The organism is Mesorhizobium sp. NBSH29 (genome assembly GCF_015500055.1).
In the GTDB taxonomy this organism is placed as follows: domain Bacteria; phylum Pseudomonadota; class Alphaproteobacteria; order Rhizobiales; family Rhizobiaceae; genus Neomesorhizobium.
The window spans coordinates 438053-493991 of sequence record NZ_CP045492.1 but is presented as its reverse complement, the minus strand read 5'-3'; the positions used below and the strand labels follow the sequence as shown (position 1 = coordinate 493991).

Annotated in this window: 58 protein-coding genes, 1 tRNA gene, 1 riboswitch and 1 other annotated feature (2 of these 61 cut by a window edge); of the genes, 31 read left to right on the top strand and 28 right to left on the bottom strand. The window is 59.8% G+C overall.

The window, feature by feature from the left end:
• A protein-coding gene (locus tag GA830_RS02395) for a diacylglycerol/lipid kinase family protein (RefSeq protein WP_195163534.1) crosses the window boundary here: on the bottom strand, window positions 1–270 show its 5' portion. It extends 639 nt beyond the left edge of the window; 270 of the gene's 909 nt are visible here — the first part of the coding sequence; its start codon is at window positions 268–270; its stop codon lies beyond the left edge, outside the window.
• A gap of 233 nt (window positions 271–503) precedes the next feature.
• On the opposite strand from GA830_RS02395, the gene GA830_RS02390 reads away from it, so the two are divergent.
• The 8 genes from GA830_RS02390 (at window position 504) to GA830_RS02355 (ending at window position 7753) form a co-directional block, all read left to right on the top strand.
• Window positions 504–1085, top strand: coding sequence for a PRC-barrel domain-containing protein (locus GA830_RS02390; protein WP_195163533.1), 582 nt, complete (start codon window positions 504–506; stop codon window positions 1083–1085).
• A gap of 159 nt (window positions 1086–1244) precedes the next feature.
• Window positions 1245–1889: an alpha/beta hydrolase gene (locus GA830_RS02385; protein WP_195163532.1), complete on the top strand. Its 645-nt coding sequence runs from the start codon at window positions 1245–1247 to the stop codon at window positions 1887–1889.
• Entirely contained in the window at window positions 1889–2170 is a 282-nt protein-coding gene (locus tag GA830_RS02380) for a GNAT family N-acetyltransferase (protein ID WP_195164723.1), read from the top strand. The genes GA830_RS02385 and GA830_RS02380 overlap by 1 nt, the downstream gene beginning before the upstream one ends.
• A gap of 98 nt (window positions 2171–2268) precedes the next feature.
• On the top strand, window positions 2269–3699 hold the full coding sequence (locus tag GA830_RS02375) for an aldehyde dehydrogenase family protein (RefSeq protein WP_195163531.1): 1431 nt from the start codon (window positions 2269–2271) through the stop codon (window positions 3697–3699).
• Between the two features lie 5 nt (window positions 3700–3704).
• Entirely contained in the window at window positions 3705–4979 is a 1275-nt protein-coding gene (locus tag GA830_RS02370; protein WP_195163530.1) for an AGE family epimerase/isomerase, read from the top strand.
• Window positions 4980–5307: 328 nt separating this feature from the next.
• A complete protein-coding gene (locus GA830_RS02365; protein ID WP_195163529.1) occupies window positions 5308–6477 on the top strand; it encodes a tyrosine-type recombinase/integrase in 1170 nt (389 codons plus the stop codon).
• A complete protein-coding gene (locus tag GA830_RS02360; RefSeq protein WP_195163528.1) occupies window positions 6467–6703 on the top strand; it encodes a helix-turn-helix domain-containing protein in 237 nt (78 codons plus the stop codon). The genes GA830_RS02365 and GA830_RS02360 overlap by 11 nt, the downstream gene beginning before the upstream one ends.
• 354 nt (window positions 6704–7057) lie before the next feature.
• Window positions 7058–7753, top strand: coding sequence for a hypothetical protein (locus GA830_RS02355; protein WP_195163527.1), 696 nt, complete (start codon window positions 7058–7060; stop codon window positions 7751–7753).
• Between the two features lie 176 nt (window positions 7754–7929).
• Here GA830_RS02355 and GA830_RS02350 read toward each other — a convergent pair.
• A tRNA-Arg gene (locus GA830_RS02350) sits at window positions 7930–8006 on the bottom strand.
• 206 nt (window positions 8007–8212) lie between these two features.
• The gene (locus tag GA830_RS02345) at window positions 8213–9376 is read right to left on the bottom strand and encodes a M20 aminoacylase family protein (protein ID WP_195163526.1); all 1164 of its coding nucleotides are present in this window, start codon (window positions 9374–9376) and stop codon (window positions 8213–8215) included.
• A gap of 198 nt (window positions 9377–9574) precedes the next feature.
• Here GA830_RS02345 and GA830_RS02340 point away from each other — a divergent pair, with 198 nt between their 5' ends.
• Together GA830_RS02340 and GA830_RS02335 are read left to right on the top strand one after the other, a co-directional pair.
• Entirely contained in the window at window positions 9575–10744 is a 1170-nt protein-coding gene (locus GA830_RS02340; RefSeq protein WP_195163525.1) for a D-alanyl-D-alanine carboxypeptidase family protein, read from the top strand.
• A gap of 4 nt (window positions 10745–10748) precedes the next feature.
• A complete protein-coding gene (locus GA830_RS02335; protein ID WP_195163524.1) occupies window positions 10749–11864 on the top strand; it encodes a CobW family GTP-binding protein in 1116 nt (371 codons plus the stop codon).
• A gap of 9 nt (window positions 11865–11873) precedes the next feature.
• On the opposite strand, the gene GA830_RS02330 is transcribed toward GA830_RS02335, so the two are convergent.
• From GA830_RS02330 to GA830_RS02310, 5 genes are all read right to left on the bottom strand, one after another.
• Complete coding sequence (locus GA830_RS02330) at window positions 11874–12116, bottom strand: sulfurtransferase TusA family protein (protein ID WP_195163523.1); 243 nt, start codon at window positions 12114–12116, stop codon at window positions 11874–11876.
• Complete coding sequence (locus GA830_RS02325) at window positions 12109–13383, bottom strand: L,D-transpeptidase family protein (protein WP_374939302.1); 1275 nt, start codon at window positions 13381–13383, stop codon at window positions 12109–12111. Before GA830_RS02325 ends, GA830_RS02330 begins: the two co-directional genes overlap by 8 nt.
• A gap of 184 nt (window positions 13384–13567) precedes the next feature.
• Window positions 13568–14518: an acetyl-CoA carboxylase carboxyltransferase subunit alpha gene (locus tag GA830_RS02320; protein WP_195163521.1), complete on the bottom strand. Its 951-nt coding sequence runs from the start codon at window positions 14516–14518 to the stop codon at window positions 13568–13570.
• Window positions 14519–14610: 92 nt separating this feature from the next.
• Entirely contained in the window at window positions 14611–15537 is a 927-nt protein-coding gene (locus GA830_RS02315; protein ID WP_195163520.1) for a site-specific tyrosine recombinase XerD, read from the bottom strand.
• Window positions 15537–15683, bottom strand: a complete 147-nt coding sequence (locus GA830_RS02310) for a histidine kinase (protein WP_195163519.1) — start codon at window positions 15681–15683, stop codon at window positions 15537–15539. The genes GA830_RS02315 and GA830_RS02310 overlap by 1 nt, the downstream gene beginning before the upstream one ends.
• 132 nt (window positions 15684–15815) lie before the next feature.
• Here GA830_RS02310 and GA830_RS02305 point away from each other — a divergent pair, with 132 nt between their 5' ends.
• The 5 genes from GA830_RS02305 (at window position 15816) to GA830_RS02285 (ending at window position 19111) form a co-directional block, all read left to right on the top strand.
• Entirely contained in the window at window positions 15816–16418 is a 603-nt protein-coding gene (locus tag GA830_RS02305) for a shikimate kinase (RefSeq protein WP_195163518.1), read from the top strand.
• Window positions 16415–17536, top strand: a complete 1122-nt coding sequence (aroB, locus tag GA830_RS02300) for a 3-dehydroquinate synthase (protein ID WP_195163517.1) — start codon at window positions 16415–16417, stop codon at window positions 17534–17536. The genes GA830_RS02305 and aroB overlap by 4 nt, the downstream gene beginning before the upstream one ends.
• A complete protein-coding gene (locus tag GA830_RS02295) occupies window positions 17533–18420 on the top strand; it encodes an HlyC/CorC family transporter (RefSeq protein ID WP_195163516.1) in 888 nt (295 codons plus the stop codon). The genes aroB and GA830_RS02295 overlap by 4 nt, the downstream gene beginning before the upstream one ends.
• Window positions 18421–18485: 65 nt before the next feature.
• Window positions 18486–18719, top strand: a complete 234-nt coding sequence (locus GA830_RS02290; RefSeq protein WP_195163515.1) for a type II toxin-antitoxin system Phd/YefM family antitoxin — start codon at window positions 18486–18488, stop codon at window positions 18717–18719.
• Window positions 18716–19111 (top strand): type II toxin-antitoxin system VapC family toxin, encoded by a 396-nt coding sequence (locus GA830_RS02285; RefSeq protein ID WP_195163514.1) that lies wholly within the window; start codon window positions 18716–18718, stop codon window positions 19109–19111. The genes GA830_RS02290 and GA830_RS02285 overlap by 4 nt, the downstream gene beginning before the upstream one ends.
• Before the next feature lie 13 nt (window positions 19112–19124).
• On the opposite strand, the gene GA830_RS02280 is transcribed toward GA830_RS02285, so the two are convergent.
• Window positions 19125–19427: a BolA family protein gene (locus GA830_RS02280; RefSeq protein ID WP_195163513.1), complete on the bottom strand. Its 303-nt coding sequence runs from the start codon at window positions 19425–19427 to the stop codon at window positions 19125–19127.
• A gap of 141 nt (window positions 19428–19568) precedes the next feature.
• On the opposite strand from GA830_RS02280, the gene GA830_RS02275 reads away from it, so the two are divergent.
• From GA830_RS02275 to GA830_RS02260, 4 genes are all read left to right on the top strand, one after another.
• A complete protein-coding gene (locus GA830_RS02275) occupies window positions 19569–20183 on the top strand; it encodes a J domain-containing protein (protein ID WP_195163512.1) in 615 nt (204 codons plus the stop codon).
• 78 nt (window positions 20184–20261) lie between these two features.
• Window positions 20262–21248, top strand: coding sequence for a cobaltochelatase subunit CobS (gene cobS / locus GA830_RS02270; protein WP_195164722.1), 987 nt, complete (start codon window positions 20262–20264; stop codon window positions 21246–21248).
• A 2-nt stretch (window positions 21249–21250) separates the two neighbouring features.
• Window positions 21251–23149, top strand: a complete 1899-nt coding sequence (gene cobT / locus GA830_RS02265; RefSeq protein ID WP_195163511.1) for a cobaltochelatase subunit CobT — start codon at window positions 21251–21253, stop codon at window positions 23147–23149.
• On the top strand, window positions 23146–24162 hold the full coding sequence (locus tag GA830_RS02260; protein ID WP_195163510.1) for an esterase-like activity of phytase family protein: 1017 nt from the start codon (window positions 23146–23148) through the stop codon (window positions 24160–24162). Before cobT ends, GA830_RS02260 begins: the two co-directional genes overlap by 4 nt.
• 8 nt (window positions 24163–24170) lie before the next feature.
• Here the strand turns inward: GA830_RS02260 and GA830_RS02255 are convergent, their stop codons facing one another.
• From GA830_RS02255 to GA830_RS02240, 4 genes are all read right to left on the bottom strand, one after another.
• Complete coding sequence (locus GA830_RS02255) at window positions 24171–24839, bottom strand: spermidine synthase (RefSeq protein WP_195163509.1); 669 nt, start codon at window positions 24837–24839, stop codon at window positions 24171–24173.
• Complete coding sequence (locus GA830_RS02250) at window positions 24836–25516, bottom strand: queuosine precursor transporter (RefSeq protein WP_195163508.1); 681 nt, start codon at window positions 25514–25516, stop codon at window positions 24836–24838. Before GA830_RS02250 ends, GA830_RS02255 begins: the two co-directional genes overlap by 4 nt.
• Before the next feature lie 87 nt (window positions 25517–25603).
• Window positions 25604–25918, bottom strand: a complete 315-nt coding sequence (rpmB, locus tag GA830_RS02245; protein ID WP_195163507.1) for a 50S ribosomal protein L28 — start codon at window positions 25916–25918, stop codon at window positions 25604–25606.
• A gap of 537 nt (window positions 25919–26455) precedes the next feature.
• Window positions 26456–27037: a biotin transporter BioY gene (locus tag GA830_RS02240; RefSeq protein WP_258045532.1), complete on the bottom strand. Its 582-nt coding sequence runs from the start codon at window positions 27035–27037 to the stop codon at window positions 26456–26458.
• Between the two features lie 257 nt (window positions 27038–27294).
• Between GA830_RS02240 and GA830_RS02235 the strand changes: the two genes are divergently transcribed.
• Window positions 27295–28041, top strand: a complete 747-nt coding sequence (locus GA830_RS02235; protein ID WP_258045531.1) for a DUF3108 domain-containing protein — start codon at window positions 27295–27297, stop codon at window positions 28039–28041.
• 26 nt (window positions 28042–28067) lie between these two features.
• Window positions 28068–28949 carry an aromatic amino acid exporter YddG gene (gene yddG, locus GA830_RS02230; RefSeq protein WP_195163505.1) on the top strand — a complete coding sequence of 294 codons (882 nt, stop codon included), beginning with the start codon at window positions 28068–28070 and terminating at the stop codon, window positions 28947–28949.
• 9 nt (window positions 28950–28958) lie between these two features.
• Here yddG and GA830_RS02225 read toward each other — a convergent pair whose 3' ends face one another.
• Both GA830_RS02225 and gloB read right to left on the bottom strand, forming a co-directional pair.
• Window positions 28959–29387, bottom strand: a complete 429-nt coding sequence (locus GA830_RS02225) for a cupin domain-containing protein (RefSeq protein ID WP_195163504.1) — start codon at window positions 29385–29387, stop codon at window positions 28959–28961.
• 3 nt (window positions 29388–29390) lie between these two features.
• A complete protein-coding gene (gene gloB / locus GA830_RS02220; RefSeq protein WP_195163503.1) occupies window positions 29391–30158 on the bottom strand; it encodes a hydroxyacylglutathione hydrolase in 768 nt (255 codons plus the stop codon).
• Window positions 30159–30314: 156 nt separating this feature from the next.
• Between gloB and GA830_RS02215 the strand changes: the two genes are divergently transcribed.
• Window positions 30315–31058, top strand: coding sequence for a class I SAM-dependent methyltransferase (locus tag GA830_RS02215; RefSeq protein WP_195164720.1), 744 nt, complete (start codon window positions 30315–30317; stop codon window positions 31056–31058).
• A 10-nt stretch (window positions 31059–31068) separates the two neighbouring features.
• Here GA830_RS02215 and metW read toward each other — a convergent pair whose 3' ends face one another.
• Window positions 31069–31683, bottom strand: coding sequence for a methionine biosynthesis protein MetW (gene metW, locus GA830_RS02210; RefSeq protein WP_195163502.1), 615 nt, complete (start codon window positions 31681–31683; stop codon window positions 31069–31071).
• Window positions 31680–32861: a homoserine O-acetyltransferase MetX gene (metX, locus tag GA830_RS02205; protein WP_195163501.1), complete on the bottom strand. Its 1182-nt coding sequence runs from the start codon at window positions 32859–32861 to the stop codon at window positions 31680–31682. Before metX ends, metW begins: the two co-directional genes overlap by 4 nt.
• A gap of 67 nt (window positions 32862–32928) precedes the next feature.
• Window positions 32929–33006, bottom strand: a riboswitch (SAM riboswitch).
• 102 nt (window positions 33007–33108) lie between these two features.
• Here metX and GA830_RS02200 point away from each other — a divergent pair.
• Window positions 33109–34050 carry a prephenate/arogenate dehydrogenase family protein gene (locus GA830_RS02200; RefSeq protein WP_195163500.1) on the top strand — a complete coding sequence of 314 codons (942 nt, stop codon included), beginning with the start codon at window positions 33109–33111 and terminating at the stop codon, window positions 34048–34050.
• Here the strand turns inward: GA830_RS02200 and GA830_RS02195 are convergent.
• Entirely contained in the window at window positions 34045–35049 is a 1005-nt protein-coding gene (locus tag GA830_RS02195; RefSeq protein ID WP_195163499.1) for a DUF2125 domain-containing protein, read from the bottom strand. The two genes, GA830_RS02200 and GA830_RS02195, sit on opposite strands and share 6 nt — an antisense overlap.
• A gap of 110 nt (window positions 35050–35159) precedes the next feature.
• On the opposite strand from GA830_RS02195, the gene GA830_RS02190 reads away from it, so the two are divergent.
• Window positions 35160–35687: a gamma-glutamylcyclotransferase gene (locus GA830_RS02190; protein WP_195163498.1), complete on the top strand. Its 528-nt coding sequence runs from the start codon at window positions 35160–35162 to the stop codon at window positions 35685–35687.
• Here the strand turns inward: GA830_RS02190 and GA830_RS02185 are convergent.
• The 4 genes from GA830_RS02185 to ftsE all read right to left on the bottom strand — a co-directional run bounded on the left by GA830_RS02185 (window position 35677) and on the right by ftsE (window position 38975).
• A complete protein-coding gene (locus tag GA830_RS02185; RefSeq protein ID WP_195163497.1) occupies window positions 35677–36471 on the bottom strand; it encodes a lysophospholipid acyltransferase family protein in 795 nt (264 codons plus the stop codon). The genes GA830_RS02190 and GA830_RS02185 overlap by 11 nt on opposite strands.
• 69 nt (window positions 36472–36540) lie before the next feature.
• A complete protein-coding gene (locus GA830_RS02180; RefSeq protein WP_258045629.1) occupies window positions 36541–37152 on the bottom strand; it encodes a YdcF family protein in 612 nt (203 codons plus the stop codon).
• A 199-nt stretch (window positions 37153–37351) separates the two neighbouring features.
• Complete coding sequence (locus tag GA830_RS02175) at window positions 37352–38323, bottom strand: cell division protein FtsX (RefSeq protein ID WP_258045530.1); 972 nt, start codon at window positions 38321–38323, stop codon at window positions 37352–37354.
• Window positions 38316–38975, bottom strand: coding sequence for a cell division ATP-binding protein FtsE (gene ftsE, locus GA830_RS02170; protein WP_195163495.1), 660 nt, complete (start codon window positions 38973–38975; stop codon window positions 38316–38318). Before ftsE ends, GA830_RS02175 begins: the two co-directional genes overlap by 8 nt.
• Window positions 38976–39160: 185 nt before the next feature.
• On the opposite strand from ftsE, the gene GA830_RS02165 reads away from it, so the two are divergent.
• From GA830_RS02165 to GA830_RS02155, 3 genes are all read left to right on the top strand, one after another.
• Window positions 39161–39778 carry a hypothetical protein gene (locus GA830_RS02165; RefSeq protein ID WP_195163494.1) on the top strand — a complete coding sequence of 206 codons (618 nt, stop codon included), beginning with the start codon at window positions 39161–39163 and terminating at the stop codon, window positions 39776–39778.
• A 12-nt stretch (window positions 39779–39790) separates the two neighbouring features.
• Window positions 39791–40333 (top strand): hypoxanthine phosphoribosyltransferase, encoded by a 543-nt coding sequence (hpt, locus tag GA830_RS02160; RefSeq protein ID WP_195163493.1) that lies wholly within the window; start codon window positions 39791–39793, stop codon window positions 40331–40333.
• A gap of 70 nt (window positions 40334–40403) precedes the next feature.
• Window positions 40404–40766 (top strand): response regulator, encoded by a 363-nt coding sequence (locus GA830_RS02155; protein WP_195163492.1) that lies wholly within the window; start codon window positions 40404–40406, stop codon window positions 40764–40766.
• Between the two features lie 36 nt (window positions 40767–40802).
• On the opposite strand, the gene GA830_RS02150 is transcribed toward GA830_RS02155, so the two are convergent.
• A complete protein-coding gene (locus GA830_RS02150; protein WP_195163491.1) occupies window positions 40803–41951 on the bottom strand; it encodes an MFS transporter in 1149 nt (382 codons plus the stop codon).
• A gap of 107 nt (window positions 41952–42058) precedes the next feature.
• On the opposite strand from GA830_RS02150, the gene GA830_RS02145 reads away from it, so the two are divergent.
• On the top strand, window positions 42059–42814 hold the full coding sequence (locus tag GA830_RS02145) for an AraC family transcriptional regulator (protein ID WP_210330842.1): 756 nt from the start codon (window positions 42059–42061) through the stop codon (window positions 42812–42814).
• Window positions 42815–42859: 45 nt separating this feature from the next.
• On the opposite strand, the gene GA830_RS02140 is transcribed toward GA830_RS02145, so the two are convergent.
• The 4 genes from GA830_RS02140 to GA830_RS02125 form a co-directional block, all read right to left on the bottom strand.
• Complete coding sequence (locus tag GA830_RS02140; RefSeq protein ID WP_258045628.1) at window positions 42860–44701, bottom strand: LTA synthase family protein; 1842 nt, start codon at window positions 44699–44701, stop codon at window positions 42860–42862.
• A 357-nt stretch (window positions 44702–45058) separates the two neighbouring features.
• A complete protein-coding gene (locus tag GA830_RS02135; RefSeq protein WP_195163489.1) occupies window positions 45059–46249 on the bottom strand; it encodes a GNAT family N-acetyltransferase in 1191 nt (396 codons plus the stop codon).
• A gap of 4 nt (window positions 46250–46253) precedes the next feature.
• Window positions 46254–46889, bottom strand: coding sequence for a DUF6875 domain-containing protein (locus GA830_RS02130; RefSeq protein ID WP_195163488.1), 636 nt, complete (start codon window positions 46887–46889; stop codon window positions 46254–46256).
• Window positions 46890–47039: 150 nt separating this feature from the next.
• The gene (locus tag GA830_RS02125) at window positions 47040–49568 is read right to left on the bottom strand and encodes a TIGR02302 family protein (RefSeq protein WP_195163487.1); all 2529 of its coding nucleotides are present in this window, start codon (window positions 49566–49568) and stop codon (window positions 47040–47042) included.
• Window positions 49569–49790: 222 nt separating this feature from the next.
• On the opposite strand from GA830_RS02125, the gene GA830_RS02120 reads away from it, so the two are divergent.
• Entirely contained in the window at window positions 49791–50813 is a 1023-nt protein-coding gene (locus GA830_RS02120) for a fatty acid desaturase (RefSeq protein WP_195163486.1), read from the top strand.
• A gap of 5 nt (window positions 50814–50818) precedes the next feature.
• Here the strand turns inward: GA830_RS02120 and GA830_RS02115 are convergent, their stop codons facing one another.
• Window positions 50819–53866, bottom strand: a complete 3048-nt coding sequence (locus tag GA830_RS02115) for a PAS domain-containing hybrid sensor histidine kinase/response regulator (RefSeq protein WP_258045529.1) — start codon at window positions 53864–53866, stop codon at window positions 50819–50821.
• Between the two features lie 138 nt (window positions 53867–54004).
• Window positions 54005–54060: a sequence feature (sul1 is cis-regulatory element that is thought to sense ions involved in sulfur or methionine metabolism; They are found in Alphaproteobacteria), on the top strand.
• Between the two features lie 66 nt (window positions 54061–54126).
• Here GA830_RS02115 and GA830_RS02110 point away from each other — a divergent pair.
• Both GA830_RS02110 and GA830_RS02105 read left to right on the top strand, forming a co-directional pair.
• Window positions 54127–55611: a SulP family inorganic anion transporter gene (locus GA830_RS02110; protein ID WP_195163485.1), complete on the top strand. Its 1485-nt coding sequence runs from the start codon at window positions 54127–54129 to the stop codon at window positions 55609–55611.
• Window positions 55612–55623: 12 nt separating this feature from the next.
• A protein-coding gene (locus tag GA830_RS02105) for a universal stress protein (RefSeq protein WP_195163484.1) crosses the window boundary here: on the top strand, window positions 55624–55939 show its 5' end (the start). 539 nt of this gene lie beyond the right edge of the window; only the first 316 of its 855 coding nucleotides appear in the window; its start codon is at window positions 55624–55626; its stop codon lies off the right edge, out of view.

The window sequence follows — 55939 nt, the reverse complement described above, 5'->3', positions numbered from 1 at the left end:
TGGAAGGGCGGCCAAGGCTTTTTTTCTGCCTTTGAGCAGCCCGGCTGCTGCAGAGATGGTACCATCGCCACCGCCAGCCATCAGCACGTCCGTCTTTTTCTGCGATGCTGCCTTTGTCAGCGCCTCTACGATATTTTTGCCGGTTACGATCTCGATATCGACAGTATGGCCGTGACTGGAAAGCGTCTCACGGAGGGTCTCGGAGAATTTCGAAAGGTCGGTGGTGCGAAGAGTGCCGCCATCACGGTTGAGCACGGCGACAAAATGCATTTTCCGACCTCGCGACCGCACACGCGGCATTGATTCATAGAGCGCGTTTAACGCACCGGCCGGACCATAGTTCCGGCCCTACCAAAGGCATCAGCGGAGCGAAAGAAGCAAAATTCAGGAACCCATCGCCGGCGGCGACGTTGTCAGGGGGTAGAAGCCGCGCCCGGCTTTTCCCTGCGACGGTTCAAACGGGCGCGACAGTGCCAGAATTAATGCACCAAGGAGAAGATATCATGTTTCGTACTCTTTTGACCACTACGGCTCTCGCCACCTTTATCGCTGGTAGCGCGTTAGCCCAGACCAGCACGACAGCCCCTGCGGATACAACCGCGCCAGCTGCAACAGAACAGGCTCCTGTGGTCAAGGCTGACGGGTTCCTTGCTACCCAGATCATCGGTGAAACCGTCTATAACGGAACCGGCGACAATGCCGAGAACATCGGCGACGTTAATGACATCGTTCTCGGCATGGATGGCAAGGCCACTTCAATAATCATCGGCGTCGGCGGGTTTCTCGGCATCGGTGAAAAGAACGTCGAGATCGCTTATGACCAGCTTGAATGGGCTGAAAAAGATGGCGACCGCTGGATCGTAATTGCGTCTTCCAAGGAAGAGCTGGAGGCTCAGCCAGCCTTTGACCGCCGTGGCTACGACATGGTTCCCGCTGCAATGGAGACGGGCACATCCACCGCTCCAGCACCAGCTGACGCGACCGCGCCAGCACCAGCAGACACCACCGCGCCAGCACCAGCAGACACCACCGCGCCAGTGGACCCCAACGCGGCTCCTGCTGAAGAGCCTAAGCCAGCCAATTAATGGCAGCTTGAATGAGCCACAAAAGCCCGCGTCGGCAACGACGCGGGCTTTTTCCTTTACCAACAGCTTGGTCGCAATTGACTGAACAGTTTGTCGCTTCAGGCGACATTGCGCAATTGTGCTGTGATACGCATCTTCGTGGCTCGCGAGGAAATGATCATGACCGAAGACGCCTATATCCATGAAATCGTGCCCGGAGTTGCGGGCGGGCCGCTTCTTTTTCTGTTCCACGGAACGGGTGGCAATGAACACCAGTTGATGGGGTTTGGGCGTGAGCTGCTGCCTTCGGCCACTTTGGTTTCCCCGCGCGGGGACATTTCGGAGCATGGCGCATCTCGCTTCTTCCGGCGCACAGGCGAAGGAGTCTACGACATGGGTGATTTGGCTAGAGCAACGCAACGCATGGGCGGTTTTGTCCGTCAGAAGATCGATGCGGTTAAACCCTCGCATGTCATCGGGCTTGGCTATTCCAACGGCGCCAACATTCTCGCGGCAACGCTCTTTGCCGATCCCGCCCTGTTCGATGCCGCGGTGCTGATGCATCCGCTGATCCCGTTCGAGCCCGACATCAAAGGCAGCCTTGCCGGCAAGGCGATCCTCATCACCGCTGGGCGGCGTGATCCGATTTGCCCGCCCGACATCACAGCACGGCTGGAAGTCCATCTTCGCGCCGCAGATGCTGGCGTCGTGCTTGCGTGGCACGAGGGCGGTCACGAGATGCGCCAGACCGAACTCGACGCCGTAACATCCTTCCTCGCATCCTATCGCGATGCCGTACCCATTTCAGACAGGACCACACAGTGATCGAGATCCAGATCGAGGAAACCGACAGCAAGGGCCGTTATTTTTTCGTCGGACCGAATGGTGCGGTTGCCGAGCTGACGTTCAGCAAAACCGGTGCGGGCATGATCATCATCGACCACACGGGGGTGCCTGAGGCACTTCGCGGACAGGGCGCTGGGCTGAAACTCTTGGAACGCGTGGTCTCCGATGCCCGCAGTGCCGGCAAGACGATCATACCGCTGTGCCCTTTTGCGGCAGCTCAGTTCAAACGCCACCCGGGATGGGCAGACGTGAGACGCTAGGTTTTCGGCGGTTCCGCGCCAATAAAGGGCGAATTTGTCATTCGCTTTCAGCCCGCAAGGCTGTAGCATCGCGCAACATAATCTCCGGGAGATCGACGATGACGAACAACCATCTGAATTTCTACATCGACGGCGCCTGGGTGAAGCCAGCCAGGCCTGCTCCGCTCGATGTCATCGATCCCTCCACCGAGGAAGCTTACACGCAGATCTCGCTCGGCTCGGCTGACGATGTAAACCGCGCAGTGGCTGCGGCGAAGGCTGCCTTTGTCAGTTTTTCGCAGACATCCAAAGCCGAACGGCTCGATCTCCTGCGGCGCATTCTCGATGCGTATAATGCCCGCTTCGAAGATATTGCGCAGGCGGTAAGCCATGAGATGGGTGCGCCTATCAGCTGGGCGCGCGATGCCCAGGCCTGGGCAGGGCGGGCGCATATGGAATCTACCATCGAGGCCTATGAGCGCTATGAACTCACCGAAAAGCGCGGCACAACACTAGTGGTGAAGGAGCCAATCGGCGTTGCAGCTCTTATCACGCCGTGGAACTGGCCGCTCAACCAGATTGTCTGCAAGGTGGCGCCCGCCATTGCTGCCGGCTGTACCGTGGTGCTCAAACCGTCCGAGATCGCGCCGATCAGCGGCATTCTGTTTGCCGAGGTGATGCATGCGGCCGGAACGCCGAAGGGCGTGTTCAATCTCGTCAACGGAAATGGTCCCGATGTAGGCCAGGTGATGGCTGGCCATCCCGATGTCGACATGGTGTCGTTCACCGGTTCGACGCGCGCCGGCATCATCGTTGCCAAGACTGCAGCTGACACGGTCAAGCGCGTGGCTCAGGAGCTGGGCGGCAAGTCGCCCAACATCATCTTGCCGGACGCCGATTTCGAGGTTGCTGTCCGCAAGGGCGTGGAAGGGTGCTTTGGCAATAGCGGCCAGTCCTGCGATGCGCCGACCCGTATGCTGGTGCCTGCCGCCCGTCACGATGAAGCGTTGGGCATCGCTAAAAAAGCAGCTGAAGCGTTTTCCGTCGGAGACCCTCGGCGGGAAGACATTCAGCTTGGCCCGGTGGTCAGCCAGACGCAGTATGACAAGATCCAGCGGCTGATCGAGACGGGTATTTCAGAAGGTGCCACGCTGGTCACAGGGGGGCCAGGTCGTCCTGAAGCGCTCAACCGCGGCTACTATGTGCGCCCAACCGTGTTCGGCCACGTCACTCCCGACATGACCGTTGCACGCGAGGAAATTTTTGGGCCGGTACTGTCGATCCTTTCCTATGAAGATGAGGAGGAAGCGATCAGCATTGCCAACGACACCGTGTATGGGCTTGCCGCCTATGTGCAGTCGGGCAGTATCGAGCACGCGCGGGCGGTCGCCGGCCGGCTTCGTGCCGGGCAGGTGAACCTCAACTATCCCGAATGGGACGTCTTTGCCCCGTTTGGCGGCTACAAACAGTCCGGCAATGGGCGCGAATATGCCGATTGGGCTATCCATGATTTTCTTGAAACCAAGGGCATCGTGGGCTGGGGGGAATAGACTGAATGCACGTTGCCGAAAGCCGTCCAGCCTGGGTGGGCACTACCGGGCCGCGCTTTGTCGAGCGGCCAACACATCGGCGTTGGCTTCTGGATGAAGCAACGCGGCTGATCGCGCAGGTGCAGAGCAACGCGCTGAACCCGGCAGGCGGGTTTTCGCCGCTCGCAACCGATTGGCAAAAGCTGCCGCCCAGACCCGGACAGGCAGGCGTGGAGCGTCTGCTGCACGACACGACGCGAACCGTGCATTGCTTTGCTATTGCCCATCTCCTAGGCACGCCGGGGGCTGACCGGGTGATCGACCATGGCATGGATTTTCTGTGGAAGGGTCACCGCGACCTGCAGCATGGCGGATATTTTTGGTCGGTCGATGACACAAAGCCGATTGATCCGACCAAGCTTGCCTATGGCCATGCCTTTGTGCTGTTGGCCGCATCATCCGCCAAGGTAGTCGGTCACCCCGACGCCGACCGGCTTTTGGCCGATGTTACCGAGGTGCTGGGCACCCGCTTCTGGGAAGCGAAGCAAGGCGCGACCAGCGAGGAATATGCGCCCGACTGGCAAAAGATCAGCACCTATCGTGGCCAGAACTCCAACATGCACCTGACCGAAGCGACGATGGCCGCCTTCGAGGCGACAGGTGACCGCAGCTACCTGGAGATGGGCGAGAACATTGCCGCGCTCATCATCGAGCGGCACGCACGGGAGCAGGGTTGGCGCGTCGCCGAACACTTTACCGAAAACTGGGAGGTCGACCGTGCCTATTCTGGCGACCCGATGTTCCGCCCCGCAGGAACCACGCCCGGCCACGCGCTGGAATGGAGCCGGCTCCTTATCCAGCTGTGGGAACTGGGCGGTCGCCGTCACGATTGGATGAAGGAAGCCGCCAAGCGGCTGTTCCTCAACACGGTCGCCACTGGCTGGGACAACCGTTCCGGCGGCTTCTACTACACGCTCGACTGGAACGACCAGCCCGATCAGACGGACCGCTTCTGGTGGCCCTGCGCCGAGGGCATCGCCGCTGCAGCCACCATCGGCTCGGTCGACCCGGACCCAATCTTCGAAGAATGGTACCGCCGCATCTGGGACTTTACCCGCACCCATCTCATCGATCCCGTACACGGAGGCTGGTTCCCCGAACTCGGGCCCGATCTCAAACCGATCACCCGGGTTTTCGAAGGCAAGCCGGATCTCTACCACGCGCTGCAGGCGTGTTTGATCCCGTTGGTGCCGACGACGGGGAGTGTTACGCGGGGGTTGGGGGCGGGGGTGGGAGTCTGACTGGTACCCCGCCGGCTCAGAGCGGTCGTAGAGGCTACGTGAGTATTCGCGCACCGGAGGTAGATCGCGACCTCGACCCGGGCTTTCGCCCACCCCTGGCGGAGCCAGCGAACGCAGTAAGTTTGGGGTGAGTAAAAAATGGTGATCCCGACTGGATTCGAACCAGTGGCCTACAGATTAGGAATTCGGCTCGAAGTCGTTGATCTATAACGAGTTATTGCGGATTAATGGTTCGCGGACAGCCTCTTAAGCGACATTATCGTCGATGTACGCTGATCCGTAAAGGTCTCCGTACGGTGCTCCACACAGTGCTCCGGAGAAGACGAATATGGCTGTCATTAACCTCACTGAGGCCCGTATCCGGGACCTCGAACCAAGCTCGGGCATTTGGCGAGACGAACAAGTCAAGGGCCTGATGGTCATATGCCATGCCACCACAAAGACCTACGCCGTTCAAGGCGATGTCCGCAGGAACGGTCGGCACGTCCGCACCGTGCGGGTGAAGATCGATCGCGTGGACCGCATCGGTCTGCGCGAGGCCCGTAACCGGGCCAAGGCGATCATGTCGCAAATCCAGTCGGGCGTCGATCCAACAGCGGGACCGGAAGAAAGCGGCGTCACGGTCGCCAAGGCACTTGAAATCCATCTCGGCGAAAAGCCTTTCCGGGAGGCGACTGAAGAGAGTTATCGCTATCATGTCGATCACTACCTCGTCCGCTATCGCAATAGGGCCGTGGCCGATCTCGGCCGCTCGGAAGTGCGCGACATATACGACCGGCTTCGCGAGAAGAGTGGTCAGACGACTGCGAGCGGGGTGATGCGCACCCTGCGCGCTGTGATCAACACCGCCATGCGGATGGACCAGTCCATCACATCCAATCCGGTTTCCGCCATACGCATCCCCATGCCGAAGCGGCGCGAGGTTGAAAGTCTCGATCTCGTGGCATGGTGGCGGGAGAGCGAGATCCTGTCACCCATTCGGCGTGACCTGCACCGCGCCATGCTTCTGACCGGCGCTCGACGGTCGTCGATCCTTCAGGTTCGCCGTTCCGATGTGGACCTTGAAAAGAACATTCTCACCTTCGATCACATGAAGACTGGCGGCCGTATGCTTTTTCCGATGGGAACGTGGCTCGCCGGTATGATCCATGATCGCCTTGCCGAGGACGAACCCCTGAACAACCCCTGGCTTTGGCCATCGCCCTTAAGCAGCAGCGGCCATGTGACGGAACCGAAGGAGGATAGTCCGGACCTGCCGAGCCCGCACGAATATCGGCATCATGCCCGTACCATGTTCATCGCTGCCGGCGTGCCTTATGCCGAAAGCGCCCTGCTTCTCGGCCAGCGGCTGCCTGGCGCTTCCGGCGGATACGTCCATGCCGAACATCTCGTCGAGCACCTGCGGCCGCATGCGCAGGCTCTTGAGGACAAGGTCCTTGCCGGTCGCCGTCCCGCCTTGAAGACGGTTGAACAGACAGGGGCCCGCGATGCCGCATGAACCAACGATCCTAGAACCCACAAGCCCGTGGCTGGATACGGCAGTGGCTGCCCGGTATCTCGGAAAAGCGCCCGGTACATTGAAAGGCTGGCGCTCGAAAGGCGAAGGGCCGATCTTTCATGCCGTGAGCCGACAGTTCATCCGCTACCACATTGATGATCTCGACGCCTTCGTGCGGGGCGGCAGTGCCAAAAAAACTTCCCACCAAAAATCCACCTGTCGATAAATCAACGACTTAGGCATAGCAAACGTTGATGTCTGCCGATCGTGATCGGTGATTATTAGATGACGCGCGCTGCGAGGAGCCGAAAGGCCAAGCGCGTGACCGGGGCGATCCCAGTCCTCCTCAGACAGAAAATCAATGTCTGAAACCAGCCGGCAGCGATGCCGGCTCAACGGAGGTTTATGCCATGTCGGCAACTCTCACTAAGAACGACGTCGAAGACGCGGTGCGCCACGTTCTCGACACCCATTCCCGCAGTCCCTGGTACGACACCGAAGCGGCGGCCTGATCCTCCCCCTTTCTGTGTGCTTCAGCCGCGATTACGCGGACCTTCGGACTACAATCAGAGCAGCAGGAATGAGCATCAGCGCGTCCAGCTACGACAATATCCCCGATTGTCTTTTCAAGACAGGAAAGCCCGACAGCACTAACACGAACCGGGCGAACAGCCAGCGCTGTACCATTCTCAATATCGGCGGCCCCGATCCCATGCTTCGCGAGGCGGCCCCCCTCCTAAGCTGGTCTGCGGCCGAACGCACAACATTGCTATCTACCGTTCCACGGTTTCGCGCATTCAATAGCGATGATCCGAGCGGACAGATACCTAGGCCCGCGTCGGACGCGCTGGCCGATTACATGCACGGGGCAAGCGGTGCGCGCCCGCTCCGCACTTTTCTGTCCAAGATAGGAAAGCCAGTTTTCTCGGTGGGTGGTGTTGCGAGAAACTACATTGGCATTAGGGACTATGAGGCAGCAGTCGCGGGCTGCATCCCAATCAAAACGCACTCCGAAGAGGAGCGTGGACTTGTCCTTCAAATTCTCTCGTCCAAGCTTTTCTATGATTATTGGCGAACCTATGGAGACGGCTTCCACGTTACGGTCGATCTGATCGAACGGTTTCCTGTGGCAGACCCGCTTGCGCGGCGCTTAAACCGCAACGTCAACCTTGCCCGGCATGTTTGGGACAGCCGCAGCTCTTTCGCCAAGGAAAAGCTCAACTCCGGTCGGGTAATTCGATCATATGACTTTCGTGCTGCTTTCGAGAAAGTATAAGCCGATTTCCACCTATCTTCCTTGCGTCAATTGCGGGAGGGATCGGCTGCAGCCAATCCTCGGGTTGCGGCGCGAGGATCGAACTCCCGACCTTCGGTCTACAAATTGACGGCTAAATCGCCTGGGTGAGCACGCCGAAGTTCTACGCCGGTTTCCAGGTAGCGTTGCGCTGGAGATGGTGATCCCGGCGGGATTCGAACCCACGACCCCGAGATTAGGAATCTCGTGCTCTATCCTGCTGAGCTACGGGACCAATTTGGCAGTTTACGGTGTCTATTCGGTACTTGGTCGATACCGAAGAGGCTTATGCTTATGATCCGATTAGCCTTTCCGTTTCAAGAGCATCGAATTAGGAATCTGTCGCTCTATCCTACTGAGCTACGGGACCAACCGGGCAGACACATAGACGGTTCGCGGCTTTTCGCCAACCGGTTTTGAACGGTCTGTTCTGCCCTCCCTTCAGGCAGGGAGGGCGGTTTCGGCAAGGCGTACCCAGTAGCTGACGCCGTGGGCGATGGCTTCGTCGTTGAAGTCGTAGCCTGGGTGGTGGAGGCTTGCGGTGTCGCCATTGCCGATGAAGATGAAGGCGCCGGGGCGGGCTTCCAGCATGTAGGAAAAATCCTCGCCGCCCATCACCGGCGGCATGGCGCGGTTGACCTGGGCGTCACCGGCGATCACCGATGCTACATCGCCGGCGAATACCGTCTCGTCTTCATGGTTAAAGGTGACCGGGTAATTGCTGTCATAGTCGATGTCGACGGTTGCGCCATTGGCGGCGGCGATGCCTTCGCAGATTTCGTGGATGCGTTTTTTGGCAAGGGCCGCCACTTCCTTCTTCAGGGTTCGCACAGTGCCGGCCAGTTCGGCGGTCTCGGGAATAATGTTGTAGGCATCGCCCGCATGCAGCTTGGTAACCGAGACGACCAGCGATTCAATCGGGTCTGTGCTGCGTGAGACGATGGTCTGAAAGGCAGCGACGATCTGGCTGGCGATGACGATCGGGTCGACCGTCTGATTCGGCATGGCCGCATGGCCGCCTCTACCCTTCACGGTGATGGTGAATTCGGCGGTGGCTGCCATGATCGGGCCGGGCTTCATCGCAAACTGACCGACCGGCAAGCCCGGCATATTGTGCATGCCGAACACCTTGTCGATGCCAAAACGCTCCATCATGCCTTCCTGCACCATCACATTGCCGCCGCCGCCGCCTTCTTCGGCGGGCTGAAAGATCAGCGCCACGCGGCCCGCAAAATTGCGGGTCTCAGCGAGATATTTGGCAGCACCGAGCAGCATGGCGGTGTGGCCATCATGGCCGCAGGCATGCATGATACCCGGCGTCTTTGAGCGGTGGGGGTGGGCGGCTGCCTCATGGATGGGCAACGCATCCATGTCAGCGCGCATGCCAATGGTGCTTCCTGCACCCAGCCTGCCCTCGATGATGGCCACGACCCCGGTTTTGGCGATGCCCGTAGCAACTTCGTCACAGCCGAACTCCCTCAGTTTCTGCGCTACAAATGCGGAAGTCTGTGGCAGGTCAAAATTGAGCTCGGGGATGGTGTGCAGATGCTGACGCCAGCCGGACACTTCGGTCTGCAGTTCTGCGGCGCGATTGAGAATGGGCATGAAAACACTTTCGATCCAGAATTTACCAAGACGTTAGGAAATCGTTAATGGTGGGCTTTGCCATCTTGACGACACATAACCGAAATAGCACCTTTGCGTGGAACGAGCGCCGGGTGGGGCTGCGCTGTCCCGAGTGCACGGGTACCGAAGTTTACGGACCCTTGGGCGAACAGAGCAAGAGCTTAAATCGGATTTGTTATGCACCATTGGTTTCCCCTGCGCACAGTGTGCGCCACAGTCGCCGTTGCCACCTGCCTTGCCGGCGGCGTTGCGAACGCCAATCCTAGCATGCTGTTCGAACTGTCCAGCGGTCAGGTATTGAAGCATGAGGATGCGTTCCAGCGCTGGTATCCAGCTTCGCTGACCAAGCTGATGACGGCCTATGTAGCCTTTCGCGCGGTCAAGGAGGGTGAGATTGAGCTGATGTCGCCCGTCACGGTGTCCAAGGCCGCGGCTGCCCAGCAGCCGGCCAAAATGGGCTTCAAGCCTGGCTCCGTGCTGAGTCTCGACAATGCGCTCAAGATGATGCTGGTGCGCTCGGCCAACGATATTGCTGTGGCCATCGGTGAAAATGTCGGTGGCTCCAACGATGCCTTTGTGCTCCGCATGAATGAGGAAGCGGCGCGGCTTGGCATGAGCGACACGCATTTTTCTAATGCCAACGGCCTGCCAGCACCGGATCAGTACTCAACCGCTCGTGATCTTGCACTGCTGGTAATGGCGCTGCGGCTGGAATTTCCGCAACATGCCCATTATTTCTCCATCGAGGGACTTGAGATAGGCAAGAAGCAGATGGGCAGCTTTAACCTTCTGGCCGGGCGCTATGCCGGAGCGGACGGCATGAAGACGGGATTCATCTGCTCCTCGGGCTTCAACATGATAGGTACCGCCACTCGCAATGGGCGCACACTGGTGGCCATCGTCCTGGGCGAAAGTTCAGCCGAAAATCGCGCTGAGGCTGCCGCAGCATTGCTTGATGAAGGTTTCGCCGACCCCAAGGCCAAGCCGGTAGCAGTGGCGGAACTTGCACCGTATGGCACCGGTACAGACGTGGTGCGCGACATGCGCGACGCAATATGCCCCAAGCCAGTGGCTGGCCAGAAGGCAAAGGAGCAGCCGAGCGAGAATGCTGCCGAAAAGCCGAAGTCTCGTTTTCTGGCCCGCGTCGAGAACCGCAAACTTGAAACCGTCGGGCTGGGCGGAGCCACTGGCAAGGTGCCTGAAGCCTTTGCCGCTGCAATGGCTGCCGGGCTTGGCCCGGACATTGGAGGGATTCCGGTGCCGACACCGCGCCCTGACTATACAGCCTCCACGGTTCCAGCCGGGGCGGGCGAGACGGAAACAGCCAGGGTTGAGGCCGGCGGCTAGCCGCATGAATGCCTTCCCCATACCCGTCTCGGTGCTCACCGGCTTTCTGGGCGCCGGCAAGACGACGCTTCTCAACCGGCTCCTAAAAGACCCGGCGCTTTCCGATACGGCAGTCATCATCAATGAATTCGGCGATGTCGCTATCGATCACCTGCTGGTCGAGCAGGCCTCGGATGGTGTGATCCAGCTTTCAGACGGCTGCCTGTGCTGCACTGTGCGTGGCGAACTCGTCGATACGCTGGCCGATCTGATCGACCGGCTGCAGACGGGAAAGATCGCCGCTTTAAAGCGGGTGATTATCGAGACCACCGGGCTTGCCGATCCAGCGCCGGTGCTGCAATCGATCATGGCGCATCCCGTGCTCGTCCAGGCGTTCCGGCTTGACGGCGTGATTACGGCGGTCGACGCGGTTCATGGCGAAGCCACGCTGGACGCCCATATCGAGGCGGTCAAGCAGGCTGCCGTGGCCGACCGGATTGTGCTCACCAAGGCCGACCTTGTCGGTGATCCAAACGCCCTAGTGACGCTCCAGGCGCGATTGCGCTCGCTCAATCCGAGCGCCCAGATTGTCGCTGCGGAAGCAGGCGAGGCGAGCTACGCAGCGCTGTTCAATTGTGGGCTTTATAATCCCGAGACCAAGAGTGCCGATGTGCGCCGCTGGCTCGGCGAGACGCATCATCATGATCACCATGAACATGATGATGATGCTCATCATCACCACCACAACCACAACCACAACCACCATGATTCCCGCGTCACAGCGCTGTCTCTGACCCATAACGGGCCGTTGCCTTTTTCAGCGGTCGAAACTTTTCTTGATCTTTTGCGCTCCACCCATGGCGACAAATTGTTGCGGCTCAAGGGGGTTATCGAACTTGTCGAGGACCCGTCGCGGCCGCTGGTGGTGCATGGAGTGCAAACTGTCCTGCACCCACCAGCGCAGCTGCCGGCATGGCCCGATGCGACACGCGGCACGCGGCTTGTAGTGATCATGATCGACATGCCGAAAGATTACGTTCAGGCGCTATTTGCCGGCATTACCAACCAGCCGACAACCGGCGGTGCCGACAGAGCCGCGCTTTCGAACAATCCGCTCGCCATCGCAGGTTTCAAAGCCTAGGCCTCGACCTCAGCAGCGTTCCACAAGAAAGCGGTGACCGCCATCGATCGCACCGGTTTCCACGAGTCGGTGGCCCTGATCAGCACAAAAGGCGGGAATGTCGATGACAGCCAGCGGGTCGGTGGTTTCCAGCCATAGCCGTTCGCCTGGCATCATGCCGGCAAGGCGCTTGGTGGCTTTAAGCACGGGCAAGGGGCAGATCAGCCCCCGCAGATCATAGGTTTCAGGTCTAGCAGAGGTCTTCTCACCCACCGAAGAGATTACCGATTTTCTTACGCATGCCACCCAGTGTCGCGGGCTGCTGTTCGGCAACTGCGGCAGGCGCGGTATCAGCAGGGGCAGCAATTGCGCCGGTGGACGGCGTCGCTTTTGCATCTGCCGCTGCGGCGGCAAGCGCTGCCTTTTCGTCCTTGGCCCGCTGTTCTGCGGCAAGCTTTTCTTCTGCAGCCTTGCGTTTGGCGTCGGCCGCGGCATCAAGTGCTGCCTGTTTGCGACCTTCGGGCGAATCGATGCGGCCCATGCGCGATGTCACAACGACGGTGCCATCTGGCTTCAGAGTGGGGGGCTCCATCGGTACACGCTCGCCGCGGGCACGCTTCTTTGTCCATTCCGACACAAGAGCAGCTTCCTTGGTGCCCAGGATGGTTGGCTTGGGCGGTGGAACGCTGGATGTGGTGGCGCTGGAAAAGGCCGCCTCATAGCTCGTCTGGTAGCTCTGATAGGCGGTCTTCAGTGAATCCGGCTGTGTCGTCATCGGGCAGGCTCCTGCCGGGTTGAACACCGTGCCGGGCTCGACGATCTGGTTGAAGACGTATTTCTTTTCGCAAAAATCAACCTTCGGCGGCACCTTGGTGATTTCAAAGTGATCGTAGCCTTCCTTTAGCATCTTCCAGAACTCGTAGTTCGGGTCGTTGCGATAGCGCGCCATGTTGGCAGGCGTCATGCGGAAGGGGAATGCCTCGATCTGGAATTCTGTCTGGCCACCGCGAAAGGCGTCGCGGGCAAAGGCGTAGATTTCCTCGATTTGCGGATCTGTCATCGAATAGCAGCCCGCTGAAGAACAGGCACCATGAACCATCAGATGCGCGCCTGTGCGGCCATTGGCACGGTCATAGGCGTTCGGGAAGCCCATATTGAAGGAGAGATGAAAGCTGGACTGCGGGTTCAATTGCGCCGGGCGAACCGTGTAAAAGCCTTCTGGTGCCTGGCGGTCGCCCTCGGTGAATTTCGGGCCAAGTTTGCCCGACCATTTGCAGATGTCATATTCGGCGATCAGGTCGTAGCGACCATTGTTCTTCTGCTTCCAGACCTCGACCTTGCCCTCTTCCTTGAAAATGCGGGCCATAACCGGCGACGTACGGGTCATGCCCTTGGCCTTCATCTTGGCCACCAGCTTGGCAGGCAGAGGCTTTTCGGCCTTCGCGCTGCCGCTTGAAATGCCGCCAAGCGTGTTGTCGGTGCAAGCGGTCAGCGCAAGCGCCGAGACAAGCAGGCTGGCACGTACGACAGTGGCTAGTATGGATTTACGCATTCGGTTTCTTGCAGATATCGGGCCGCGGCCCAGGTTTCTCTCTCAGGAACGCTAGCCCTGTTAACCTTGATATTCCCTTACCGGAAATGTCCCCACACTTCCCGCAGCACCCACAAACGCCGAAGGCGCGGCGTTTTTGTGACGCTCCGTCACTTTTTTGAGTGCGCGAGTGCTAAAGATTGCGGCCGATGGCGAGATATTTTTCCCGGCGCATCTCGCGGGGATCCAGATTCTGATCAGCGAATTCGGCGAATGCCTTGTCGATCTGGTTGCCTGCCGCCTGCATGACGGCCTCAGGGTCGCGGTGGGCGCCGCCCAGCGGCTCCGGAATAATGCCGTCGATGATCTTCAGGCCGAGCAGATCCTGAGCGGTGATCTTCATGTTGGTGGCAGCATCCTTGGCGCGGGTGGAATCATGCCACAGGATCGAGGCCGCCCCTTCGGGCGAGATAACGGAATAGATCGAATGCTCCAGCATGTAGACGCGGTTGCACGTCGCGATCGCGATCGCGCCACCCGAGCCACCTTCACCGATGATCACCGACACAGAGGGAACTTTCAGGCCCAGGCAGGCCGATGTCGAGCGCGCAATGGCCTCGGCCTGGCCGCGCTCTTCGGCGCCGATGCCGGGATAGGCGCCGGCGGTATCCACAAGCGTTAAAAGCGGAATCTTGAACTGATCGGCCAGTTCCATCAGGCGCACGGCCTTGCGGTAGCCCTCAGGCTTGGCCATGCCGAAATTATGCTTCAGCCGGCTCTTGGTGTCAGACCCCTTCTCCTGACCGATGACAGCGATGGGAGCACCGCGGAAGCGGGCAAAGCCACCGACGATGGCAGCGTCGTCGCCAAAATTGCGGTCGCCGGCCAGTGGCGTGAAGTCGGTCAGCAGCGTGTTTATGTAATCCAGGCAATGCGGCCGGTCGGAGTGGCGCGCGACTTGAGCCTTCTGCCACGGGGTCAGGTTCTTATAAACCTCACGCATGGCGTCGGCGGAACGCTTTTCCAGTCGCGCGATTTCGTCGGCAACGTCGACAGCCTCGCCGCTTTCGGAAAGCTTCTTGAGCTCGAGGATCTTGCCTTCGAGGTCGGCGACGGGTTTTTCAAAATCAAGATAATTGTACATTCTTAAGCGAACCAGAACCCGGAAACCGGTGAAAACAAGGCCGGTTGCGCAGTTTTGCACGACCGGCGGCTGAATGACGCCCTCACATAGCCTTAGGAACCCGGATCGGCAAGCGGGTGATGGTCATTCACCAGCCGCACCAGCCTTTCCTCAAGCACATGGGTGTAGATTTGTGTGGTGGAAATGTCGGAATGGCCCAGCAATTGCTGTACCGCCCTCAGGTCCGCGCCATTTTGGAGCAAATGGCTGGCAAAAGCGTGTCGCAGCACGTGCGGCGAGATTTTTGCTGCTGAAATGCCGGCGCGCGCCGCAAGCCCTTTCAGCTCGCGGGCAAACACCTGGCGCGGCAGGTAGCCGCTCTCGGAGGCAGCGGGAAACAAAAACCGACTGACGCTAAAGGCCGGCACGCGGTTGCGTTCGGCCTGCCAGGCGCGCATGGCGTTCCGTGCTTTTTCAGACAGCGGAATCATACGCTCCTTTTCGCCTTTGCCGCGCACCATGAAAAAACGATCGTCGCGCAGCGCCACCGTCACGGGCAGACTTACCAGTTCGGAAACCCGCAGGCCGGTCGCATAAAGCACCTCCACCAGTGCATGGAGCCGCAGCGCCGCACCATGGTCTCCCGGCCCTTCGCCATGATCGACGGCCTCAAGGGCCGCGCGGTCGAGGAGGCGACCGGTGTCGGCCTCGCTCATGATCTTAGGCAATGCGCGCTCCTTGCGCGGACTGTCCAGCGTGCCCGTTGGGTCATCGGTTCGCAAACCTTCGGTGTAGAGAAACCTGAAAAACTGGCGCAGGGCAGAAAGCTTGCGGGCCTGTGAACTGCCTGCAAAGCCCCGCCCGGCGATGTCTGACAAATAGGCGCGGATGGCGTCAGCGCTGACTTCGGCGAGATTGGCGGGTATCCGCTCAGCGGCATCTTCAAGGTCGCGGCGATAGGCGGAAAGGGTGTTCTCGCTGGCGCCGCGTTCGGCGCTCATCATTTCGAGGAACGCTTCTATTCGGGCGGCGCTCTTCATCAGGGTTGGCCAAGCTTGTCCAGTGGTACGCGTACTGAAATCTCCGCCTTCTTGGGCTCAACGAAGGTCGCCAACGCATACATCGAGCCGTAGATCACGGCTGCAAAAAAGGCGATGGTGCTCAGCAATCGGAATAAAGTCGGCATGAAACCCCATCATCTCCCCGTTGCGTGCCGTTATGGGACGCCGCGCGCGCTCTTACAAGGCTTCCATGAGCCCTGCCTGCGCTTGACGCCCCGGCGGTTTTCATGTCGATACCGGTCGGGAGAGGCCTTTTGATGACAGTTTTGAACATCCTGCCCGCCGAACGTTCCGCCGAAGTGTTGCGCCATCTTGGTCAACGCTCGATTGTCTTTGTCGGACTGATGGGAGCGGGCAAGACTGCAATCGGCCGCAAGGTGGCGCAAGCACTTAGCTTGCCCTTTCTCGACAGCGACGACGAGGTGGAGATGGCCGCGCGCCTGTCAGTGCCGGAGCTATTTGAACTTTATGGCGAGGCCGAGTTTCGCGCTCTGGAGCAGCGCGTCATCCACCGCATCCTCGAGACGCCGCGTCAGGTCCTCTCGACCGGAGGCGGCGCATTCATGAATGCGCAAACGCGCGAAATCATAGAAGCGCATGGCGTTTCGGTCTGGTTGATGGCCGAACTCGATGTTCTGATGGAGCGGGTCGCCAAGAAGCAGAATCGCCCGCTTCTCAAAACACCTGATCCGCGCGGGGTGATGGCGAAGCTGATGGAAGATCGGCATCCGGTCTATGCCAAGGCCGATGTGACAGTGCCGACCCGCGAAGAGCGCAAGGAGGTCATCGCCACCGAGGTGATTGAGGCGCTGGCGCAAAAACTACCTGGTATGCAAGCAGTGAAGGAGGTGTCATCGTGACATCTGCCGATCCTATCCGCGTTGAGGTCGGGCTGGGCACGCGCGCCTACGATATCCTGATAGGTCCGGGGCTTATCACGCGCGCCGGCACTGAGATTGCAACGCGGCTGCCCGGCGTGCGGGCTGCTGTCATCAGCGACGACCATGTGGCGCCGCTGCATCTGGAGAGCCTTATTTCTGGGCTTTCCAGCGGCGGTATAGAGGCTGCCAGCATCGTTTTGCCGCCCGGAGAAAAGACCAAAAGTTTCGAGCATCTGCAGCAGGTCGTCGACGGCATTTTGGCGGCGCGGCTGGAGCGCGGCGATGTGGTGATCGCGCTTGGCGGCGGGGTTATCGGCGATCTGGCAGGCTTCGCCGCTGGCATCGTGCGGCGCGGCATGAATTTTGTCCAGATGCCGACTTCGCTTCTGGCGCAGGTGGATTCTTCGGTTGGCGGCAAAACCGGCATCAACAGTGCCCGCGGCAAGAACCTCGTCGGTGTGTTTCTCCAGCCCCGGCTTGTGCTGGCTGATACGGATACTCTCGACACGCTTTCAAAACGTGAGTTCTGCGCTGGCTATGCCGAGGTCGCAAAATACGGGCTTATCGACCGGCCGGATTTCTTTGCCTGGCTGGAGGCCAACTGGCAGGAGATTTTTTATGGTGGGCCGGCAAGGGCCGAGGCCATCGCGCAGTCGTGCCGGGCCAAGGCCGAGGTTGTAGCACGCGACGAGTTCGAGACTGGTGACCGCGCCTTGTTGAACCTTGGCCATACGTTCGGTCATGCACTGGAGGCGGCAACCGCCTATGACAGCGCCCGGCTGGTGCATGGCGAGGGTGTTGCGATCGGGATGGCGCTGGCGCACCGGTTTTCAGCACGGCTCAATCTGGCGAGCCCCGATGATGCGCACCGTGTAGAGGCGCATCTGCGCGCTGTCGGTTTGCCGACACGGCCTGGCGATATCCCAGGCGAGTTGCCCGGCGCCGAGGTGCTGCTTGATTATATTGCTCAGGACAAGAAAGTGACGCGCGGGGCGCTCACCTTCATCCTGACGCGGGGAATTGGCCAGTCCTTCATCGCAAAGGACGTGCCGGCTTCTGCGGTTCTGTCCTTCCTCGGCGAGGCTATTGAGGGATGAGCGACACCGGCTGGATCGTGATCGGGCTGGTTATCGCCCTCTGCCTCATCGGCGCCATTCTGCGTCGGCAGCTTCTGGCGCTGTTCGGGTTCGAACTTTCGCGGATCGAGCCGCCGCGCTCTTCTGAGGATGAATTGCGCGGTGCGGTCGACGAATTCCGGCGCGATAAGGCTGCGGTGCGCGATGATCGGGCCCGCATCGGCGGACTGTTTGATCTTGCCGAACTCGAAGTGTCGGACGTGATGGTTCACCGCTTGGCGATGCGATCGCTCAATGCCGACAGCCCGTCAGAAACGCTGGTGCGCGAGATGCTACAGAGCCCGCATACCCGGATGCCGCTGTGGACCGAAACGCTCGACAATATAGTCGGCGTCCTGCACGCCAAGGATCTGCTGCGAGCGCTGAACGATGTCGGCAATGATTTCTCGCAGATCGACATTCTAAAAATCGCGTCCAAGCCGTGGTTCGTTCCCGACACCACCACCCTGCAGGATCAGCTGACCGCATTTTTGCGGCGCAAGGCGCACTTTGCCATCGTCGTCGACGAATATGGCGAAGTCGAAGGGCTGGTGACGTTGGAGGATATTCTGGAGGAAATCGTCGGCGAGATCGCAGATGAGCATGATCTCGAAGTGCAGGGCGTCAAGCAGGAGGCAGACGGCTCGGTTGTGGTCGACGGCACGGTACCGATCCGCGACCTCAATCGCGCGCTCGACTGGAACCTGCCCGATGACGAGGCCACCACCATCGCCGGGCTGGTGATCCACGAAACCCAATCGATCCCCAAGGAACGCCAGGCTTTCACCTTCCACGACAAGCGCTTCATCGTGATGAAGCGCGAGAAGAACCGCATCGCGCGAATCAGGATCAAGCCGGTAGAGTGACGGTAGTCATTGACCATAGGCACTTTTGATGAAACGTTTACAAACGTGCATCAGGAGCAAATGGCGTGGCTATTCATGTTTCCAAGTCAGAGTTTAAGGCAAAGGCACTCGAACTGTTCCGCCAAATCGAGGCCACTGGTGAGTCTTTGATCGTGACCGATCACGGGACACCAAAGCTTGAAGTACGCCCCTATATCGACCCCGAACTCAACCCGCTTGAGGCGCTGAAAGGCTCGGTGCTATTCTACGACGATCCGCTTGGCCCTGTGGGTGCCGAAGAGTGGGAAGCCCTGAAATGATCGTTCTGGACACCCATGTCCTCATCTGGTGGGTTGGAGACAGAGATCGCATACCCTCAAAAACAGCGGCTCTCATGGACCGGGAACTTAAGAATCAAGGCGTTGCCGTCTCTTCTATTTCCGCTTGGGAAATCGGAATGCTGGTAGCAAAGGGACGGCTGAAACTGGCACAAGAGGTCCACAAATGGATCGGGTCCGTCGCGACGATCCCCGGTCTTCGCTTCATACCCGTCGATAACCGGGTAGCCATCAACAGCGTCAACCTTCCTGGTGAAGTGCACGGCGACCCCGCCGACCGCATCATCGTCGCTTTGGCTCGTGACCTCGGCTGCAGTCTGGTTACGGCGGATGAGAAGTTGCATCGCTATTCCGCCATAGAGACCATCTGGTAGCCGAGTGTCCGCCCTACCAGCGCGTGGCTTCGCCCGGTGCTGCCGGTTCCACCGCGAGCGCGTGGACGCCGTTGTTCAGTTCGTGTGACAAGGCTTCATTCACCGCGCGGTGACGCTCGATGCGGCTTTTGCCGGCAAAAGCTGCGGAAACGATGCGGACGCGAAAGTGTGTTTCGCCAGTGCCGTCATAGGTCGCATCATGGCCTGATTCTTCGTGAAGATGGCCCGCATGAAGGTGGCTTTCATTCAAAATTTCCAGGCGTTCGGGCGAAAACTGCGCCTTCAGCCGGTTTTCTATCGTTTCCTGTATGGACATCGCCTGCTCCTTGCACCACATGTGCCCGACCCATCACACCACCGTTGAACAGGCAGGCCGGACCGCAAATCAGCGGTTAGGGCGATCCTCCCTGAAATGTCAATTCTTGTTTCGCACGGCGAACACCCCATAATCGGAACCATGACCACCTATTCGAAATATTTCGAAAAGATTCGCGTGCGGCCGGACCGGAAGGCGGAAGCCGCCGCCCCGCGTGCGCCTGCGTGCCAGTGGGACGGCTGCGCTGAACCCGGCACCCATCGTGCGCCTGTCGGGCGCATGCGCGAGGGGGAGTATTTCAAGTTCTGCTTCAAGCATGTGCGCGAGTACAATAAGGGCTTCAATTATTTCTCCGGCGTGCCCGACAGTGAGGTTGCGCGGTTCCAGAAGGAAGCCATGACCGGTCATCGACCGACGTGGACGGTGAACGGGGCTGCTACCGCGCGCACATCGTCGCCGGATTTCGCCCAGCAGCGCTCGGGGCGTGCCGGCTACCACAACCGGCTGCGCGATCCGCACAACATCTTCAACGAGAAAGCGCCGGCGCGCGAGCGTAAGGCCAAGCCGCTTGAGGCCAAGGCGCTGGAAACGCTTGGCCTTACCACAAAGGCGACTGGCGAAGACATCAAGGCGCGCTATAAGGAACTGGTAAAGCGCCACCATCCCGATGCGAATGGTGGCGACAGGGGTTCGGAAGATCGGTTCCGCGATGTGCTTCAGGCCTATCGCGTGCTCAAAACAGCTGGTTTGTGTTGAGCTCCCGGTCTGATAAAGACCGCTCCCGAAAGTGACAGGACGGCAGCCGAGAGAACCTCTCGCGCGCGTGGAGATATGATGAACAAAGTCGACCGCGATATCGCCAATTTGCCAGACACCACAGCGTCGGTGAAAGAAAAATTCGGTTTTGAATCAAGCATGGTCATTCCGGCCTATTCGCAGACCAGCGAACATGTGCCCGATCTCGATCCCGACTATCTGTTTGACGAGCAGACGACACTTGCCATTCTTTCAGGCTTTGCCTTCAACCGCCGCGTGATGGTCTCGGGCTATCACGGCACTGGCAAGTCGACCCATATCGAGCAGGTTGCCGCCCGCCTTAACTGGCCGATGGTGCGCGTCAATCTGGATAGCCATGTCAGCCGCATCGACCTCGTTGGCAAGGACGCCATCGTGGTGAAGGAGGGCATGCAGGTTACCGAGTTCCGTGACGGCATTCTGCCCTGGGCCTATCAGCACAATGTGGCGCTGTGCTTCGATGAGTATGATGCCGGGCGTCCGGATGTCATGTTCGTCATCCAGCGCGTGTTGGAATCGTCTGGCCGGCTGACGCTGCTCGACCAGTCGCGCGTCATCCGCCCGCATCCGGCCTTCCGCCTGTTCGCCACCGCCAACACGGTCGGGCTTGGCGATACGACCGGGCTCTATCACGGCACGCAGCAGATCAACCAGGCGCAGATGGACCGCTGGTCGATCGTCACCACGCTGAACTATCTGCCGCATGATAATGAGGTCGCCATCGTACTGGCCAAGGCCAAGCACTACAACAACGAGCAGGGCCGCGGCATCGTCAACAAGATGGTGCGGGTGGCCGACATGACGCGCTCGGCCTTTATCAACGGCGATCTGTCCACGGTAATGAGCCCGCGCACGGTTATTACTTGGGCCGAAAACGCTGAAATCTTCGGCAATGTCGGTATGGCCTTCCGGCTGACATTCCTGAACAAATGCGACGAGCTGGAACGTTCGGTCGTGGCTGAATTCTACCAGCGCGCCTTCGGCGAGGAATTGCCCGAATCGGCAGCGAATGTTGTTCTGGGGTAACAATGGCCGGGCCGGGCGACAATCAGCGGGCAAAGTCAAAAACGGGTACTGAAGCTGACAGCTTCAAGCGCGCTTTGTCGGTCTGCGTGCGCGCCATCGCCGGCGACAATGAGCTGGAAGTTGGCTTTGCCAAGGACCGCCCGGCGCTGGCTGGCAACAAGGCACGCCTGCCTGAGTTGCCGAAGAAGCCAACCCGAACCGACATTGCGGTGACGCGCGGGCTGGGCGATTCCATGGCGCTGAAGCGCGCCTGCCACGATAACCGCATCCATTCCAAGCTGGCGCCCGAAGGCAAGCAGGCGCGCGCCATCTATGACGCGATTGAGCAGGCTCGAGTCGAGGCGATCGGCAGCCGCGCGATGACCGGCGTGGGCGACAATATTGGCATGATGCTCGAAGACAAATACGCCAAGGCCAACCTTGCCGATGTACGCGAGCAGGCCGACGCGCCGCTTGAGGAAGCGCTGGCGATGATGGTGCGCGAAAAGCTCACCGGCAGAGCCGTTCCCAAAAGCGGAGAGCGGATGGTCGACCTCTGGCGCGACTGGGTGCAGCAGAAGGCTGGCGTCGAGCTTGAGGGACTGAGCGACAAGCTGGACGACCAGAACGCGTTTGCCCGCGTCGTGCGCGATATGCTGGTATCCATGGAAATGGCCGAGGAGATCGGCGATGATCAGGAGACCGAAGACACCGAAGATCAGGACGATGACCAGCCGCAAGGCGAGGAACAAAGCGAGGACGGCGGCGAAGACGATTCAGGCGGCGAGGATTCGCAGGCCGAAGATGCAGAGGCTTCGGATGATGACGAGCAGGCCGGCGAAACCGATGCCGCCCAATCCACCGCCGACGATATGGCTGATGATGATGATCCGGACGCCGAGACGCCGGGCGAGGCCAAACGCCAGGACAATCCGTTCGCAAACCTGTCGCGCGACATTGATTACCGCATTTTTACGCCCGCCTTTGACGAGACCGTCGGGGCCGAGGAACTGTGCGACGAAGAGGAACTGGACCGCCTGCGCGCCTTCCTCGACAAGCAGCTCTCCAACCTGCAAGGCGTCGTGGGGCGGCTTGCCAACCGGCTGCAGCGCCGCTTGATGGCGCAGCAGAACCGATCGTGGGATTTTGATCTGGAAGAGGGTTATCTCGATCCGGCGCGTCTTGTGCGTGTGGTTATCGACCCGATGCAGCCGCTCTCCTTCAAACAGGAGCGCGACACCAAATTCCGCGATACGGTCGTTACCCTGGTGCTCGACAATTCGGGCTCCATGCGCGGGCGCCCTATTACAGTGGCGGCAACATGCGCTGACATTCTGGCGCGCACGCTGGAGCGCTGTGGCGTCTCGGTCGAAATTCTCGGCTTCACGACCCGCGCCTGGAAGGGTGGACAGGCGCGCGAGAAATGGCTGAAGGACGGCAAGCCCGCCAATCCGGGCCGGCTCAACGATCTGCGCCATATCATCTATAAATCGGCCGATGCGCCGTGGAGGCGCTCGCGGCGCAATCTTGGGCTGATGATGCGCGAGGGGCTGCTCAAGGAAAACATTGATGGCGAGGCGCTGTTATGGGCGCACAGCCGGCTGATGGCGCGGCCCGAACAGCGCAAGATCCTGATGATGATCTCGGACGGCGCGCCGGTTGATGATTCCACCCTCTCGGTCAATCCCGGCAACTATCTTGAGCGCCATCTGCGCGCGGTGATCGATCTCATCGAAACCCGTTCGCCAATCGAACTTCTCGCCATTGGCATCGGCCATGACGTGACGCGTTACTATCGCCGAGCTGTCACAATCGTCGACGCCGAAGAACTGGCTGGCGCCATGACCGAACAACTCGCCTCGCTGTTTGGCGAGGTCAATGTGCGTGAGAGCCGTCGTGGCAGTGTTCGGCGCGCCGGATGAAGACACGCGGGTTGCACGGACGCGGCTGGTTCTTTGCTCTGGCACTTGTCGCTTTCATTGGCGCCCTGATGGTGGCAAATGCGCGTGACATCGGTTCGGTATCTCTCGATCCGATCAGCATCAGCGTCCGTCCCATCTCGCAGTTCCGGATCGGGCGCGATGACAGAAATTTCGGTCCACTCGAATTTGTAGGCGGGCTGGAGATGACCGCATCTTCGCGCCATTTCGGCGCCATTTCCTCGCTGCGTTTTCTGAGCCCCGGTGCCGAGTTCATTGGCGTTGCCGATACCGGCTTCTGGTTTTTCGGCACGCTCACGCATGACGCAGAACAGCGCCCGTCGGGGGTCGAAAACTTTAGCATGGAGCAGATGGTCGACGAGACCGGAAAAGCTTTCGCGCGCAAATGGGAAGTCGACGCTGAATCGCTGGCTGTCCGCGATGGCGTGGCAACGGTTGGATTCGAGCGGAACCACCGGGTCGCGAGGTTCAGGATTGAGCGCGGGAATATGGGCCCGGCGATCGGCGCGGTGGATTTTGTAATCCCCTCTAAGGAGCTGCGGCAAAATCGCGGACTGGAAACCGTCGCCTTCGCTCCATCGGGCAGACTTGTCGTTGTCTCAGAAAAAAGCCTCGACCTGAATGGCAATATCTATGCCGCGATTGCAGACGGGCCGCAGAGGGGCGTGTTCACTGTCAAACGTAATGGCGAGTTCGATATCACCGATGGCGCGTTTTTACCCGGCGGTGATCTCATCTTGCTGGAGCGCTCCTTCAACATGGCCGAGGGCGTCAAGATGCGCCTGCGCCGGATTGTTGGAAGCGATATCGTCAAGGGTGCAATTGCCGACGGCACGGTTCTGCTGGAAGCCGACATGGCCTATCAAATCGACAATATGGAAGCGCTCGACATCTGGACCCGTGCCGATGGGGCAGTGATGGTATCGCTGATGTCCGACGACAATCATTCCATCCTGCAGCGCAATCTATATTTGGAATTCGTGCTGCACGAGTGAGGGAACGATTACAGTGCCTTGCGGGCTGTCCAGATCACATGGCGGGCGCCGCGTTTGCCGTTGGCGCGGACCTTGTGTTCCTCTACGGTAAGGCCGGCCTGGCGCAGCCGCCGCGTGAAACTTGCATCAGGGCCCTGCGACCATACTGCCAGCACACCACCCGGCTTCAGCGCGGCACGAGCGCGGCTGAGACCGCCGCCATTGTAGAGCCGGTCATTCGCGTCGACCGTCAGCCCTTCGGGACCGTTGTCGACATCGAGCAGAATGGCATCCCAACTGCTCTCGTCTGAATTAATAAGCGTGGCAACATCGGCGATTTCGACGCGCACCCGCGGGTCATCGAGGCAGCCGTCAAAAACTTCGGCCATCGGCCCGCGCGCCCAGTCCAACACTTCGGGCAGCAGCTCGGCGACAACCACGTCGGCATCCGCGCCCAGTTTGGCCAGCGCGGCGCGCAGGGTAAAACCCATACCGAGCCCGCCGATAAGAATTTTCGGGCTTTGGCTAAGGTCGGCACAGGTGAGCTGGGCGAGCGCTTCTTCCGAGCCGCTGAGACGGCTGTTCATCAGCTCATTGTTGCCCAGCATGATCGAGAATTCATGGCCGCGCTGTTTCAGCCGCAGCCTGTTTGTGCCGTCGGGCGTGGTGGCGCTGTCGAGCTCGACCCAGGGGATCAAGCCACAACTTCCGGGCGCGTCCAGCGGGCGGCGATTAGGCGGTAGGGAACCAGTGCGAGGACTGCGATCGACAGTTTCATGCCAAGGTCGCCCAGCGCCCACGAGACCCAGCGTGGTGCGGTCTCGTCCATCACGCCGAAGATCGGCGCGTGTTCCAGCGCAAAGCCGTCCTGTGGGCCCAGGAGGGCGAAGGAAGCAGCAAAGGCGACGGAGAAGAAGATAGTTGTATCAACTACGGAGCCCACCAGTGAGCCCATTACCGGGGCTTGCCACCAGGCCTTCTTGCGCAGCCAGTCGAAGACGGTGACATCAAGCATCTGTCCCAACAGGAACGCGGACCCGGAGGCCATGGCGATGCGCATCAGCCGGCCGGCATCTGTCTCAAAAGCGATGAAGCCATACTTGAAAAGCAATGGCGGCACGATGATGGACGCGGCAATCGCTGCCATGAAGCCGATAAAGACAATCCGGCGCGCCACCGATGCGCCGTAGCGACGGTTGGCCAAGTCGGTAATCAGGAATGAAATCGGATAGGTAAAGGCACCCCATGTCAGGATATCGGCAAGCGAAAGCTGTCCGACTTGCCCCTGGACCGGGAAAAGCACCGCCACATTTGAGGCCACGACGACAAGCGCCATGGCGAGCACAAACGGAAAATATGCGGAAAAGCGCGTCATTTTTTTATCCTGGGGTGATGGAACCAGTCAGGCCAGGACATGCCAGGCCTGAAAAAGCGGGCCAGTGGCCCGCCGGAACCGAAAAAATCAGGCGGCTGGCTGTTCGGCCACGGCCGACTGCTCTGCCAGCTTCTTGGCAAGCTGCTTCTTGATCAGGCGTGCCTTCTGCGAAAGCTCGACAGGCTTTGCCTTGGTCAAAAAGGCGTCGAGGCCACCGCGATGCTCGACCGAACGCAGTGCGTTGGCGGAGATGCGCAGGCGCACATTCTGGTTCAGCGCTTCCGAGATCAGCGTCACCTTCACCAGATTCGGCAGGAACCGGCGACGGGTCTTATTGTTGGCGTGGCTTACATTGTTGCCGGTCAAAACGGCCTTGCCGGTCAATTCACATTCGCGCGACATAATCTTACCTTCAGTTCAGTACAGGGCCAAAGACAAGGTCGCACCAAAAAACGCGCGCAGTCAGGCAGCCATTGAGAAAGTTGGCGTTCCCTTAGTGACATTTGGATGACGCGTCAAGCTTTGGCGGTGGTCGGAGAGGTGCAAGTCGCGTTTGTGCGAAACCGCTCGACGCCACATCGGTGCAGAGGCCAAACCACTCAATCCGGTGCAGACATTGCGGGTTTACCACGTCGGAATGCCGTGCGCATCCTGTCTCCTTGTTCGACAGAAAGCCGAAGACGGGTATCCGCAACGAGTGCCTCGCCCAGCAGAGATGCGGTGGCGCTGGCTGGGGCGTCATCGCGCCCTTGCACTCTTCGGCCAGAGCGTCCGGTTCGTCAAGCAATGGGCAAATGTCGTCAGGGTCGTTTACAAGCAAGATATCCGCCGGTGCTGATTCGGGCGAGGATTCGATTGTAATTTCAACAAATAGCGCGCTGTAGCGCCTGCCGCTTTAGGTCAGCATCCAGAGCAGGTGGTGCGCGCGCGCCCTGACTGTCACCGCAGGAAAAGGCTCGCACGGCCAGCGGCCAGAACGGTAAGGCTGGCCAGCAGCGATTTAAGTAAGCCACCCAGAAGAAACGGCGTCACGCCATGGATGAGTGCGCTCTCCGCGCCGATCATCGCAGCCAGCCATACCCAGCCGACTGCCAGAATCAGGATATTGCCCAGCAGCATGGTCAGCGACCCGCGCACGACACCGGCTGTCCAGCCGCGTTCGGCCAAAAAACCCACCATTGCAGCGGCGACGACGAAGCCGGCGAGGTAGCCGGCCGTCGGACCGGCAAAATGGGCAAGGCCACCGGCGCCACCGGCAAGTACCGGAAAGCCCATCATGCCCTGCGCCAGCCATGCCAGCACTGTGATAGCACCGAGACGCCAGCCGTAAAGCGCACCCACCAGCGTTACCGCGAAGGTCTGCATGGTCATCGGGACGGGGACCATCGGGACTTCGATCCAGGACGATGCGGCGAGAAAAACGGTGCCCAACATGATCGCGGTTATCTTCAGAACCAGCGGCTGGCCCGAAAGCTTGAGCGGAATGAATGAGGCGGTGGACATTTGTGTTGCGTCACTCAAGATGCTGGAGCTCCAGTTTGTCGGTCGCCAGACCGCGGTGGGGTGGCCATATCCCACGTCAGGTGACGTAGCGCAAGATACCTTACGTAGCGTAACCGGGGTTGGGCTTCGCAAAGGTTAATCCACGGTATGCCAGTTGCATGCTCCAGTTTCATAGATTCGCCTGATTCATACGACGATCTCGCGCCATGTCGCAACGTCACCCAACATGCCGCCGAAATCTTCCAGCGCTTTGCCTTTCTGGGGTGCTGTTTGCAGTGTTCCCTCAGGCGGAGGCCGGAGCCGCCGGCGAAAAGCAATCCTTCCACGCCGAATATGCCGTCTCCTATCTCGGCCTGACCATTGCGCGCTCGCGCTTTGACAGCACGATTAGCAGATCGGCGTTCGAGATCGGCGGGTCGCTCAAAAGCGCCGGACTGGCCGAGATGTTCGATGACACCAAGGGGACTACATCGACCTCGGGCAGCTTTACCGCCAAAAGCACGCGGCCAGTCAGTTTTGCTGCAGATTATGTGACCGGGAAAAAGAAGAAGAAAATTGCCATGAGCTTTGCCGGTGATGCAATCACCCAATCGGTGTACCTGCCCGAGCCCGGCCCCCGTGCGGCCGACTGGCTGGCGGTGCAGCCGGCGCATCTGAAAGGCGTGACCGATCCGCTTTCGGCAACCTTGGTGCAGGCTTCCAGCCCGGCGGAAGTCTGCCAGCGTACGCTCAAAATTTTCGATGGCGAAATGCGGGCAGACCTCATACTTGCGCCAGCCGGCACCGAAAAACTGTCGCTGCGCGGCTATAAGGGTGAGGCTGTCGTATGCACGGCGCGGTTCTCGCCTGTCTCGGGTTACCGCAAGGGGCACAGATCCATCGCCTACCTCAAAAACCGCGCAAAAATCAGGATCGCCTTTGCACCGATGGGCACGACTGGCATATATGCGCCGGTGCACGCTACGGTCAGTACGCTGATCGGGACGATCACCATCGGGGCTGTCAAGATCGAGCCTCGCTGAGGGCAGGGTTTCTGGGGGTTTCGATTATGGCGCGCGCCACGCTTATCGGGTTCTTGGCGGTTGCCATGTGGGCGCTGCTGGCGCTGTTCACCGATGCATCGGGCCAGGTGCCGCCATTTCTCCTGTCCGCCATCTGCTTTGCCATAGGCACTCTGGTCGGGTTGGGTGCGCGGCTGGTGCCGTCGGCCAAGCCTGTAGAGAAGGTGTTGATCCCCGCATCGGTGTGGGTGGTCGGCATTGCCGGCCTGTTTGGCTACCACTTCTTTTATTTCACCGCGCTGCGCAACGCGCCGGCGGTAGAGGCGAGCCTGATTGCCTATCTGTGGCCGCTGTTGATTGTGCTGGGCTCGGCGCTGATGCCGGGCGAAAGGCTACGCTGGTTTCATGTGGCGGGTGCCGCACTCGGCCTTGCCGGCACGTTTTTGATCATCAGCAAGGGCGGCCGTCTCTCGTTCGAGAGCCGCTATGCATTCGGCTATACGATGGCGGCAGTCTGCGCGCTGATCTGGACAGCCTATTCGCTGTTGTCGCGCCGCTTCCCGGCGGTTCCCACCAGCATTGTCACTTGGTTTTGCCTGGCCACCGCAGTGCTATCGCTGGCCTGCCACCTGGCTCTGGAGGAAACCATTTGGCCGGCCACGACTGGCCAGTGGCTGGCGGTGGTGGGGCTCGGGCTGGGCCCTGTCGGCGCGGCGTTCTATGCCTGGGATCACGGTGTCAAGCGCGGCAATATTCAGGTGCTCGGTGCGGCCAGCTATGCTGCGCCGCTGCTGTCAACTCTGATATTGATCGCAGCGGGTGCTGCAACCGCATCGACTCATATTCTGCTCGCCTGCCTGCTCATCACCGGCGGAGCGGTGCTGGCGGCCAAGTCACTGCTGTTCGGGCGATCTCCTGCCGCCGAGTGACGGTTTAGGTTAAAGCGCGCCGGGCTGCCAGTCGGGCGGCGCAAGCTCGAAGGCTGAAAAATCAAAGCCCGGCGCCACGGTGCAGCCGACCAGCGTCCAGGCTCCGAGGCTGATGGCCATTTGCCACCAATTGGCAGGTACCACAGCCTGAGGCCGCTGGCCTGCGGCAAGATCGGTACCCAGCGTCGCCGTCACGATCGGGCTGCCTTCTTCATACATCAACAGCGTCAGCGGTGCGCCGGCATAATGATGCCATACCTCGGCTGCGTCGCGCACGCGGTGCCAGGCCGATGTCTCGTCGGCCTTCAGCAGAAAATAGATCGCGGTAGAGTGGCCGCGCGGATTGTCCGGTGCCAAGTCGCGAAAGGTCTCGGCATACCAGCCGCCTTCGGGATGCGGCTGCATGGCCAGGGTGGCGATGATCTCGTCAGCGGTCACGGCTCAGAACAGATCCTTGCGCTTGCGGATCTCGGTAAACACCGCCTCGTCGGTTGCGTCCTCCATGCCGAGGTTGCGGCGTATTGCCTTGTCGTGGAAACGCAGGAACGGATTGGTAGAAAGCTCTGCGCCGATCGTGGTGGGCAGCGTCGGCTTGTCGTCCTCGCGCAGTTTCTCGATTTCGCGCACGCGCTCCTTCAGGGCCGAATTGGTCGGGTCGATGGTCAACGCGAAACGGGCGTTTGAGAGCGTATATTCATGGCCGCAATACACCACCGTCTCCAGCGGCAGCGCAGCCAGCTTCTTCATTGATTCAAACATTACCGGCGGCTTGCATTCGAACAGGCGTCCGCAGCCCAGCGCAAACAGGGTGTCGGCGGTAAAGGCGATGCCAGCGCCCGGCATATAGAGGCTGATATGCCCGGCGGTGTGGCCTGGTGTCTCGATCACCTCCACCCTTTCAGTGCCCAGCGTCAGCGTGTCGCCCTCGACCACTTGCCGGTCGATGCCGGGGATCTTTGCAGCCTCCGCCTTGGGACCGGTGATGGTCAGGCCAAAGCGCTGTTTTAGGCCCAGATTGGCTTCCACATGGTCGGCATGGTGGTGAGTGATCCAGAGCTGTGTGGGGCGCCAGCCGGTGCGCTCAATGGCCTTCAGGATCGGCGCTTCCTCGGGCGCATCAATAATTGCCGTCTCGCCGGATTTCGTGTCGTGCACCAGCACGCCGAAATTGTCGCTGCGGCACATGAACTGTTCGATCTCGATCGCCATCGTCATCTCCTTGAGTTGGCCGGAAGATAGGGATGGAGGGCGACCGTGTCACCCATCGAAACATTTATTTGCGCGCAACCCGCTGGCAGGCGGTCCGCATTGCAGGTGGCGCATGCTTTCTTGAAACTGCCACGCAAGGGGGGTACCGTCGCCGCCATGATTTCCGACATTGTTGACCTGCGGTCTTTCTACACCACCACACTTGGCCGAATAGCTGAGCAGTCGATTGCCATGGGGCTGGCCAGTATCTGGGCCCGTCTGCCCAATGAGCGGTTGGTGGGGCTGGGCTATGTGCTGCCCTGGCTCGACAGGTTTGGCACCGATGCCGAGCGGGTATTTGCGTTCATGCCGGCGACTCAAGGGGCGGTAAACTGGCCTCCGGAAGGTCCCTCGGCCACCGCGCTGGTGTTTGAGGAAGAGTTGCCGCTGGTCGATTCCTCGGTCGATCGGGTGCTGCTCGTCCATGCGCTGGAACATGCCGAAAACCCACGCGAATCACTGCAGGAACTTTGGCGCGTTCTGGCGCCGGGTGGGCGGTTGGTCATTGTGGTGCCTAACCGGCGCGGCGTCTGGGCGCGTTTTGAGCATACGCCCTTCGGCACCGGTCGGCCTTTTTCGCGCGGGCAGCTGACATCGCTGTTGCGCGAGGCCAATTTCACACCGGGTGATTGGTCGGACGGGCTGTTCTTCCCGCCTTCGACAAAACGCTGGCTGCTGCAATTTCACCAGATCCTGGAGCGCACCGGGCGACGGCTGTGGCCGATGTTTTCCGGCGTCATTATCGTCGAGGCGCAAAAGCGGCTCTATCAGGGCATTCCTGTCGCCAAGCGCTCCTCGCGACGGGTCTTCATGCCAGTGCTCTCGCCGCAGGGGGCCGTGCGGCACGCACGCGACACGTGAGCCAGGTGGACTACCGCTTCAGCAGAAACACCGCCTGCTGGCCAAAAAAGTTCCAAAACCACCAAGGCATGGACAGTCCGATCCTCTGGCCGGCGGCGTTCAGTGCGGTTGCGCTTTCGACGGTGGCACCGACTTCGTCGCACAGATTGACGAAATCGCGGATGGTGCAGAAGTGGATATTGGGCGTGTCATACCAGCTGTAGGGCAAATCCTTGGTCACCGGCATACGGCCGCGCAGCAGCAGCGACAGGCGCACCTGCCAGTGACCGAAATTGGGGAAGGATACGATGGCATGGTTGCCGATGCGCAGCAGGTCGTCGAGAACCGCCTTCGGATTGCGGGTGGCTTGCAGGGTCTGTGACAGGACGACAAAATCAAACCCCTTGTCGGGGTAGAAGCCAAGGTCGGCATCGGCATCGCCCTGGATGACGGAGAGCCCACGCCCGACGCATTCATTGACGCCGCGCTGGGAGATTTCCACGCCGCGCCCATCGACCTGCTTGTCGCGTTCCAGCAGTTGCAAAAGCTCGCCATCGCCACAACCAACATCAAGCACCCGGGCGCGCGGGGTAATCAAGTCGGCGATGACAGCAAGGTCGACGCGCTGGGCTGCATTGGTGCTCATGGCGTTTCCTCCAGCCCGCGGGCCCTGGCCGCCGAGTGGATGAAACCGCGAATGGCGGAAAACAATTCGGGTTCGTCCAGCAGAAAGGCATCATGGCCGCGGTCGGTGTCGATTTCGACAAAGGAGACCGAAGCGCCAGCAGCGTTGAGCGCATGGACGATCTGGCGGCTTTCGGATGTCGGAAACAGCCAGTCGCTGGTGAAGGAGACCACGCAGAAGCGGGTGGAGGTGCCCGCAAACGCATCAGCCAGACGTCCGCCATGGTCGGCGGCAAGGTCGAAATAGTCCATCGCCCGGGTCATGTAGAGGTAGGAATTCGCGTCGAAGCGGTCGACAAACGTCATGCCTTGGTGGCGCAGATAGCTCTCGATCTGGAAATCGGCGTCGAAGCCGAAGGTCAGCACCTCGCGGTCCTGCAGGTTTCGACCGAATTTACGGTGCAGCGCGCTTTCGGACAGATAGGTGATGTGGGCCGCCATGCGGGCGACGGCGAGGCCCTTTTCCGGGCGCTTGCCGGCCTCAATATATTTGCCGCCGCACCATTCCGGGTCGGCCATCACCGCCTGCCTGCCAACTTCGTGAAAGGCAATGTTTTGCGAGGAATGGCGCGCGCCGGTAGCGATCGGCAGCGCGCAGAATACACGCTCGGGGAAACTTGCCGCCCATTCCAGAACCTGCATGCCGCCCATCGAGCCACCGACCACAGCAAACAGGCGATCGATGCCAAAATGGTCGACCAGCATGGCCTGAGCCCGAACCATGTCTCTGATGGTAATAATCGGCAGGTCCAGCCCATAGGGCTTGTTCGTTTCGGGATTGATCGAGGCTGGGCCAGTGGAGCCGAGACAACCGCCGATCACATTTGAGCAGATGATGAAATAACGATCCGTATCGATGATCAATCCGGGGCCAATCAGCACGTCCCACCAGCCTGGCTTTCCAGTCACCGGGTTCGGGCTTGCTACATGCTGGTCGCCGGTTAGAGCATGGCAGACCAGAATGGCGTTGGACCGTTCAGCGTTCAGCGTTCCATAAGTCTTATAGGCGATCTGGAAGGGCGAGAGCAGGGCGCCGGCGTCAAGCTGCAGTGGCTGCTCTGCGCCAAAGCGCACGATCTCGCTCGACGGATCGTTGGCCTCGTCTTTTCTGGCTTTCTTCGTGGCGCGCGCTGCGGCCATGGGCGTTTGTCCTTGCGGGGCTGCTATCAGGGCAACAAAAAACCGGCGTTGCATCTCACAAGCCGGTTACACCATTGCAACGGCCCTTTAGCGAGTTGTTTAACGTGGCTGCAAGCCGACCGGCCAAATCACCACGGGAGTCAGCATGATGTTTAGGCGGCGCAGACCTTTGCGTCAATCTCAAAGCTTTGCTAGAGCAGGCGGCCCTTACGGGGTCGAATGCCCGCACTTGATGAAAAGCTGAGCTATGCCTGATCCCCTGTTTCACAAAATCGCGCTGATCGGCATAGGCCTCATAGGCTCGTCGCTCGCCCGTGTCATCAGGCGCGAGGGACTTGCCGGTGAGATCATCGTTTCGACCCGTAGCGCCGAGACGCTTGCGCGGGCCGAGGAGCTGGGACTTGGCGACCGTTATTTTTCGCGTGCTGATGAGGCTGTGCGCGACGCTGATCTGGTGATTGTTTCGGTTCCCGTCGGCTCATCGGGGTCCGTGGCGCAAGAAATTGCACCGGCCCTGAAAAAAGGTTGCATCGTCACCGATGTCGGCTCCACCAAGCGTTCGGTCATCGCACAGATGCAGCCGGCGCTGCCCGATCATGTCCATTTTATCCCTGGCCATCCGCTCGCAGGCACCGAGCGGTCTGGACCAGATGCCGGGTTCGCGGAGCTGTTTGAAAACCGCTGGTGCATCTTCACGCCGCTGCCAGGCACCGATGCTGGCGCGCTGGAAAAGCTCTCCGAGTTCTGGCGGCGTTGCGGCTCCAATATCGAGATAATGGACGCCGACCACCACGACATGGTGCTGGCCATCGTCTCGCATCTGCCGCACATTATCGCCTACAATATTGTCGGCACAGCCGATGATCTCGAGGCTGTGACAAAATCCGAAGTGATCAAGTATTCCGCGTCGGGCTTTCGCGACTTCACGCGCCTGGCGGCCTCCGATCCCACCATGTGGCGCGACGTGTGCCTGCACAACAAGGATGCGATCCTCGAAATGCTGGCGCGGTTTTCCGAGGATCTCGCTTCGTTGCAGCGCGCGATCCGCTGGGAGGATGGTGACAAGCTGTTCGAGATGTTCAGCCGCACGCGGGCCGTGCGGCGCTCGATCATCGAGGCCGGTCAGGAAATCGATGTTCCCGATTTTGGCCGCCAGGTGGTGGAACACCCGGCCGGCGGCAAGTCATAGGAGCGGCGGGATTGCGCCAAGCGGGATAAAGCCCAGTACGGCGCGACCCTTGACGATCTTGAGCGGCAGTTCCGGCGCGCCACCCAGAAAAGCCAGCCCAGCGATGCCCGAATTGATTTGGCTTGCAAATTCGGGGGCCGCAACAGCCAACGCATTGGCAAAGCCCTTAGGGTTGCGCATGGCAATCTTCAGGTCTGCGTCGAGCAGGCCATCTTCGGCCACTGTAAATGTTCCTGAGACGCTAATCCCCGTATCAGCGTCAAGCGAGATGCCAAGGTCGCGCACAGTGCCTGACTGGCCGCGCAGGCTTTTTTGACGGGCCTGAACAAGCGCAACGCCATTGGCGAGTGTGCCGTCAAACGTGCCGGCAAGCACAGGCAGCGTGCGGCCGCCTACGGTGTCGGCATCGATCTGCAACTCCGAAAAGCTGCCGGCGACATCGACATCGGCGCCGCTCGGCCGCAGATGAGCCTCAGCCTTGCCTGCACTGAACAGCATCACGGGGTCGCCATCATCAGGGTCTGTCTGCGCCGACAGGCCGCTGGCCTCGAGCGAGATGCGTTGCGGCAGCGGCCTTGCAATGCGCGCACTGCCGCGCAGATTGTCCCAGTCGAGCCAGATCTGGGTTTTGCCGGGAATACGGGTGCGTAGCGGGCCGTTCACCTCGGCGACGATTTTCAGCGGGTCGTAGACCTGGGCTGCGGTGCGCAGGCCGCCCAGTGTGGCGAACAGATCATTCTCGCCGGCGCCGTGATAGGCGATCGTGTCGCAATAGACGCCAAGCCGAAAGGGGTAACCGCGCACAGTCATGTTTCCGCATTCTGCGGTCACGCCGTCATGGTTCAGCGCCGCCACCACGGCCTTGGTGCGTTCGGTCAGCTTGCCGGCAAGGTAGTACCATCCGGCGCTATAGCCTGCGATCAACAGCAGGATGAACGCCGCAAGGTACATGAAGCGGCGGCTGGTGGAGGGGGCGGCTTTCGTGTCAGCGGGCGTCATGCTTAGCTTTCGTTTCGGCTTGCTTCGAAAAAGAATTTCCGAAACCTTGCCGTTTTGGGGCGCGAGGGATTCGCGGTTGCAGTTCCACTCATGCGATCAGGCTTGGCGATATGGGCGATTTTTGGGTGTTTGGCTATGGTTCGCTGATTTGGCGACCGGGTTTTGCCCACGTCGAGACCAAGCGGGCGCATTTGCGCGGCTATCGGCGCGCGCTGTGCGTGATCTCGCATGTTCATCGCGGTACCGAGAAACGGCCGGGATTGGTCATGGGGCTTGATCGTGGCGGCTCGTGCGTCGGGCTTGCCTTTCGCGTGCCAGGTGATCTGCGCGGCGAGGTGCTGGATTATCTCAGGGCGCGTGAACTGGTCACCCATGTCTATCTGGAGCGTCATCTGCCGGTGCGCCTTGATGACGGGCAGGTAGTGGAAGCCTTGTGTTACACGGTCGATCGGACGCATCCGCAATATGCCGGCAGGCTTCAGGAGGGGGAGGCTGCGGCGATCATCTCGGGCGCGGTCGGTCAATCGGGGGGCAATGAGGAATATGTCGCCAACACGGTGGCGCATCTCAGGGCGCTCGGCATCCGCGATCATTGGCTCGAGCGGGTGGTGGCGCTGGCTGGGCCGGTCAGGGCCTGATGTCGACGCCGAGCTCGTCCAGACGCTTCTGGGCGGTTGGTGGCATGGGCGGCGGGTTTGGGCCTGTTGCCGCTTCGATCAGCAACTGGTCGCAGGCAGCTTCCGTCTCGCCGATCAGCCGCTCCATGAATTCGTCGCGCCCCAGCCCGGCCGGGATCGGCGGCAGGAAACGCGCCTTGATGATGCCGGGATAGCGCAGAAACTTGCGACGCGGCCAGTAAAGGCCGGCGACATGTGCCACCGGCACCACCGGCACACCCAGCTGGGTATAAAGCTCGACAATGCCGTATTTATAATTGGGCGTGTCGCCGGGAGCCCGGCGCGTGCCTTCGGGGTAGATAATCAGCTGGCGCGGGTTGCGCGCCATTTCGGCGCGCGTGGCCTTCACCACTTGCTTCAGCGCCTTGGAGCGGCTGCCGCGGTGGACCGGGATCATGCGCATCTTCATCACATACCAGCCGAAGAACGGGATCCACAAAAGCTCGCGCTTCAGGATGTAGAGGGCGTCGGGAAGATAGGGGAAAAATGCCATGGCATCCCAGAACGACTGGTGTTTTGGCGCCAGGATGAACGAGCCTTCTGGAAGATTTTCAGTGCCGGTGATCTCGCTTTTTGTGCCTGCAATCTTTTCTTGCAGCCACAGGCTGGAGCGGGCCCAGAATTTGGGCACCCACCACGCGTTTTTGCGCGAGGCGAGGAAATAGAAGGGCGTGAACACCAGCATCTCGGCGATAAGTGCGAGATAAAAGACGATGTTGTAGGCCAAGGAACGGAGGATGAGCATGGAAATCCCTGTGCGAGCACGCGCCGGCACTGGTTACAGCATCGCGATGAAAAGGAAAACCGGGAAGGTTTACCCGCCGAATGTGGCCTTGGCGACCGTGACAGTGGGCGCAACGCCGGGCGCGGTGATCATGCCGCGGGCGAGCGACGCCAGATATTTGGTATATTCGGTAAACATCACCCGCAGCGCATCGGGCTTCGTTATCCAGACACCATCATCCATCCGCGTGTTGACAACAGGGTAGGGGCGTAGTTCGGCGTCGCCCAAAACCCGACCCATTTCCAGCATCGTGCGCGGCATGTGGTAATTATTGGTCACCAGGATGACGCTCCGATAGGCGTGGGTACCGACCCATTTGGCGCTTTCCTCGGCATTGCCGATCGTGTCGAGCGCGGCACGGTCGATATCGATGCAGCAATTGAACAGTGCAGCATCGCCGCCAGTTGCCTTCTGGATCTGTTTCAGATTGGCGCGCGGATTGACGCCGCTGATGAGTAGGCGCTGTCCTTTGCCGGACTTCAAAAGGTCCAGCGCGGTGTTGATACGGGCCTGACCACCGGTCACCACGATAATCGCATCGGCACCGTCCGGGTCAACAGGAGCTGCAAGCAGGCTGACATGGCGCGCAAACAGGCCAAACCCGCCTGCGAACAAAATGCCGCCAATCAGGAAGCCGAGCATGGAAAACTTGACGGCAAAGAGTATGGAGCGCCAGTTAATCTGCGTCCGCGATTTGCCTATCGGCTGATCCAGCATGAGGTCCAAAGGGCCATTCATTTCCAAAGTATACCTGCAAATCGCGGTGATTTTGCGGACAGATTGTCATACTTCCACCACAAATCCTTACAGTCTTTAGCAATCCGTGATGCAACCATGGCGATTATCCCCCATCCGGGTTGCGCGTGTCTAGATCGGAAAGATAGGTCACGACGGTCACGTGCGAGGTGGCGGCGGTCATCGCTGCAATCAGCAGGACAATCAGCGCCACTCCCACATAGCCTGCGGCGCCAATGGCGAAATTGCCGAATAAAGCTGTTGCCTGGTCGGCCTGCGGAGTTGCTATGTTCATTGCCGACCAGAACGAGAAGGCGATGAAGGTGATGACGGCGGCAATACCGCCGGCCACCGCGCCTTTCATGCCGGTGAACAGGAAATGTTTGCGGAATTCGCTAGCGATGAACCCCGCTTCGGCGCCGATGAAATGCAGCACCTCGATGATGTGGCCGTTGCCGGCCATGGCCCCACGCGTGGCGAAGACGACCGACAGCACGGTGGCTGAGAGCATCAGGATCAAAACCGCGACGCCGATTGTCACCGTCGTGCGCGCCATTGCGACAAGTCGGTCCACCCAGGTGCGGTGGTCATCGAGCGAGGCTGTCGGGAGTTCAGGCGTAAGGCCGGCGCGCATGGCAGCAAAGTCGGGCGGACTTTTTTCATCGATGGTGACGATCACCAGACGCGGGACTGGCAGTTCGTCGATGTTGAGGCCGGAGCCAAGCCACGGTTCGAGCAGCCTTGCGGTCGCATCACGGTCGATGATGCGGGTCCCGGTAACACCCTTAAAGCCGGTGGCGATGCGGGCCGCGGTCTTGAGTGCAGCCTCCATGTCGAGACCGTCCAGCGGCTTGATCTGGATCGTCGCTTCGCGGGAGATCTGGTTTTCCCACACCGAGGCGGTATCTCGCACCAGGGTCACTGCCCCCAGCGTCAGGCAGGACAGAAAGGTCATGATGGCGATGACGAAGACCAGCGCGTTGCCCACCACATTCTGCTCGGGAACGATGGACGCGGCTTTTCGTCCGCTGTGGCGTTCGCGCGTTGCCGGGGCCATTTCGACGACCGCGTCAGTCATAGATGTCGAGCCTGCCGCCTGAAAGGATCATCCTGCGGGCATCGACCTGTTCCATGAGGCCCAGATCATGGGTGGCGATTACGACTGCGGTGCCAAGCCGGTTCAACTCTATGAACAGCCGCAGAAGCCGGCGTGCCAAGGGCGGATCAACATTGCCTGTCGGTTCGTCGGCCAGCAGGATTTCGGGCTGTTCGATCAGCGCGCGGGCAATCGCGGCACGCTGCTTTTCGCCGCCTGAGAGCACCGGCGGCAAAACATGCATCCGCTCGCCCAGGCCCACCCATTTCAACAGTTCAACCACGTCGCTGCGGTAGCTTGCCTCCTCGCGGCCTCGCACGCGCAGCGGCAGCGCCACATTCTCATAGGTGGTCATATGGTCCAGCAGGCGAAAATCCTGGAACACGACGCCAATGCGTCGGCGCATCAGCGGGAGGTCGTGACGCGTAATGCGCGAGCGGTCCTTGCCAAACACGGTGATCAACCCGCGCGTGGGTTTGAGCGACAAAAACAGAAGCCTCAGCAGCGTTGTCTTACCAGCACCTGACGGTCCGCTCAGAAACTGGAACGAACGGCTTGGAATGTGAAAGGAGATATCGCGAAGAATCTCCGGCCCCATTCCATATCTCAGGCCAACATTTTCGAAGCGGATCACACAGGGCTCGCGCGTATTTTCGGGGCTGTCATAGCAGCCGTTTCTGTCAGAAGACCATGGGTTGGTGTGGTTAACCGCCGGTTAATTTCAGCCATTGCTAAAGCCTGCTGCGGCAATTTGGTTGTAAATCGTTAACCATTTAAGACTACCCACGAAGATTGCAGTTCAACAGGATGGCTCGGCCGATGGCGGGCAAGGCACGCTTGGTATCCGGCGAGATTTTTTTGGCAGCGGTGCCTGCCGCAGCTATGCGGCGGACGTCTGACGCGGACGTTTTAGACGCCGAGTTCGAGACGCTGCCGCTGGGCGGCAACAGCTCCGCAACGCTTTCACCCCAAATGGAACCCATAACACCTTCTGTAGCCGGGATGGATATGCTGCGTAGAAGCGGGCCCGCAGCCTTGCAGACCCTGCCGGGGGGCTCACTGTTCTGGGCCGGCGGTCTTTCTATCGTGTTCGTGTCCTTCTGGTTTTCCGGGGGCCATGCGCTTGTAGGTGACCGATTGGTTCGTCCGCCGTCTGCAGGGCCGTCGCTGCGGATCGCGTCCGTGGTCTCCGGCGTGGACCAGAGTGGTGCCATGCTCACCGTCGATGGCGAGGCGATCAATGATGGCGCCTCTGCACAGACGATGCTGCCGCTGAATATTGCGGTCACCGGTGCTGACGGTTCAGCCACGCGCTACAATCTGGGGACATCGGGCCAGGAGATCGCGCCGGGCGGCAGATTTGCCTTTGCCAGCCGCGTGCCAATGCCTAAACACGGGGTGAAGTCCGTTTCGGTCACCTTTGGCCGCCAGAACTAGGAAACACGACACATGCCAGTAGTGCGCGACAAGGACATCGAGGTCCTGTTCAGTGCGTCGGCCATCGCCCGGCGCAATCTGGAACTGGCCAAGGAAGTAGCTGGGCGCGACTATGACGACCTTCTCGTCATCTCGATTCTCAAAGGCTCGTTCATCTTCGCCGCCGACCTTATCCGGGCCATGCACGATACCGGCCTGTCGCCAGAGGTCGAGTTCATCTTCATCTCCAGCTACGGAGCCGGCACCACCAGCGGTGAGGTGCGCGTGTTGCGCGACATCGACAATGAGGTGGCAGGCCGCGACGTACTTTTGATCGACGACATCCTGGAATCCGGCAAAACGTTGAAGTTTACCCGCGAGCTGATGCTCTCGCGCGGCGCAAAAAGCGTATCCATCGCCGTCCTGCTCGACAAGCACACCCGCCGCCAGACCGATTTGCAGGCCGATTTCGTCGGCTTCGAGTGCCCGGACTATTTCGTCGTCGGCTACGGCATGGACGTCGCCCATGCGTTTCGCGAACTGCCGTTTGTAGGCATCGTCAAAGGCGATGTGTAACGCAACGTGATCGTCTGACACCCGGTTTTATTCAGGGATCGTCAAGACTTGGCAGGCCAGTATCCGCGCCATGGCAAAGATCCTGATTGTTGAAGATGATGAATCGGTCCGCACGCTTGCAGCGCGCGCACTGGAACGTGTTGGCCACTCCATCGAAACCGCCGGCGATGGCGCTGCCGGCCTTGCCCGCATCCGCGCCTCGGGCGGCGGTTTTGACCTTGTCGTCTCCGACATACGCATGCCCGAAATGGACGGCATCGAAATGGCCAAGGCAGCCGCTTCAGCTTTTCCTGGCCTGCGCATCCTGCTGGTAACCGGCTATGCCGACCAGCGCGAACGCGCCGATGACTTAAACGGCGTCGTGCTCGATGTGGTGCAAAAACCATTCACTCTGGCCGAAATCCGCGAGCGGGTTGGCTGGGCGCTGGGATAGCAGTCCGTGCCGCACTTACTCGCCCGTCGTCGCTCCTCAACGGAAACGAATAGCCACAGCAAAGCCGGTCGAGCCCAGTGACAGGGCCGCTGCCAGCGCGAACATGTGGGGCCAGGAAATACCGACGGCGATACCGGCCAGAACGGCGCCGAGCGCGCTGACCCCGTCCATCAGGGCAAAGGCCACGCCGAGCGTGGTTCCTTCGCGGTGGTGGGAGTGATCAACCGTGGCGGCCAGCATGGCGGAACGTATGGCATCCAGTGCGCCAACAGCGATTATCATTGCGGCTATGGCTAGCCAGAGTGGTGGCTCGAAAGCCTGCAAGGCGCAGGCAATTCCCGCAATCGCTGTTCCCGTCACCAGAACCGGGCGTCTGCCGATGCTGTCCGATAGCGCGCCGACAAAGGGCTGTGCCGCAGCCCCGGACACCAGCAAAGCCGCAAAGATGATGCCTACTTGCGCCGGTCCAAGACCATGGCGGTCTGCAAGATAGAGCGGGATCATGCTCAGCAGTGCCATCAGCGCCATATTGCAGAGGCAGATCATAACCACGATGCGCAGGCCCATGCCGCGCCGCCAAATATTCAGCATGTCCGCAATGTCCTGTTTGGCGAATGGGCGGTTTTCGACGGTAGGGACCGCGCGTGCGACCCAGATGAAGAAGAAACCCATCAGCAAAGCGGGTAGGGCAGAAAGTGCCAGTGCGCCGCGCCAGTCGACCCAAACGAGTAAAAACCCGACCGAGAGAGGCGCCAGCACTTCCGCCACCGAGCCGCCAATTGCGTGGATGCCCAGCGCATGGGCGCGTCGCGTGCCGTGCTCGCGCGTCAAAACGCCGGCGGCAATCGGATGCCAGGCAGCATTGCCGAGGCCGGCAATAGCCAGCAGCAATGCGAGGCTCCAATATCCCGGTGCCATCGCAGCCAGTACGAAGGAAATTCCGGCCCAGAAGAAGGTGGCGAGCAGAAGGTGACCCCGGTTCGACACATGATCCGACAGCATGCCCGCTGGCAGATAGGCGAGTGCGCCGCCCATATTGAGGATAGTGAACAACAGGCCGATTTCGGTCGGCGAGAGCCCCATCTGGATGCCGATTGTTGGCACGATCAGCCACAATGCGGCGACAGGCCAGTCATTGGCGAGGTGGCCAAGCGTGAACCATGTGAGAAAGATGCGGTCGTTCATGATGCTGGTCCGGCAGGCCCTTCTGCCTTTCATTCTAGCGCAGTTGCCTCTGTCCTTCTGTCGACGGAAGATTAAGATGCATCGAGAATGCGCCAACCAGGACAGGCATGGAAGACCCGATGGCGGAAGATGCGCGTCCGCGCTACCTCGGTGAGACGATCAGGCCGCCCACTGGCGAAAGCTATAACTGGCACGCTCATGACTTCGGCCAGCTGATCTCGGCGTCGTCGGGGTCGATGTATGTGGGAACGCCAAACCGGGTACTGCTTCTCAGCGCGGCGATGGCTTTGTGGATACCGCCTTACATGCAACACTGGATGCGGTACGGCGCTAACAATGCCATGCTTTACGTCGATGTGAACTGCGAAGAAGCACGGCTGCTTGGGGCGCAATGCCGTATTATGACGATGACGCCTCTGCTCGGCGCGTTGATCTCGGCTGCGCTCCCAGATGCTTCAGGAAAACGCGCCTACAAGCACAATAGCGCCCTGCACGATCTGTTACGCCATGAACTCGTTGCCGCGCGCGAGGTGCCGCTGTCGATCGTGATGCCGCAGGATAAAAGGGTGCGCGCGTTTGCCGAAGCTGCGCTCGACGATCCAGGCACGATCACTTCGGTGGACAGCTGGCTTGCCGGTGCTGCGGCCAGCCGCAAGACATTGGAGCGGCTGTTCATCAACGAGACCGGGATGCCCCCGGCACGCTGGCTGCGGCATGCGCGCGTGCTCCACGCTGTCTCGCAGCTTGCCGCCGGTGCCAAAGTCAGCTCCGTGGCCCTCGACATGGGATATGAATCACCCAGCGCCTTTGCCTACATGTTCCGGCGCACCCTCGGCATGCGCCCTAGTGATTTTTCCATCTAGATCGCACAAAATACTCCATGTCCTGCAGAAACTACGAGAAATGTCTTAAGCCCCAGCCGCTCGGCCAAGTTCGGGGAACAGCACCGGTGCAGCGCGGCGGGTGCCGAACATGATGTCATATTGCAGAAGCCGGAAGTCGTTGATCAACGGGTAGTGGGCGCCGCGCTTTTGCCAGTCTTCGATCATGCTGTCATCGGGTGTCACCAGCATGTGGCGGTCGACGATGGCGTAGCTGTCCTGCACGCGACTGAGGAAGCCGGTGTAGTAGGGATGGGTGAAGCCTGCGGTCTTCAGCACGTGCATGGGAATGAAGGCCGGGCTGATAGTCTCGAGGTTCGTGACCGCGCCGGTTCGGCTTGACCAGATCACCAGTGGTGTCTCGCGATGTTTTTTCATCTCGGCAAGCGTGCCTGTGCGCGGCGCGACCGGTTGTTTCATGAAGCCTGTATCGACATAGACCGGCCCGAGCGGCGGCAGGTGGTCGCCAAAGAAGACGATGATGGTTTCGCGCTTGCGGGTGGCGGCCCAGTCGATCAAGCGCTGCAGGCCGGCGTCTGCATCGGATGCGCCTTCGGCAAACGAGCGGATGGATTCGCGCGTCCAAGGGCTGGCGCCTGTCGTCACCTCATGGGTGGCGTCGGGATAGCGGTTCGGCTCGTAGGGTCCGTGGCCCTGCAGCGTCACCGCAAATGCGAAAAACGGTTCGGTTTCAGCTTCAGCTTGGCGGATGATCTCTTCGGTCAGGGACGCGTCCGACGCAAGGGGACCGCGCTTTTCGAGCGCCGGCATGTCCTCCTCGGACAAGAATTTCTGGAAGCCGAACGCGTCATAGACGCTGCCGCGATTCCAGAACCACTTGGCAAAAGGGTGGATCGCGCGGGTTGTGTAACCTTGCGAACCCAGGAACGTGGCGAGCGAAGGAATGCGATCGCGCACATATTGCTGATAGGGAATGCTGCCATAGGGCAGAAAAGCATTGGAAAAGCCGGTCAGCGCCTCGAACTCGACATTAGCCGTCATGCCGCCAAACTCTGGCGAGAAGACATGGCCGGTGCTTGCCTTGCGGACATGGGATATCGGGTCAGGCGTGATCGTCACGCCGGGAAGGCGAGACGGGTCCCAGAAGGATTCGCTCATCACGATGATGATGTCGGGTTTTTCCTTCGGTGCCGTCGCTGCGGCAAAGGGTCGGGCTGCGGCGTCGATGGCTTCAGGCGTATAGCCGGCCGGTGCTGCAACATTGGCCATCGGCAAGTTCAGGGCGAACGCGAAAGTGAAGCCGTTGAAGGCGTAGTTTTCCTTCTGGTCCCACATCATGGGCACAATCTGCAACCGGTCGCGGGCCCAGGAGAAGGTGGAGTAATCCATGATTGAGGCGAAGGAAACGAGAAGCGGGATCGCGACTGCGAGACGCAGGCTCCGGTCTTTCCACGATAGCGCGCGCGCGCTTTTACGCCAATAGAGAAGTGCCGTTGCGAGCAAGGCAGCGGTGATGAGAAAGCCTCCGGCAATCGCCACCGCCGTCCAAGGACGCTCGCGGGTCAGGAGCGGCAGCAACTCAACGATCTGTCGGCTGTAAAGGAAATCGGTCGGGTAGAGAGGGTCACCCAGATAATAGGCCTTCTGCTTGCTGATGAAGGCGACAGCCAGCACCAGCGGCGCGGTGATGATCAGCGCCAGATGGGCACGTCCAAAAAACGCGTCGAGGCAGGTGAGGGCGAGGGCGAAGAAGGCGATTGTCGTCCAACCGGGGCGCAGTGGCTCACGTAGGAAGGTGAATGCGCTGGTGATCGAACCGCGCGCGATGATCTCGACTGCGAAGACCAAGGTGGCAGACAGCAGAAGCGATACGGTAATGGAAAGGGCAATCCGCAACGGAAGCGGCAGGCGCGCCTGCGAATGCTCGTCATGGTTGAAGGCGGTCTGCCCGGAACTGTCTGTGAGATGATGATGCGACACGATGGTGACTGGGGTGCTCCAACTGTCACGTATCTGTCATTGAACTGTCACAAAAGCCATAGGCATCTCGCTGTCGATGGGACGCTCGCGATGAGATGGTAACGCGCGCATCAGTGGAAGACTTTTGGCGCGGCTGCTTTCGCTTGGTTTTGATGAAAACGGCGCCATTTCGGCTCATTCTCGAGCTGGTTTCGCGCCAAACGGGGCTCGTTCCGCGCCAAACCTGGGTGGTTTCGCGCCATTTCGGATCACAGCGGGGTATCCGGACGATACAAGATTTGAATGTCAGCGACCGAGACGGTTCGCCAAATGGCGGGCCAGCCAACGTGGAATGGACCGAACGATGCGCCGCGCTAACGGCCGTCCCAGGTGCCGTGCAAGGCTGGAATGAAGTGATCCGCGAGTTGTGAACGGCACCACGATATCCTCGACTGCCACCGCGCCGTCGGCATGCTGGAGCTTGTAGGGGTCGGCCGGCGCAAGAAGATCGAAGACCGTGTTGCCGCGCTTCAACGCCTGCGCAAACACCTGATGGACCAGCAGCGATCCGACGCCCTCTCGTTCATAGCAGGCGTCAGTTGCCAGAACGTGGCCGAAGGAATGCCCTTTGCAATCAAAGGATAAATCGATACCAACGCGCCTTGCACCACACACGATCATAGTGATCCGCAGCGGCGAGCCATGGGTGTTGTCGCCGGCGATATCGTGAAAAAAACGGGCAAAGCGCGGGTCTGCTACGGACGGCGACAGGATGGCGCTGCGCTGCAGCCAGTCGCGCTTCAAGGTGATCGCTTCCGCGGCAACCTGCGCAGCCTCGGGGCCTGGAAGGAGGGAGCGGAACGTGACCGCGCCGCGTTCCGACAGGCGGCGCAGGTGGCGCCGGTAATTGGAGCGTTCCTTGGCGGAATAGGTGCTGGCCGGACCGTATTCGCCGACCCGGCGCGAGAGGTTGGCATGGGGGGATTCCTGTCGGTCCAGAACTCGGGTGTGGGCGTCTCGGGTCATTTGAGACAAGGCCCCATCAGCGCGGATACGGCGGCCTTCGAAAAGGTCGGCGCCAAGTGAACCTACCATAGCCCAAGCCATGTCCAGCCAAGCTTTGCGCTGGTCTGAGCGTTCCACCAGCACATCGCCGAACTGGGCCACCGGTGCGCCCATGAAGGACAGTATCCTGGTGCCCAGCCGCGCGCTGCGTACCAAGGGCCAGACCATGACCAGCCGCCCTTCAATCCGGCCGGTGATGATGGCGAGACTTGATTTATCATCGAGATAATTGCGTACCCAATGGGCGAGGAAAACGTGGCTCTGGAACAGCTGATGCGGATCGGCAGCACGAGCAAAGAGATCGGCCCACTCGGCATGCAAGGCCTCGAAACCTGTAACGTCGGTCACGCTTTCAAATGTAATTTTGGCGCTTTCTATTGCCGTATGCGAAAGCACCGGCGGAATACGGTTTACCATCGCACCGCTGCTCATCGGTTCAGCTGCCGGGCTTCATATAGCTGAAAAGACGGCGCAGGCCGGCAATCGGAAAGCGGCTAAGATAGGCGACCAGGAGCGGTGGATGCTTGGCCGCAAAGGGCGCATCCTGTTCCACCATATGGCGGATGGCGAGCACTGGTAACGGTGCGCGCAACGGCCGGAAGTCTGGGTTCCACAAGCCCGGATCGTCTGACGTGGCGTGCATCAGTCCGATCATCTTGCCCCGGCTCAGTGAATAGAACCGCAGCCTGCGTTGTACTTTCTTCAGCATGGCGATACCGGCATCCGAGCCGCATTCCGGGAAGCCGACAATGACCGTCCGGAAATGGCGCATGGCCGGCTTGCTTGAAATTTTTTCGAGTTCGGCAAAGCCATTGCGTATAAGCTCGTAGGCCTTTTCCTCATCCGCAGCGCCAGCCGACGAAATCGCCAGACGCACGGTGTCAAGTTTGGCGGCTTGCTTGGTGAACGGGCAGACAGCGCCGCTGCGCCCAAGTTCCGGGTGGCCGGCCATCAAATAGGTCTCAACCCATTCCAGAAGAGCTTTCAACGCGTTGTTGCCGCCCGACGCCGTTTGCGCAATTGCGTGCGCCATCGTCATCAACGCGCCATCCGCTGCTGGATCCGTTGTCACTGCTAAATCGTCCGTCATCGCCGCCCACAAACGCCTTACCTTGCGGCACAGATATCATGCAGCGATTACCGAAGGTTTGGCGCAAGCCTGGGTCGTGCTGACTTCAGATCAACGTGGTTAAGCAATGCTTTTGAAGATCTTGAAGAGCAGCTATTTCAGATCCAGGAGACGTTCGAGATAATCTTTCTCGAGCTCGGGGCTCAGCGCATTTCCAAGACGTTTGCGGATGGCCTCCAGAATCTGGCGGGCACGCTGGACGTCGATCTCGTCGGGCAGCTTCACGCTCTCGCCGAAGTCCGGCCCGGTCGTGGCACGCGGTCGGCCAAGCGGGTCGCGGTCGGAGCTTTGCTGGCGTCCACCCTCACCGCTACCACCCTTCTCACCCTGCATTGCCTGCATCTGCTGCATCATGTCCTGCGCGCCTTTTCGCAGGGCTTCGAGTGCGCGACCCTGGTCGCCTACGGCCTGTTCGCCCCGGCCTTTGCCGAGTGATTTACCTGCGTCGCCCATGGCGTCGCCGGCCTCGCCTAAACCTTCGCCCGGCTTCATGCCCATGCCCTCAAGGCCCTTTTGGAGGCCCTCGAGGTCGCCCTGAAGTTTACCCTGCTGGTCTTGCAACTGCTTCATTGCCTCAGCGAACTCCTCGGGCGTCATCGGCTTTCCGCCGCCCTGCGGGGTTTCGCCCTGCTCGCCGCGCTGGTTGCGCTGCATCTGGTCCATACGGAAGGTCTCGTTCATCGTTTCCTGCTGGCGTCGCATGATCTCGCCGAGCTTGTCCATTTGCTTGCGCATCTCGTTATTCTGAGCGTTTTGGCCCTGCTTACCCTGCTGCGGGCGACCTGCCTGCAGGTTGTTCATCATCTCCTGCAATTGCGAGAGCAATTGCTCAGCCTGATCACGTGAGCCCGACTTGGCGAGGTTTTCGATCTGGTCCATCAAGCGTTGCAAGTCATTCTCTCGCAGCATCTGCTGGTCGGGTGAAGGCATGGCGGTGTTGGGGTTCTGCTCAGCGCGCTGTGCCAGCTCCTTCAGGAACTCAGCCATCGCCTGGCGCAGTTCCTGCATCAGCTTGTCGATCTCCTCGTTCGATGCGCCATCTTTCAGCGCCTGCTTCAATGCATCCTGCGCCTGGCTCAAACGCCTTTGGGCTGCGGATAGATCGCCTTCCTCGATGCCCAGTGCAACAGCCCACAGATAGGCCACCACATCGCGAAGCTGGTCATCTGTGGTTGCCATGTCCAGCCGCGTCCGGGCACTCATCAGCGCGAGGTAATGCGACATGTTGGAAAAGGTGTCTTCGGGCCGCAGCGTGATGGCATCCAGAAGGTCCAACACGCGGGGTTTGCGGTTGGCGTCCAGCGCAAGAATGCGGCGCTGCTCGAGTACAGCGCGCGCCAGAGGATTGCTGAACGGCCTTTCCGGAAGGGTGAAAGTGCGGGGTTCGCTGGCTGCTTCCTGCCCTGCGGCGTCAATGACTTTCAGGGTGATTTTGACGCTCGCGCCGGCCCATACATGTTCAGACAGGTCACGAATGGTTTTCGCAATACCCTTTTCGTCACTCCGACCGGGTAGCGAGAGTTTCATCTCGGGTTGCGCATAAAGCGGGTGGGCATTTTCCGCCGGCGGCTCAGCCAGCGTGAAGCCGGCTTCGGCGCTGGCGGCGCCATAATCGTCCAGGATGGAATAGTTCAGTTCGAGACTCCCATTGGCGGCGCGCTTGGGCTGCTCGGTGAAACTGATCTGAGGTGCACCGTCGGGAAGGATGGAAAAGGCCCAGCGCCCCAATTCCTGCTCACCGGACTTGAGCGACAGGACACCATCCTCGCTGAGCTTTCCGGCAAATTGCCGGGGCGCTGTGCCGATTGAAGAGGGTGCGCTGCTCCGGGGTGCGGCACCAGCCTGCAGATCACGTGTATTGCCATCCAGATGGGTATAGCCAAGTGTTTCCGCGCCATCGCCGCCGGTGACGCGCACGGTCACGTCGGTGCCTTCCGGAACGGTGTGAGACAGGGGCTGAGCATCTTCGGCAACGGTCAGGAAAACCGGTGGACGGTTGGTGTATGCAGGCGGGGTCACCCAGGCATCGATGCGGGCGGGTGGCGCCAGATGGACCGCGCGTGGCGTGATGATGTCGGTGATTCGACCGCCGAACGGGCCGAGCGAAAAGGCAAAGCCCGCAACCAGCATCAGCGCGGCGACTGCGCGCAACGCAAAAGGATCTCGTGCAGGCACGCTGGTGCGCGGCAATTCGACATGCATGGCGCTGAGGGTTCCTGCCATGCGGCGGCGATGTTCCCGCCACAAGGCATCGGCAAAGCTATCGGTCTTGCCGGCGAGCCGGTCGGTCTGGACCAGAACAGGGGTGTGAGCCAAAGCGTTGGCATGTTCGATGCGACGGTCGACCTCGCTATCGGTAGGATTGCGCATAAAGCGGAACGGAAACAATGCGGCCAGCGCCGAAAACGCGAGCAAGGCTCCAAGTCCTATCCGGGCCATATCGGGCATCAGCCGGAAGAGGCCGAACCAAGACAGCGACAGAAACAGGCTGAAGATAATTACCAGCGGCAGCGCCAGCGGCCAGACGCGCTCAAGAATTACGCCAGCGCGGGTTATCAGCCTCGTGCGTGAAAGCCTTCGCTCAAATTCCGGTGTATCAGGTGGGGTCGCCGTTTCGGTCATCAGCCTTTCCCGACGCGGTCTCAGTCTGCAATACGAGCGTCGGCACGATTCGAAGAATAACATCAAACACGGCAAAGGCGAGGCGGGTTGACGAAAACGTGACCTGGCCGGCTGCCGGAAAACGCTCCATCTCTGTGGAAATGCTTACGCTTGGTAAATATTGCCAGCCTGTGCGACGTCAAAGCTCTTGAGTGCAGGCCCACACGCGGTCTATCGTAGCACATGTTGAATTCTCCCCCTTCCGCCATGCCGGCAATCGCTCCCTCATGGCCAAAGATTCTTGCTAATTACCGCAAGCCGCATCGGGGTCGAAGCGCTTTTGAGCTGGCGGTCACAGTCGTGCCCTTCGCGCTGTTCTGGGCGCTGTCTTGGGCAGCGGTGCATTATGGCTATTGGATTGGACTTTTGCTCATCATTCCGGCGGCAGGATTTCTGCTCCGGCTGTTCATGATCCAGCATGATTGCGGCCACGGCTCGTTTTTCGCGCATCGCTTGACCGATGACTGGATTGGCCGTGCCATCGGGGTTTTGACCCTGACGCCGTATGATTACTGGCGGCGGAGCCATGCCGCCCACCATGCATCTGCCGGTAATCTGGACGAGCGTGGCATGGGCGACATCACCACGTTGACGGTGGATGAATATCGAGCACTTTCGGGTTGGGGGCGGTTTTGCTACCGGGTTTACCGGCATCCGCTGGTGATGTTCGGCATCGGTCCGATCTGGCTGTTCTTCTTCAAGCAGCGGCTGCCCTTCGGCATGATGTCTTCGGGCCTGCAACCGTGGGTCTCGACCATGGCAACCAATCTGGCAATCGTGGTTATTGCAGCCGGGTTGATATGGCTGATCGGCCCGATCCCGTTTTTTGTAGTGCATCTTCCGATTGTCACGCTGGCAGGGGCAGCCGGCATCTGGCTGTTTTATGTCCAACACCAGTTCGAAGAAACGCATTGGGCCGGGGGCGAAGACTGGAATTTTCAGGAAGCGGCACTGCATGGGTCGTCGCATTACGATCTGCCGCTTGTGTTGCGCTGGATGACTGGCAATATCGGTGTCCATCATGTTCACCACCTGTCGGCTCGCGTGCCATGCTACCGGCTGCCGGAAGTTTTGCGCGATTATCCCGAACTGCGCGACGTCGGGCGCATCACGCTGTTGCAAAGCCTGCGCTGCGTTAAACTGGTCCTTTGGGACGAAGCACGAGGCAGGCTTGTATCGTTCAGGGAGGCGCGGGCGCTGGCCTGAGCCAATCATTCGTCGTCGAGGATATGGCGAACCTTGCTTGCCAGTTCATCGAGGCTGAAAGGTTTGGAAAGCAGACTGGTGCCGTGATCGAGAATGCCATTGTGGACAATGGCATTGCGGGTATAGCCGGTGGTATAGAGAACGCGCAGACCGGGCTGCATCTGACGCGCCAGGTCTGCCAGTTCGCGGCCTGACATTTCGGGCATCACCACATCGGTAAACAACAAAGCGACCTTTTGATCTTCGAGAATGCGGATCGCATCGGAGGGACGGGCCGCCTCGATGACGCTGTAGCCAAGTTCCTTCAAAGCCTCGACAGATACGGCGCGCACGCGGTCTTCGTCCTCGACGACCATGATGATTTCGCTCGCCAAACCACGATGATTGCCCGAAACACTGGCCGGCACCAGCTTTTCAACCACCTCGCCATAATGACGCGGCAAGTAAATTTTGACTGTCGTGCCAACGTCGATCTCGGAGTAGATTTTAACGTGACCGCCTGACTGGCGTACGAACCCATAGACCTGGCTCAGACCCAGGCCGGTGCCTTTGCCAACGCTTTTGGTCGTGTAAAATGGGTCAAACGCCTTGGCTATTACGTCCGGCCTCATGCCGGTTCCAGTGTCCGCTACTGCGATCAGAACGTATTGGCCCGGCGTGATGGCATATTCTTTGGCGAATGCGTCATCGACGTAGGCATTCGAGGTTTCAATTGTCAGGCGTCCCCCCGCCGGCATGGCGTCGCGGGCGTTGACGCCCAGATTGAGGATGGCATTTTCAAGTTGTCCCGGATCGGCGCGAACCTGCCACAGACCGGCGGACAGCACTGTTTGCACATTGATCGGCTCACCCAGCGTGCGGCCAAGAAGCTCGGTCATACCGGAGACAAGCTTGTTGGGGTTCAGGGGCTCGGGGGCTAGCGGCTGCTGTCGAGAAAAGGCCAGTAAACGCTGCGTCAGCGAAGCAGCACGCTGGGCACCATCGATGGCCCCTTCCACGAAGCGTTCGACATCGGTTTCGCCCTTGGCGAGTTTGCGCTGTAACAGATTGAGACCGCCGATAATCACGGCGAGCATGTTGTTGAAGTCGTGCGCGATGCCGCCGGTGAGTTGGCCGACGGCTTCCATCTTCTGGACCTGGCGCAACTGGTCTTCAGCCTTCGTGCGTTCAAATACTTCGTCGACAACGCGCTGTTCCAACGTGGCGTTCAGAGCCTGCAAGGCGGCCTCTGCCTGACGGCGCTCGGCTACTTCGCGCTCTGCAGACTGAAACAATCTGGCATTGTCCATCGCTGTCGCAGCCTGACCGGCGATACCGAGCAACAGGTCTTCATGTTCGGACTGGAAGCGAGCTGGCTCTGCATGGCCAAAAAACATGCCACCGATGACTTCGCCTGAGCGCGCAATGACCGGAACCGCTAGGTAGCTGCGCACCGGCAGGTGACCTTTTGGCATTCCATAATGAGGGTCATTCTTGCCGTAGCGAGGATCAATCAGGATGTCGTCGGAACGCACGACACCTTCGCCCTGGAAGGTGGGCTGAAAAACCGCCGTAGCACGCGGCATCGGAAATTTGGAGAACGCTTCGCTTGGAACGCCCGAGAGGGCGTAAAGCATGTAGCTCTCGCCCTTGTCGTTCAGCACATTGTAAAAAAACGACCCGAACTGTGCGCCCACCAGTTCGGTGCAGGCTTCGGTGATCAGCTGGACGATCTTTTCAACCTCCAGTTCGGCTGCGAGCGCTGCTCCCGTGCGGTTGAGTACGGCGAGCTTTCGACTTTCGCGGCGGATCGCTGCCTCATTTGCGCGCGCTTCGGTCATGTCGACATTGACGCCGATCATGCCAACGAATTCGCGCTTCATACCGAAGCGGGGCTGCGCATTGGTGAGAATCGTGCGGTAACTGCCGTCAGCGCGGCGCATGCGTGTTTCTACCGAAAAAGGCGAGTGGCTTGCCATCGCTGCACGGTAGGGGACTAGTTTCTCCTGGTCTTCGAGGTGGATTTTCTCGACAAAGTCAAACGCGGGGAAGTCGTCCGGCGTGACATTCCAGAAGTCGCGCAGGCTGCGATTGAGATAGAGGCATTTGCTGTTCTCGTCGCTCATCCACAGCATCACCGGTGCGTTTTCAGCGACTAACCTGAAGCGTTCTTCGCTCTCGCGCAGTGCCAGCTCGGTGCGCTTCTGCTCGGTGATGTCATAACCTTGTACGAAGATACCGGTTACAGCGTCGCCCTCTGAGACTATCGGCTGGTAAATGAAATTAACGAAGTGCTCTTCCTGCTCGCCGTCGGATTCGGCCGCGAGTTCGACCCTGACACCATTGCCGATGTAGGGTTCGCCGGTCTCGCGCACTTGATCGAGCAGCTTCAGGAAACCTTGCCCGGTCATCTCTGGAAGGGCTTCGCTAACATGGCGGCCAAGAAGGTCGCGGTAACCTACAAGTTTGCGAAAAGCTTCGTTGACCATATCAAATCTATGATCGGGGCCGCTCAGCATGGCCACGAAGCCCGGTGCCTGCTCGAACATCCGGCGCAACGATTCGCGTTCTGCCTTGAGCTCGCGCTCGGCCCGTACCTTGCCAGTGGTTTCGACAACGATTGCCATGACGCCGGTGGGCTTGCCTTTGGAATCAAGCAGCGGCGAATAGTCGAGATCCATCCATACTTGCTCGGCCTCGCCGTTGCGATACAGGGTTAGTTCCTGGTCGCGATAGGCAAGCGTGCCGCCGGCCAGGCCGACCTTCATGACATTGTCGTTGAAGCTTGCGACTTCAGGCCATCCTTCGCGTACCTTGGAGCCGAACAGGTCTGGGTGGCGGCCGCCGGCAAAAGTGGAGTAGGCGTCATTGTAGATCATGATGCCTTCGTTGCCCCAAAGGGTGACAATTGGCACTGGAGAACGCAGGATAAGCGAAATATGCGCGCGCAGGCTTTTCGGCCACGTTGTAAGATCACCAAGCGGGGTTGTGGCCCAATTAAAATGGGCAATGATCTGAGCGGCCTCGCCGCCGCCGGATAGGAAGGACAAATCAGCGGCGCTGTTGCTCTGCAAAAAAGTGAACCCCTCGTCCCATCAGGGGCATTAATGCGCATCGGGCACCCTGGTTCCGCGGTATCGCAAAAAAATGCGCGATTGTACCAGCGTCAAGGTTGCAGTGTTCGGTCTCCTGGCACTATAGAGAGCCGCTCTCCTGGACCCGGTTGAAATCCGGGTGGCTCTTCCGGCCGCCGATCCGCCGGATAATATTCAAACCGCTAATCAGAGTTTGCCGGGCCATGGGTCCGAGCGGTTTCCATATGTTGGATATTTGTATGTTTTCACTGATTGCTTACCGGCAACAATGGTTCGGTAATATTCGAGGTGACCTGCTTTCTGGCTTGGTCGTGGCGCTGGCGCTCATCCCTGAGGCGATAGCCTTTTCTATCATCGCAGGTGTGGATCCCAAGATTGGTCTCTATGCTTCGTTCTCAATTGCCGTGATCACGGCAATTACAGGCGGACGCCCGGGCATGATCTCGGCTGCAACAGCGGCCACGGCAGTGTTGATGGTGACGCTGGTGAAGGACCATGGGCTGCAATATTTGCTGGCTGCCACCGTGCTTGCAGGATTGATCCAGATCGTCGCTGGCCTGTTCAAACTTGGCTATGTCATGCGCTTTGTTTCCCGCTCTGTCATGACGGGGTTCGTGAATGCGCTGGCGATCCTTATCTTTATGGCGCAACTGCCGGAGCTGATTGGTGTGTCCTGGCTGACCTATGTCATGGTCGCTGGTGGATTGGGGATAATCTATCTTTTCCCGCTCATCACGAAGTCGCTGCCATCACCCTTGATCTGCATTCTCGTTTTGACGGCACTGTCTATCTATTTCGGACTGGATGTTCGCACTGTTGGCGATATGGGCGAATTGCCTTCCACGCTGCCAATTTTTCTGATCCCGCAAATTCCGCTCACATTCGAAACTTTGATGATCATCCTGCCCTATTCTGCAGCGGTTGCAGCTGTCGGGTTGCTTGAATCGCTAATGACGGCGACCATTGTTGATGATTTGACCGACACGCCTAGCGACAAGAACCAAGAATGCATTGGCCAGGGCATTGCCAATACCGCGACCGGTTTTATCGGCGGCATGGCGGGCTGCGCGATGATTGGCCAATCTATGATCAATGTGAAGTCTGGCGGACGCGGGCGGCTCTCGACATTCGCTGCCGGCGTGTTGTTGCTGTTCATGATTGTGGTGCTGGGCGATTGGGTGAAGCAGATCCCGATGCCTGCACTTGTCGCCATCATGATCATGGTGTCGATCGGCACATTCAGCTGGTCGTCGATCCGCAACTTGCGTGACCATCCGCGCAGTTCGTCCATCGTCATGCTGGCAACTGTCACCAGTGTTGTGTTCACGCATAATCTGGCGATCGGCGTTTTGATCGGCGTGCTTTTATCGGGCATCTTCTTTGCGTGGAAGATTTCGCAATTGCTTCGGGTTACCTCGACGCTTTCTGCAGATGGGCGCCAGCGCAGCTACGTTGTGGAAGGTCAGGTGTTCTTTGCATCATCGGATGATTTCACGGCGTCGTTCGACTTCAAGGAAGCGCTTGAACGTGTCACCATAGATGTCAGTCAGGCGCATATCTGGGATATTTCCAGTGTGGCAGCGCTCGACATGATTGTGTTGAAGTTCCGCCGCGAGGGTGCCTCAGTCAATTTGATTGGCATGAACGAAGCCAGTGAGACGATTGTCGATCGGCTTGGGGTTCATGACAAGCCCGGTGCGCTTGAGCGCCTGATGGGCCATTAAGGGAGGACCGATATGTCCAGCATACTCGCACTTGTTGACGGTTCACTCTACGCCAAGAGCGTTTGCGAACACGCCGCCTGGATTGCTTCGCGCTTATCTGGCTCGATCGAGCTTTTGCATGTTTTGGGGCGGCGCGAGACGGCCAGCACACCTATGGATTTGAGCGGCAGCATCGCACTTGGCGCGCGCACCGCTCTTTTGAAATCCATGGCGCAACTGGACGAGGAGCGCGCCAAGATGGCGCAAGAGCGCGGACGCCATATTCTGGATGATGCAAAGGCGCTTATTGAAGCGCAGGGCATTATGGATGTCGCTACGCGTATGCGGA

What these genes read in the sequence shown, in the direction of transcription:
- GA830_RS02175 (WP_258045530.1), bottom strand. Translation starts at nt 38,323, where the DNA reads ATGACTGACGCGGTCGTCGAAATGGCCCCGGCAACGCGCGAACGCCAC.
- GA830_RS02310 (WP_195163519.1), bottom strand. Translation starts at nt 15,683, where the DNA reads ATGCCGACTTTATTCCGATTGCTGAGCACCATCGCCTTTTTTGCAGCC.
- GA830_RS02190 (WP_195163498.1), top strand. Translation starts at nt 35,160, where the DNA reads ATGGGCGATTTTTGGGTGTTTGGCTATGGTTCGCTGATTTGGCGACCG.
- GA830_RS02365 (WP_195163529.1), top strand. Translation starts at nt 5,308, where the DNA reads ATGGCTGTCATTAACCTCACTGAGGCCCGTATCCGGGACCTCGAACCA.
- GA830_RS02375 (WP_195163531.1), top strand. Translation starts at nt 2,269, where the DNA reads ATGACGAACAACCATCTGAATTTCTACATCGACGGCGCCTGGGTGAAG.
- metW (WP_195163502.1), bottom strand. Translation starts at nt 31,683, where the DNA reads ATGAGCACCAATGCAGCCCAGCGCGTCGACCTTGCTGTCATCGCCGAC.
- GA830_RS02200 (WP_195163500.1), top strand. Translation starts at nt 33,109, where the DNA reads ATGCCTGATCCCCTGTTTCACAAAATCGCGCTGATCGGCATAGGCCTC.
- GA830_RS02305 (WP_195163518.1), top strand. Translation starts at nt 15,816, where the DNA reads ATGACAGTTTTGAACATCCTGCCCGCCGAACGTTCCGCCGAAGTGTTG.
- GA830_RS02275 (WP_195163512.1), top strand. Translation starts at nt 19,569, where the DNA reads ATGACCACCTATTCGAAATATTTCGAAAAGATTCGCGTGCGGCCGGAC.
- GA830_RS02370 (WP_195163530.1), top strand. Translation starts at nt 3,705, where the DNA reads ATGCACGTTGCCGAAAGCCGTCCAGCCTGGGTGGGCACTACCGGGCCG.
- GA830_RS02120 (WP_195163486.1), top strand. Translation starts at nt 49,791, where the DNA reads ATGTTGAATTCTCCCCCTTCCGCCATGCCGGCAATCGCTCCCTCATGG.
- GA830_RS02150 (WP_195163491.1), bottom strand. Translation starts at nt 41,951, where the DNA reads ATGAACGACCGCATCTTTCTCACATGGTTCACGCTTGGCCACCTCGCC.
- GA830_RS02335 (WP_195163524.1), top strand. Translation starts at nt 10,749, where the DNA reads ATGAATGCCTTCCCCATACCCGTCTCGGTGCTCACCGGCTTTCTGGGC.
- GA830_RS02125 (WP_195163487.1), bottom strand. Translation starts at nt 49,568, where the DNA reads ATGACCGAAACGGCGACCCCACCTGATACACCGGAATTTGAGCGAAGG.
- GA830_RS02260 (WP_195163510.1), top strand. Translation starts at nt 23,146, where the DNA reads ATGAAGACACGCGGGTTGCACGGACGCGGCTGGTTCTTTGCTCTGGCA.
- GA830_RS02185 (WP_195163497.1), bottom strand. Translation starts at nt 36,471, where the DNA reads ATGCTCATCCTCCGTTCCTTGGCCTACAACATCGTCTTTTATCTCGCA.
- GA830_RS02390 (WP_195163533.1), top strand. Translation starts at nt 504, where the DNA reads ATGTTTCGTACTCTTTTGACCACTACGGCTCTCGCCACCTTTATCGCT.
- GA830_RS02315 (WP_195163520.1), bottom strand. Translation starts at nt 15,537, where the DNA reads ATGAAGAGCGCCGCCCGAATAGAAGCGTTCCTCGAAATGATGAGCGCC.
- GA830_RS02355 (WP_195163527.1), top strand. Translation starts at nt 7,058, where the DNA reads ATGAGCATCAGCGCGTCCAGCTACGACAATATCCCCGATTGTCTTTTC.
- GA830_RS02295 (WP_195163516.1), top strand. Translation starts at nt 17,533, where the DNA reads ATGAGCGACACCGGCTGGATCGTGATCGGGCTGGTTATCGCCCTCTGC.
- GA830_RS02360 (WP_195163528.1), top strand. Translation starts at nt 6,467, where the DNA reads ATGCCGCATGAACCAACGATCCTAGAACCCACAAGCCCGTGGCTGGAT.
- GA830_RS02340 (WP_195163525.1), top strand. Translation starts at nt 9,575, where the DNA reads ATGCACCATTGGTTTCCCCTGCGCACAGTGTGCGCCACAGTCGCCGTT.
- GA830_RS02280 (WP_195163513.1), bottom strand. Translation starts at nt 19,427, where the DNA reads ATGTCCATACAGGAAACGATAGAAAACCGGCTGAAGGCGCAGTTTTCG.
- metX (WP_195163501.1), bottom strand. Translation starts at nt 32,861, where the DNA reads ATGGCCGCAGCGCGCGCCACGAAGAAAGCCAGAAAAGACGAGGCCAAC.
- cobT (WP_195163511.1), top strand. Translation starts at nt 21,251, where the DNA reads ATGGCCGGGCCGGGCGACAATCAGCGGGCAAAGTCAAAAACGGGTACT.
- GA830_RS02165 (WP_195163494.1), top strand. Translation starts at nt 39,161, where the DNA reads ATGGCGGGCAAGGCACGCTTGGTATCCGGCGAGATTTTTTTGGCAGCG.
- GA830_RS02145 (WP_210330842.1), top strand. Translation starts at nt 42,059, where the DNA reads ATGGAAGACCCGATGGCGGAAGATGCGCGTCCGCGCTACCTCGGTGAG.
- GA830_RS02385 (WP_195163532.1), top strand. Translation starts at nt 1,245, where the DNA reads ATGACCGAAGACGCCTATATCCATGAAATCGTGCCCGGAGTTGCGGGC.
- GA830_RS02135 (WP_195163489.1), bottom strand. Translation starts at nt 46,249, where the DNA reads ATGAGCAGCGGTGCGATGGTAAACCGTATTCCGCCGGTGCTTTCGCAT.
- GA830_RS02195 (WP_195163499.1), bottom strand. Translation starts at nt 35,049, where the DNA reads ATGACGCCCGCTGACACGAAAGCCGCCCCCTCCACCAGCCGCCGCTTC.
- cobS (WP_195164722.1), top strand. Translation starts at nt 20,262, where the DNA reads ATGAACAAAGTCGACCGCGATATCGCCAATTTGCCAGACACCACAGCG.
- GA830_RS02155 (WP_195163492.1), top strand. Translation starts at nt 40,404, where the DNA reads ATGGCAAAGATCCTGATTGTTGAAGATGATGAATCGGTCCGCACGCTT.
- gloB (WP_195163503.1), bottom strand. Translation starts at nt 30,158, where the DNA reads ATGGCGATCGAGATCGAACAGTTCATGTGCCGCAGCGACAATTTCGGC.
- GA830_RS02345 (WP_195163526.1), bottom strand. Translation starts at nt 9,376, where the DNA reads ATGCCCATTCTCAATCGCGCCGCAGAACTGCAGACCGAAGTGTCCGGC.
- GA830_RS02285 (WP_195163514.1), top strand. Translation starts at nt 18,716, where the DNA reads ATGATCGTTCTGGACACCCATGTCCTCATCTGGTGGGTTGGAGACAGA.
- rpmB (WP_195163507.1), bottom strand. Translation starts at nt 25,918, where the DNA reads ATGTCGCGCGAATGTGAATTGACCGGCAAGGCCGTTTTGACCGGCAAC.
- GA830_RS02250 (WP_195163508.1), bottom strand. Translation starts at nt 25,516, where the DNA reads ATGACGCGCTTTTCCGCATATTTTCCGTTTGTGCTCGCCATGGCGCTT.
- yddG (WP_195163505.1), top strand. Translation starts at nt 28,068, where the DNA reads ATGGCGCGCGCCACGCTTATCGGGTTCTTGGCGGTTGCCATGTGGGCG.
- GA830_RS02110 (WP_195163485.1), top strand. Translation starts at nt 54,127, where the DNA reads ATGTTTTCACTGATTGCTTACCGGCAACAATGGTTCGGTAATATTCGA.
- GA830_RS02215 (WP_195164720.1), top strand. Translation starts at nt 30,315, where the DNA reads ATGATTTCCGACATTGTTGACCTGCGGTCTTTCTACACCACCACACTT.
- GA830_RS02180 (WP_258045629.1), bottom strand. Translation starts at nt 37,152, where the DNA reads ATGCTCGGCTTCCTGATTGGCGGCATTTTGTTCGCAGGCGGGTTTGGC.
- GA830_RS02320 (WP_195163521.1), bottom strand. Translation starts at nt 14,518, where the DNA reads ATGTACAATTATCTTGATTTTGAAAAACCCGTCGCCGACCTCGAAGGC.
- hpt (WP_195163493.1), top strand. Translation starts at nt 39,791, where the DNA reads ATGCCAGTAGTGCGCGACAAGGACATCGAGGTCCTGTTCAGTGCGTCG.